Source organism: Terrirhizobium terrae (assembly GCF_030323265.1).
Classification (GTDB): domain Bacteria; phylum Pseudomonadota; class Alphaproteobacteria; order Rhizobiales; family Rhizobiaceae; genus Neorhizobium.
This window is the reverse complement of sequence record NZ_CP104992.1, coordinates 3,470,938-3,528,608: the sequence shown is the minus strand read 5'-3', so window position 1 is coordinate 3,528,608 and position 57,671 is coordinate 3,470,938. Positions and strand designations below refer to the sequence as shown.

Genomic DNA, 57,671 nt, shown 5'->3' with positions numbered 1-57,671 from the left:
TCGGCGACCTGCTGTTCCTTCTCGTCCTTGCCGGAGCTGTCCGCCGTCACGGTGACGACCTTGAGGTTCAGTTCCTTTGCGGCGTCCTCCAGCGTCGCACCACCACCGCGGATCTCGTCGAAGCGGTCATGGGCGGTGGAAATTTCGCGCGAGGCGGCGGCGACGGCCATCTGCTGGCGCAGCTCTTCCTTCACCTCGTCGAAGGAGCGGGTGGTTTCCGGACGGATGTTGGTTACGCGCAGGATGACCGGGGCAAACGCGCCCTGGATGACCGGCGTCGTGCCACCATTCGCCGATACCTTGAAGGCAGGATCGGTCCAGGCCGGGTCCGGCATGTTCTCGCGGGTGAAATCGCCCAGGCGCACGTCGTCCGGCGTCTTGCCCTGGTCCGTGATGATCTGGTCGTAGCTCGTGGTGCCGTCGCGCAGCTGGGTCGCGGCAGCATCGGCCATTTCCTTGTTCGGGAAGGTCAGCTGCTCGATCGTGCGCGTCTCGTGGGTCTTGTAACCGTCCTTGCGCTTTTCGTATTCGGCGCGCAGCTCGTCGTCGGTGATGGCGGCGCCGTCGGCGATATCCTTCGGCTCGAGCTTCACATAGGCGAAGGTGCGGTATTCGGGCGCCTGATAGCGGGCCTTGGCGCCGTCGAACCACTTGGTCAGCACGTCATCGGCAGGTGCCTTGACCGGATCGATATTGGCGTTGGAGAGCAGCAGGTAATCGATCGTGCGGCTTTCGTCGCGATACTGCTTCAGCGCGTCGACGAGAACCTGCGGCGGCTTGAAGCCGTCCGATACAGCCTCGACGATCTGACTGCGGACGGCGACCTTGCTGCGCTCTGCAATATAATCATTCTCGCGCAGGCCGGCATTGCGCAGGCGCGAGGTGAACAGGTCGCGGCTGAACTGGCCGTTGGTGCCGTGGAAGGCCGGGTCTTCGCTGATCAGCGTCGCGAGACGATCTTCCGAGAGGCCGAGGTTCATGTCGTCGGACAGCTGGTCGAGCGCGGCGCCGGCTGCAAGCTGCGCCAGCACATCATTCTCGAGGCCGAAGGCACGGGCCTGTTCCGCCGTCAGCTGCGTGCCGAACTGGCGGCTCATGTTAGCGATCTGGCGCTGATAGGCGAGGCGGAACTGCTCGGTGGAAATCTCCTGGTCGCCGACCGTCATCACAGTGTTGGCATTCGACGCGATAAGCGACTGACTTCCTCCCCAGATCGCAAAGGAAGCGACGAGAAGCAGAAGCAGGGACTTCGCGACCCACGAACGGGCGGCGTTTCTGAGAGAATCAAGCATCGATCAACATACCTAGAGACAGTCTGCCGCCCAAATCCCGGCGGATGAAGCACTGTCTCTAGAACAAACCGCGGCGGAATAGAAGGCATTCGCCATGAAAACCGAGCGCCGGTTGAAAACGCTGTCGTGAAGACGTTCGATTGGAATATTGGCCGCGTTTCAAACACGTCCGTCCACGCCGGTTTTGCCGCGTGTTTAAGTGGGAATGGGGCAGGCAGTGGTATCAATGGTGGTGAGGTAGGTTTTGTCTGCCTGCCCCGGCCGCTTCATCCAGTTATCAGAGACTTGTCAGTTCCCGTCAGACCGGCATCTACCGACCATCACCGGAAACCGAGCCGAGACCCGATGATCGAGGAGGCCGGTTCGCGAACCCGGGTTTCCCATCCGATGACGGGATGATTGTGCTGCAGTTGCCGGAAGCGGGGATGAAACGCGGTCGTACGAATGCGCAAGCCGTTGCAAAACAACGTCATTATTTTGTGGCGGGGCGCTGATCGTCCCCGCCTGCCGCAACTGTGCTAGCCGCGTTACTTGGTGAAGATGAAGAAGGCGCCGAGCGCGATGAAGCCGAAGCCGATCGCCTGTTTCCAGTGGAACGATCTCGCCGAGATAGAAGACCGAGAAGATGACGAAGACCGTCAGCGTGATGATTTCCTGGATCGTCTTCAACTGCGCGGCATTGAAATAGCCGTAGCCGATGCGGTTTGCCGGCACCTGGGCGCAATATTCGAAGAAGGCGATCGCCCAGCTCGCCAGGATCACGATGTAGAGCGGCTTGTTCTCGAACTTGAGATGCCCATACCAGGCGAAGGTCATGAAGATATTCGACAGGATGAGAAGGCCGATGGTGGCGAGCGGCGTGACCGAGAAAGCCATGTCCGGGGATCCGATTTTTTGATTGCGCGAAGGGTGGGCCGAAGCAGGTTGCGGAGCGTCGCGGAAAGTCGATCAAACCCTTCGCGCCGCCCCGATGTTCAGGCCCGCCGGACTATCGCGTCCCTCGATTGTTCCGGCAAGGCCCTTGCGCAAATCTTTAGTTTCTAGGCAATTCCGGACGCAAAACGGCTCCCACTTTTGCTGGAATTGCTTTAGTGGAGCGTTTCCGCGCGCAGATCGTCTTCGAGAATGCGCAGCGCCTCGGTCAGCGCCTCGACCAGGATATCGGTGAGCGCGTCGGGCTCGTTCTCCTGCAGGAAGAGCGCGATCGACTGGTCGGATGGCTGCGTGGTGTTGGTATCAATAATGTTCGACATTCATGTCCCTCTCTATCGTCCTCATGACGAGCAGGAAAGAGCATGCAGGCTTTTCCTTGCCCGGGGCTGGAACGACTGTACGCGAACTGAAGATCGACGTGCCGGCCTGGTAGTGCGCCCACACAAATGGCGCGGAGACGCGATTGGGCAAGACCCAAAATAACAATGCAATCAACGAGCAGTGATCGAAGGCTAACACGCGCGATGGAACCGATCAAACGGCGATCAGTTCACTCTTTGTGAAGGTCTAGCGGCCATCGTGCCGTCATTCCCGGGCGATTCGCCCAGCCTAGACGGAGATGGCATGACCCTGTTGCAGTTCCCCGCAGATCGACGCACCGCCGATATCAGACGGTGTGCTGAAGCACTTCAGAACATTCACGGTGAAGAGGCAAATCGCTTCTGGCGTACTGAAATGGCAAGCTTCGCCGAAGGTTTTCGCGCACGCGGGGTCGATGAGGATGAGATCCGCCACCAGGCGGCGCTTTTCATGCATGCCGTGCAAATGGAGCTGCAGGTAAGCTTCTTCGAGAGCATCGACGCCTCGGCTTGAGGCGTGCTTCGATCTCATTACCAATTGAAGGCGGGCTTATGCAGCGCACGCTGCGCTGAATAGGCCTAGGCACGGCCGACAAGTACAAAACTTGTTGGTCATATATAGCCGAGCCATGATTCTAAGGAGCTGCCGACTGCACGGAAGTGCAGCAGCGCGACCTCCTTGATAACAAGGCACTCATCTTTGAGCTTCTACGCAGCGACAGCGAATGGCTGCCGTCATTCACCACCTCCGTTTGGGAGATCGCGACACCCTCGCTGCATCGATTATTTCTCCCAGTCGAAGAAGCTGTAGAGCCCGATTAATCTATCGGGAGAAACTCCAATTGCTCGCATAAGCTTGCTTACACCAATTCCAGGAACTTTGGGGCCGTCGGATTGGAAGCTAAATGTCGCGACCGAATTAAGGTTGTTAGAAGCAAACTCGACGATGTGAGACATCGCGATACATCTAGCAGCTTCTAGATTGGCATTGGCAACATGGTCGGCGTTTGAACCTGATAGAAGCAATGATTCAGCGTCTCGCTTCACTGCGGAGGCGACCGAACCTAGGAGCGGGTCCACAGCATGCAATGTGGGTATGTACGATGGAAATTGAGTAAATGGAGTATAATTAGTGCGAGCGACCATCATCTGAGATCCTAACACTTTACCCAAGTGAGCCCAAGCATCCCTAAATTCTCCCGAGATAATTGAGCAGGCAACGATGGCATCTTGGCGCCGCTTGATGTGACTGAGTTGCAGCGCGTCTCGTGATGTTTGCTTCGCCGCAATCAGCACGAATGCGCCAGCCGCCAGCGCGGCGACACCCCCTATAAGTGTCTGATAGTGATAGATCCACTTTCCAAGGACGAGATAGCGTACCCCGATCCAATACTCGGCAAAGCACGCCCCACTGAAGAACACGCCACATGTGCTTTCGTAGTGCCAAGCTACAAAGGCAAGCAACGCCCAGACGCAACCAGCTATCACCAACCATTTTTTTGTCATAGCGATCAACGCTTCAAATTCCAAAAACAGCCGACACGGCATTATTGAGCATACCAGCGCACCGCTGCCACGTTCCATTGCCTTTAGAGGCTGCGCACAGGCAAATTATGCATGAACATGCATCGAAAGATGGGATGGGAGCGCATGTTAGAGTAAACAATACCGCTCTGGTGACTGCCTTTATCGGAGGGATGGCGGATGGGGTGGGATTCGAACCCACGGTACGGTTCCCCGCACGACGGTTTTCAAGACCGTTGCCTTAAACCACTCGGCCACCCATCCGGACAGTTGGGCTTTATCGCCCATCGCGCATTCCGTCAACGGGCCGCCAGCTGTCGCCTGACCGCTGACGCATGACGGGGAGGGCGTATCCCTGTTTCCGACACATTTCCCATTGCAAGCCAGAGCGCATTTTCGCCACATTTCCGACCGCTGTGCCGTAACCGCGCGTATAGTCCATTCCCGCACAGTCGAGAGCAAGAATAGATGGGCGCTTGCGCTGAATCTACACAGTTAATTACTTGTCAATATTTACGATCCATTAACCATAAAAGCTCGAATTTTAACCATTCCACAGTTTTAATTCGCATTTTTGCCATGAATGAAGCAAAAGTGACACAGCACATGACCGCGTCATTTCGCGCGGGCAAATCATTGGCGGCGAGCCGACCGGGACGACGAGAACCCCGATCCACCTCGCGAATGCGGCATGGGACGGGTTAGTTTTGAGTTTGAACGGCGGCAGACTTTTCCTCTGGTCCAAGTGGCTCGGGATCAGCGTTATGTGTGCGACGATGGCATCCTGTGCCACGACGAACGACACACCGAAGACGGCGAAGGCCAAAAGCAAGGAATACTTTTCCGAAAAAGAATATGGCGTGAAGGCGAGCCCGCGCGTCGTGGCGGACGGCAAGTCCGTGCCGAAGGGCGGCGGACGCTATATGGTCGGCCAGCCTTACGAGGTCAAAGGCAAGACCTACGTTCCCAAGGAAGATCCCGACTACAACAGGTCCGGCCTCGCATCCTGGTATGGCTCAGCCTTCCACGGCCGGCTGACCGCCAATGGCGAAGTCTATGACAGCTCGCATCTTTCCGCTGCCCATCCGACATTCCCGCTGCCGAGCTATGCCCGCGTCACCAATACGGAGACCGGCACGTCCGTCATCGTTCGCGTCAACGATCGCGGCCCATACCATGCCGGCCGCATCATCGACGTTTCCGACAAGACCGCCGAACTGCTCGACATGAAGCGCACCGGCACTGCCAAAGTGAATGTGCAATATGTCGGCCGCGCCCGCATGGACGGCGAGGACATGCCTTTCCTGATGGCATCCTATATCCGCAAGGGCGACCGCGTTCCTTCGTTCAATCCGGGCGGCCAGATCGCAAGCGGCGTGATGGTGGCTTCCAACCAGCCGCTCGGCGACCAGCTGCAGAGCTACGGCTCGTCGCTGCCGCAAGCCGTGCCGGTTCCGGGCGAACGCTGGAGCGCACCGGCGGCCCGTCCGGCAAAGCAGCGCTCCGTCGCTGCGGCCTATCCTTCGGCTCCGGCCGAACCGCGGGTTCAGGCGGCTAAGGCTCAGCCTGCCAAGCAGCGGGTTGAAGTCGCGACCATCCAGCCGGTTCAGGCCCGTCCGGTCAAGCAGCAGCAGTTCCAGGCGCAGCCGGCGCAGGCACAGACCACGCAGACGGCCTATGCAGCCGAGCCGCAGGCACCGCGCGTGATGTTCGGCAACATGCTGCTCGAGCCGCCGAAGCCCGGCCAGAAATATTGATCGACATGCTTGCCGTCTTGGCGGCAGATATTCATAGCGCCGTGCATCCTCCGACACACGGCGCTAAACTATTTTAGCATCTGGGCATCATACTCTCGGAAAATCGATTCCGATTCTATCGGTCGATGCGCTAGACAAGAGTGACTGACGGGACTGCGGGGGAATGATGCGACGTTTCATGCTTGTGGGGATCCTGCTGGCCTTCGTCGCCCAGCAGCCTGCCGGACCCGCTTTTTCCCAGGAACCGGCGCCATCCTTCACCACCAAGGCGAAACAGGCCTATCTGGTCGAGGAGGAGAGCGGCACCGTGCTGCTCGCCGTCAACGAGAACCAGTCCTTTCCGGCCGCCTCGCTTGCCAAGCTGATGACGATGGATGTCGTCTTCAACGCGCTGAAGACCGGCGCGATCACGCCCGAGACGCTTTATCCCGTCAGCGAATATGCCTGGCGGACCGGCGGCGCGCCATCCGGCACCACGACCATGTTCGCGGCGCTGAAATCGCAGGTGCCAGTCGGTGACCTGATGCGCGGCGTGGTCGTGCAGAATGCCAATGACGCCTGCATCATTCTCGCCGAAGGCATCAGCCGCACGGAAGCCGAGTTTGCAGCGCGGATGACGGCGCGGGCGAGGACCTCGGCCTGACGCGCTCTAAATTCGGCAATGCGACAGGTCTGCCCTATGCCGAAAGCTGGACGACGGCGCGCGATCTGGTCGAGCTTTCCCGGCATATCTATCGCGATTATCCGGACTACTATCCGCTCTATGCGCAGCCGGATTTCCAGTGGAACAAAATCTTTCAGCGCAACAAGAACCCACTGCTCGGCCTCAACATGGGCGTCGACGGGCTCGGTGCCGGCTTTGCCGAGGGCAGCGGCTATGCGCTTGCGGCCTCGGTCCAGCGCGACGGCACGCGGCTGTTCCTGGCGCTCGGCGGACTTGCGACCGACAAGGAGCGGTCGGAAGAGGCGAAGCGTATTCTCGAATGGGCGCTCTCGTCGTTCGAGACGAAGATCCTGTTCAAGCCGGGCGAGGTGATCGGTCAGGCGAGCGTCTACGGTGGCACGATCGGCCGCGTCGATCTCGTCACCCGTGAACCGGTCGAGGTCTATGTACCGAAAAGCGATGGCCAGCGCCTGTCGGGGCGAATCGTCTATCAGTGGCCGCTGCGCGCACCCGTCGCGGAAGGCAGCCAGATCGCCACGCTGAAGGTATCCTCCGGCGACAAGGTGATCCAGGAGGTGCCGCTGGTTGCCGCAGGTGCCGTCGAGGTCGGCGGATTGCGGGCGCAGGCGGCCGATGCGCTGATGGAATTAATGTTCTTCTGGCTCTGACGATTGTTTCGCGGGGGCGGCGGATGCACTATATGCCGCTGTGACGACAACAGGTATCAAGATACGCGTGGCAGACCGTTCAGGCATATTCATCACTTTCGAAGGCGGGGAGGGCGCCGGCAAGTCGACCCAGATCCGCCGGCTTGCCGATCGCCTGCGCCGTCGCGGCCATGACGTGCTCGTCACCCGCGAACCCGGCGGCTCGCCCGGCGCGGAAGCGGTGCGCTACGTGCTTTTGAGCGGCATGGCGGAACGTTTTGGCGTGCGCATGGAGGCGATCCTGTTTGCCGCCGCCCGCAACGACCATGTCGAAGAGGTGATCCGCCCGGCGCTCGAAAGCGGTGCCATCGTGCTTTGCGACCGGTTCGTCGATTCCTCGCGCGTCTACCAGGGCGTGACCGGCAATCTGGAGCCCGATTACATCGAGGCGCTGCAGCGCATCGCGACGAACGGCGTGATGCCGGACCTCACCTTCATCCTCGACCTGCCCGCCGAAATCGGCCTCGGCCGCGCCCGCAAGCGCGGCGGCAACGAAGCGCCCGACCGGTTCGAGCGTGAAGAGATCGACACCCACGAGAAACGCCGGCAGGCCTATCTCGACATCGCCGCGGCCGAGCCGGATCGCTGCCGGGTGATCGAGGCGGAGCAGACGGAAGACGATATCGCCGAGCAGATCTTCACCCTCGTCGACGCCGCGATCGGCGCCCGCACGCCGGCAGAGCCCGTCGCATGAGCGAGCAGGATCCGCTGCTCCTCGACGGAGCCATCCCGCCGGCCGCCAATACGCGCCTTTTCGGGCACGAGCAGGCGCAGGAATTTCTCGCCCGCACCTACCGGACGGGAAAATCGCATCATGCGATCCTGATCGAGGGCCCAGAAGGCATCGGCAAGGCGACGCTGGCGTTCCGTTTTGCCAATTACGTGCTTTCCAATCTCGAGCCCGGCACGGCGCCGGTGGCGATGCCGGATCCCGATCCGGCGACGCCGATCAGCCGCCAGATCCTGTCGGGCGCCTCCCATAACCTCCTGCACCTGACGCGGCCTGTGGACGACAAGACCGGTAAGGTGAAGAGCGCGATCACCGTGGACGAGGTAAGGCGGGCAGGGCATTTCTTCTCGCAGACATCGGGCACCGGCAATCGGCGCATCGTCATCATCGATCCCGCCGACGACCTGAACCGCAATGCGGCCAATGCGATCCTGAAGATTTTGGAAGAGCCGCCGCGCGGCGCGATGTTCCTCGTCCTGTCGCATGCGCCCGGCAAACTGCTGCCGACGATCCGCTCCCGTTGCCAGACGCTGAAGCTGTCGCCGCTCGGGGACGCAGAACTCAAGCAGGCGCTCTCCATGCTCGGGCAGCGTCTCGACGGCGGCCAGACGGAAGAGACCGTGCTTTCGCTCGCCAAAGGCAGCGTCGCGCGGGCGCTGAAGCTTATGAACTATGGCGGGCTCGACATCATGGCCGCCTTCGACGAGGTGGTGCGCGCGGAGGGACCTTCGGCGCGGCGCGCCATGCACCGGCTGGCCGATGTGCTTTCCGGCAAGGACAGCGACGTCATCTTCACCTTCTTCCTCGAGCACCTGACCGAATATCTGGCCGAACAGGCACGGGCGGCAGCGCTGGACGGGCAGTTGCCGCTTGCCGAAAAGCGCGCACGGATGGTGAGCGAGATCGGCGAGAAGATCACCATCTCGACCGCCTACAATCTCGACAAGAAGCAGACGCTGCTCTCGATCCTGGAAGCGGCGAGGGCGGCTTAACCCCATTGCGCCGTTGAACTTTGGGTTTCGCAGATGCGAAACATGCGCTAAGAGCGGCATGACCAGCGCGATCGCGCGCAAAAACCAAAGTTCCCGAGTGTTTCGATGTCCGACAAGACGCCTTTCTACATCACGACCGCGATTTCCTATCCGAACGGCAAGCCGCATATCGGCCATGCCTACGAACTGATTGCGACCGATGCGATGGCACGCTTCCAGCGCCTCGACGGTCGCGACGTGTTCTTCCTGACGGGCACGGACGAGCACGGCCAGAAGATGCAGCAGACGGCGCGCAAGGAAGGCATCTCGCCGGAGGAGCTGGCCGAGCGCAATTCCGCCGAATTCCGCCAGATGGGCAAGCTGCTCAACGCCTCCAACGACGATTTCATCCGCACCACCGAGCCGCGCCACCACGAGGCGTGCCAGGTGATCTGGAACCGGATGGCCGATGCCGGCGACATCTACAAGGACAGCTATGCCGGCTGGTATTCCGTGCGCGACGAGGCCTATTACGCCGAGGACGAGACCGAGGAGCGCGCCGACGGCGTCCGCTACGGGCCGCAGGGCACGCCGGTCGAATGGGTGGAGGAGTCCAGCTACTTCTTCAAGCTGTCCGAGTATCAGGACAGGCTTCTGGCGCTCTATGAGGAGCAGCCCGACTTCATCGGTCCGGCCGAGCGCCGCAACGAGATCATTTCCTTCGTCAAATCGGGCCTGCGCGACCTTTCGATCTCGCGCACGACCTTCGACTGGGGCGTCAAGGTGCCCAACGATCCCGAGCACGTCATGTATGTCTGGGTCGACGCGCTGACCAACTATCTGACGGCCACCGGCTACCTGACCGACGAGAACGGCCCGCGGGCAAAGTTCTGGCCGGCGGATGCGCATATCATCGGCAAGGACATCATCCGCTTCCATGCCGTCTACTGGCCCGCCTTCCTGATGTCGGCCAAGCTGCCGCTGCCGAAGCGCGTTTATGCCCACGGTTTCGTTCTGGCCAAGGGCGGCGAGAAAATGTCGAAGTCGCTCGGCAACGTGCTCGATCCGTTCGAGCTGATCGAGCATTTCGGCCTCGACCAGATCCGCTACTACCTGATGCGCGAAATCTCCTTCGGCCAGGACGGCCATTGCAGCGAGGAAGGGATCGGCATCCGCATCAATGCGGACCTCGCCAACGGCATCGGCAACCTTGCCAGCCGCTCGCTGTCGATGATCGTCAAGAATTGCGACGGCCAGATCCCGACGCCGGGCGAGCTGACCGATGCCGATCGCGAGATGCTGGCTTCCGCCGACGCGCTGATCGCCACCTGCCGCGAGGAGATGGACAAGCTCCTGATTCACAAGGCGCTGGCGGCGATCATTGCCGTCGTCTCGGAGACCGATCGCTATTTCGCCAGCCAGGAACCGTGGGCGCTGAAGAAGACGGATGTCGAACGCATGGGCACGGTGCTTTACGTGACCGCCGAAGTGGTGCGCCAGATCGCCATCCTGCTGCAGCCGTTCATGCCTGACTCTGCTGCGAAGCTGCTCGATCTCGTGGCAGCCGGCCCGGATGCCCGCGACTTTGCCGCACTCGGCGAGGTGGGCCGCCTGAAGCCCGGCACGGTGCTGGAAGCGCCGAAGCCGGTCTTCCCGCGCTACGTGGCGCCGGAAGCCACGGCCTCCTGATCCTGCAAGACCTTTAACGCATGGCCCGGTATTCTTGATCCGGGCCATGCCAATTCCGCCTCAAGCCTTTTGAATGACCCAAGCCATGCTGATCGATACCCATTGCCATCTGGACTATGCCGATTTCGATGCCGAACGCGACGAGATCGTCGCGCGTGCGCATCAGGCAGGCGTCAAGCAGCTGGTGACGATCTCCACCGAGGTCCGCAAACTCGACCGGCTGCTGGCGATCACGGAGAAATACCCGTCGGTCTTCTGCTCCGTCGGCACCCATCCGAACCATGCCGGCGAAGAGCTCGACATCCAGGCGGAAGACCTGATCCGGCTTGCCAATGCGCATGAAAAGGTCGTGGCGATCGGCGAGGCCGGGCTCGACTATTTCTACGACACGCAGACGCCGGCCGACCAGAAAACCGGCTTCATCCGCCATATCGAGGCGGCGCGCGAGACGAAGCTGCCGCTCGTCATCCACAGCCGCAGCGCCGACGAGGACATGATCCAGATCCTGACGCAAGAAAGCGGGAAGGGGCCTTCCCCTTCATTCTTCACTGCTTTTCGGCTGGACACGACCTCGCCCGCGTCGGCGTGGAACTCGGCGGCTATGTCTCGTTTTCCGGCATCCTGACCTTCCCGAAGTCCCAGGATATCCGCGATATCGCCAAGACCGTGCCGATGGACCGGCTGCTGGTCGAGACCGATGCGCCGTTTCTTGCTCCGAAGCGTTGGCGCGGCAAGCGCAACGAACCGTCCTATGTGGTCAACACGGCCGAGGTTCTGGCCGAGGTGCATGACGTAAGCTACGCCGAGATCGCCAGGATCACGACGGACAACGCATTCCGCTGCTTTAGCAAAATGCCGAGGCTCTGACGGTGCCAAGGTCATGAGCAACTACAGGCGTCGCTTCACCATTCTCGGCTGCTCGTCGTCTCCCGGCGTGCCACGGCTGAATGGTGACTGGGGCGCCTGCGATCCCGACAATCCGAAGAACCGGCGAACGCGCGCGGCCTTTCTCGTCGAGCAGATCGCGCCGGATGGTGGCCGCACGGTAGTTGCGATCGATACCGGGCCCGACTTTCGCGAGCAGATGATTGCTGCAAAAGTGCAGCGGATGGACGCTGTGCTCTACACCCATGCCCATGCCGACCACCTACACGGCATAGACGACCTGCGCGGCTATTTCATCCTGCAGCGGCATCGCATTCCCATCCATGCCGACCCGTTCACCATGGATCGCATCCGTCAGGGTTTCGGCTACTGCATGGAAACGCCACCGGGCGGCAACTATCCGCCGATCGTCAAGCCGGTGCTGATCGAGGATCTCGACCAGGATATCGTGATCGAAGGGCCCGGCGGACCGATCCGCTTCAAGCCGCACAGGCAGGCCCATGGCCACATTCACTCGCTGGGCTTCCGGATCGGCGACGTGGCTTACTGCACCGATGTCAGCGATTTTCCGGCCGACAGTATCGGCAGGCTTTCAAGCCTCGACATGCTGATCATCGACGCGCTGCAATACACATACCATCCGAGCCATCTGTCGATCGAACAGGCGCTGGACTGGATCGCGCGGCTCGGCGCCAAGCGCGCCATTCTCACGCATATGCATATTCCGCTGGATTACGAGACGGTGATGGCCGAGACGCCGGACCATATCGAGCCGGCTTATGACGGGATGAGCTTCGAGATCGATGTAGCACCGGAAGCGCTCTGATTTCTCGCAGGGCGGATGAGATGTGAGCGGCAAGGCGCTGGCTTTGCTGACATATCCATAAGTTCCATAATCTATCTTATGCGATCTTTGCATGTAAGGGCTATTTAGTAATGCGACAGTTGGGCCAGTTAGAGATGCGACAGTCTCGCCTCTCGACGCACTGGTCAAAGCCAACGTTGGGAGCAAGGATGACGATCTTCAGCCTGGTCGAGACCATGAGCGGTCGGAGTCGTCATGTCCTTTATGATCACCATGTCGCAGAAAGAGTTGCATCGCCTCGAACTCATCCAGAAGATTCGTGACGAACGCCTGAGCGTCGTCCAGGCGGCCGAACGGCTCGACCTCAGTCGAAGTCAGGTCCATCGGCTTCTGCAGGCCTATGACCGGGATGGTCCGGCCGGTCTTGTTTCAAAAAAGCGATCACGGCCGAGCAATCGGCGCCATAGCGAAGAGTTCCGCAATGCGGCGCTGGATCTGATCCGCGAACGTTATCTGGATTTCGGCCCGACGCTGGCGCGCGAGAAGCTGATCGAGCTGCACCGGATTTCTGTCGCCAAGGAGACGCTGCGGCAATGGATGACCGAGGCTGGTATCTGGGTCTCACGCCGGGAACGCAAGAAACGGGTTTTCCAGCCACGCGGCCGACGTGACTGCTTTGGCGAACTGGTGCAGATCGATGGCTCACATCACTGGTGGTTCGAGAACCGTGGCCCCAAATGCGCCCTGCTCGTCTATATCGATGACGCGACTGGCAAGCTGCTGCATCTACGGTTTGCTGGCTCGGAGAATACATTCGACTATCTGCATGCGACGAAGGCCTATCTGCAGCAATGGGGTAAGCCGCTGGCGTTTTACAGCGACAAGCACGGCGTTTTCCGCTCGCTCCATCCGTCGAAGAAAGACCGGACGAGCGGCCTAACGCAGTTCGGCCGGGCGCTTTATGAGCTGAACATTGACATCATCTGCGCCAATACCCCGCAGGCCAAGGGCCGGGTGGAACGTGCCAACCAGACGCTGCAGGACCGGCTGGTCAAGGAGATGCGGCTTCGCGGCATCGACACGATCGAGGAAGCCAACGCCTATGCGCCTGAGTTCATTTTAGATTTCAACGTGCGTTTCGGCAAGGAACCGCGCAATCCGAAGGACATGCACAGGCCGTTGGCCGATCACGAGAACCTCGATGGCGCCATGTGTCGCAAGGAAGTTCGCACGCTGTCGCAGGCTTTGACGCTGCGCTACGACAAGGTGCTGTTCATCCTCGATCCGACCGAGATTTCCACGTCTTTGGCTGGCCAGAAGGTGATTGTCTGCGATTATCCGGACGGAAGGCTGGAGATCATGCACGAGAGCTATGCCCTGCCCTACAGAACTTTCGACACGTTGCGCTCGGTGCATCGTGCCGAGGTTGTCGACAACAAGCGTCTGGACGACATGCTGTCGGTTGTCGCCGAGATGCAGGCTGAGCGGGAACAGCAGCGAAGCAAGGGCGGACCACGGCGCACCGGGCAGAAAGATCATATGTTCGGCATTCGCGACGGCAGCACGGCGAACGGGTATCAGAAGCGTGGCCGCAAGCCGGGTCGGCGGACGGATTTCATGAGTGATCCTGCGGTTATTGCCAAAAGACAGAAGGCGCTGGCGGAGATGGAAGCGGCGGAGTGATGAGGCAATATAGTCTCAAAGCTAAAGCCGGGGGATGTTCCTCACCCTCACCCTCACCCTCACCCGCCCCCGCTCCTCCCTTGCAACCCGGCCCAGCCGGTCGGATCGGGGGCTGATCGTCGGAGCCAGTGTCGCATCTCTAACTGGCCGACAGCGTCGCAGCCCTATCCAGCTTTGACATTGCATGTAGGAGGCGGATTCCATTTCCAAGTGCGACATGCCGCTAACCTCAATGGTTTCGTATTGGAGATTTTGGCAGGTCCCGACGCCATCTGATGGCAGCAAAGGGTTCGGTTGCGAGATCGCTTAACCATATCCCGCGGGGGTCAATCGCCAACTGCCTCACTATGAAGACGACTACGGTACCATTGCCGGTGATCGCCATGGGAAAGAGAGGCGATTTGGGCAATTGTTTCAACGGTCACGCAAATCCGTTGATTTGACATGAGATCCGGTATTATGCGCTCCACAATCGACCTGACCGCAGAGCCAGTCGGCTGAACCCTTTTTGCGGCAGAGGCTGGGCGCAGCGATTAGCTCTCCCTGCATCCAGCCTCGTTCCCGTTACTGTGATACACGCCGGATCCGGCAAACGAATTGCCGCCCCGGCGCTCAATACCCGGCCTTCGGAACCAATGTGCAGAAAGCGACTGAATGGGGTCCAAACATAGCCTTGCCAAGGCCGATATCATCTTCGCGGTCCTGGCCTGCGTGTTCGCAGTCGTTCTCTTCCAGTCGTCCGCCTTCGGCGAGCTTTGCCAGGGCGTCTATCGTTTCCAGTCCCTGCCCGCCTTCAATGCCATTCCGATGCAGATCTGGATGAAGATCGGCGTGCTGACGGCGCTCATCATTCCGGGAATTGCCGCCTGGTCGTTTCGCCATCGTCGCGATATCTTCGTGCCGGCACTCGCCGTGGCGCTGTTGCTGCTCATTCAGATCGGGATAGAGGCGGCCTTCGCGCTCAGCGGGCAGATCCACAAGATCGCCGTGGTGGGCGCAGTCTTCTCCATATGGCGAGCCATAAGGCTGGTTCAGCTCGGGATCAGCACGGGAAAGACATCATTGACCTGGCGCGTCGTGTTTTTCCTCTGCGCGCTCCAGTGGACGATAAACCTCTGCTTCCTCATCGTCGTGCTGTCGAGAAACTGCACGCTATCCTGATAGCGCAAAAAGCGCCCTCATCCTTCGGCGAAATCCTTCAATGCATCGCCGGAGAGCCGGTAGCGGATCCATTCCGTCTGCGGCTCGGCGCCGATCGCGTCATAGACCCTGATCGCCGGCTCGTTCCAGTCGAGTACGCTCCATTCGAAACGGCCGCAGCCGTGCTCGATGGCGATTTGGGCCAGCCGCCGCAACAGCGCCTTGCCGGCGCCGGAACCACGGGCACTCGGCGTCACATAGAGGTCTTCGAGATAGAGCCCGTTGCGGGCCTGCCATGTGGAATAGTTGAAGAACCAGATGGCCATGCCGATCGCCTGCCCTTCCCGCTCGCAGACCAGTGCCTGCGTGACCGAGGTCGGGCCGAAGATCGAGGTCTCGATCGTCTCGACGGTCGCGGCGACCTCGTGCTCGGCCTTTTCGTAGATGGCGAGCTCGCGGATGAAGCCGAGCAGGGTTGCGGCGTCCTCGCGCATGGCCGGACGGATGGTGAGCGACATGATGTCTCCGGAATTCAGATTTTCGGGATCGGCGAACTGGCCGATTTTACTCGGCGGCATCCTTCACTTCGGTGATCTCCAGCTCGTAGCTGTAGCCGTCGAGCATGATATAGGCCTGCTCGATCGTCTTGATCTCCGTCTCGGACTTGTTGATAGCCTCGCTGATCGTCTCGCAGCGCGCCTTCAGCATTCGGCCGAGCACGTCGGTGCCGGGCTTGCGGCCCATGCGGTCCATGTGATTGCGGATGCGTGCCCGATGGCGCTCCATTTCGAGGATGTGGAAACGGGCGTTGACGATGCGATCGGTGAGCTTGCGACGCATCGACGCCACCGGATCGAAGGAGCCCGGCTCGCGCTCGTCGAGGATCATCTCGTTGACCAGCGTTTCCAGGATGACAAGGCCCTGCAGGTCCTTCGTATCGGCAAGTTCCGGGTCATAGCCGGTATCGTCGAAGACCTTGCGACGCACCGGATCGACCAGCAATTCGTAGGCGAGCTTCAGATCGGCGAAGAGTTCGGCATCGCCGCCGGTATCCGGATGGGCGGTTTTCGCACGCTTCCTGTAGGCTGACTTGATGGCAGCAGCATCGGCGTCTCGCGAAAGGCCAAGGATGTCATAGGGGTCGATCAAGGAGCGTCACCTGTCTTCGGCATTTCGGTATCATGGTGGTGGTTAGTGGTAAGGGTTCTGGCCCGATCGCTCAAGACCTGATCCATTCTTATGGCCAATTAGGGGCAGGCCATCCCGCCAAAACCTCCCTTCCCCGTTTTCCCACAGCTATCGCATGCGCAGGCGGAACGGGCGTTTTCCTTCCGCCACCGGCGCCATCAGGAAGCTGAGGAAAACACAGGGCAAAAGCACGATGAAGGCGGCCGACAGGCTGACATGCTCGGCGACGAAACCGAGCAGCGGCGGCACGCCGATCGTCGAGAGCATCAAGGTGAGAGCGAGCGCCGCGAGATTTTCCGACGGCTGGCCCTTGCCGAGAGCGATCGTGGTGGCGACCGCGAGCGGGAATGCCAGCGCGATGCCGCAGCCGATCAGGAAGAGTGCCGCGCCTGCCATGGTGGAGGATTGCGCCGTCACCAGCAGGATGATGCCGGCGGCGACGGTGATCGCCGACATGCGGATCAGGGCAAGTGCGCCGAACCTGTCGCGCAGCATGTCGCCGGCCATCCGGGTGGCGCCCATGCCGACGGTAAACGCGGCATAGAGCATGCCGGCAAGCGCGGGATCGGCACCCATCACCTCGCGCAGGTAGAAGATGCCCCAGTCATAGACCGCGCCTTCGACGATGCAGAGGCCGAAGACCATGACGCAGATGAGGACGATGATGCGGTCCGGCATAACATAGGCCGAGCGGCGCACGGCGGGCGGTGCCGCCGGAGGTTCGGCGGGCATCAGCAGGAAGACCGTGAGGCAGGCCAGCAGGGCCAGCGCGGCGGCCATGCTCTGCTGGATCGTCGGCGAGATGCCCTCGCCCGCCAGAAAGCCGGAGGCCAGCGAACCGAAGAGCAGGCCGACCGACCAGAATCCGTGACTGCGCGACAGAACCTTGACGCCGGTGCGCCGCTCGATGCCGGCGGAAATCATGTTGGCGGAGACATCGAAAATGGTGCGGACGAAGCCGAACAGGAAAAAGCAGAGGACGAAGCCCGGCAGCGAGAAGATGGTAAGAAGCGGGCTCAGCAGCGCGACGATGGGCAGCGTGACGACGGCAGTGATCCGAGGTGTGAGGCGGTCGGTGATGCGTCCGGCCAGCGGCAGCGCCAGGAACGTGCCGACCGGCGCACTGAGGAGTGCCAGGCCCAGCACCGCCTTGTCGATCTGCATCGCCTCCTGGATGGATGGCAGGCGGGTGAAGAGCGAGATGAAGAGGATCGCGTTGCTGAAATAAAGCAGCGCCGGCGGCAGCAGGGTCATCAGGGCATTCCGATCGAATCAGTCACGTCATTGGTGGCAGCAGGCCACAAGCAGGACAAGCGCGTATGACGGGACCCTGCCCTGCGCCGCCGGAAACGATTTTCGACAAAACAGCGTGGCAAATAGCTTGCTTGATGAAAAAATCCGCACGCCCATCTTTTCAGCATCGAGAAACGCGCTAACATTCGATGATCGTTGCTGGAGACCGTCCGATGGCCGTTCGATTTGCCTCTCTCGTTGCGTCGCTTGTTCTCGTATCCGTTCCCGCCGCCCATGCCGAAGATCCGGTCGCCGATGCGCAGGCTGTGATTTCCGGCCAGATCGATGCGCTGATCGCAGACGATGCGGACCGCGCCTATTCCTACGCCTCGCCGGATATCCGCAGTATCTATCCGGACAAGGACACGTTTCTCACGATGGTGCAGAAGAACTACGAGCCGGTCTATCACGCCGGCAACTATGCCTTCGGCCGGTCCAAACTGGTCGCCGGCGGCGAGCTGGTGTTCCAGGAGGTGATGATCAGTGCCAAGGAGGGCAAGGACTGGACCGCGATCTACGAGATGCGGCTGATGGATGACGGATCGTATAAGGTGAATGGTGTCAGGATGATGCGGAATACGGCCAGCCAGGGGATTTGAGCAGGCGGCTTGCTCCCCATATCTCCCCCTTGTGGGGGAGATGTCACGAAGTGACAGAGGGGGTGGTGCGGCGAATTCATTGTGCGAGGAGTGTGTGGAGACACCCCCTCTGCCCTGCCGGGCATCTCCCCCACAAGGGGGAGATTAGCCAAAAGCGCCCTCACACCGGATCGATATCGCCCTTCGCCCATTCCTCCTGCGTCTGCGCATAGAAGTCCGCAAAGCGGCCTTCCTCGATCGACTGGCGGATGCCCTTCATCAGGTCCTGGTAGTAATTGAGATTGTTCCAGGAAAGCAGCATGCCGCCGAGCGCCTCGTCGGAGCGGCAGAGGTGGTGCAGGTAGGCGCGGGAATAATCGCGGGCGGCCGGGCAGTTCGATTCCCCGTCGAGCGGGCGCATGTCCTCGGCGTGGCGGGCATTGCGCAGGTTGACGCGGCCGCGGCGGGTAAAGGCCAGGCCGTGGCGGCCGGAGCGGGTCGGCATGACGCAGTCGAACATGTCGATACCGCGGGCAACCGATTTCAGCATGTCGTCCGGCGTGCCGACGCCCATCAGGTAGCGCGGCTTTTCGGCCGGCAGGACCGGCAGCGTCGTCTCCAGCATGGAGAGCATGACATCCTGCGGCTCGCCGACGGCAAGGCCGCCGACCGCATAGCCCTTAAGATCCAGCTGTTTCAGGCCTTCCGCCGAGCGGACACGCAACGCCGGCTGGTCGCCGCCCTGGACGATGCCGAACATCGCCTTGCCCGGCTGCTCGCCAAAGGCAACGCGGCAGCGTTCGGCCCAGCGCAGCGACATTTCCATGGCGCGTTCGATCTCGCGCGGCTCGGCGGGCAGCGCCACGCATTCGTCGAGCTGCATCTGGATATCGGAGCCAAGCAGGCCCTGGATCTCGATCGAGCGTTCCGGCGACATGTGATGCAGCGAGCCGTCGATATGGCTCTTGAAGGTGACGCCCCTCTCGTCGAGCTTCCTGAGGCCCGACAGCGACATGACCTGGAAGCCGCCCGAATCCGTCAGGATCGGGCCATCCCAGCGGATCAGCTTGTGAAGGCCACCGAGGCGGGCGACGCGTTCGGCGCCCGGGCGCAGCATCAGGTGATAGGTATTGCCGAGGATGATGTCGGCGCCGGTATCCTTCACCTGGTCGAGATACATGGCCTTGACCGTGCCGACGGTGCCGACCGGCATGAAGGCCGGGGTACGGATCGTGCCGCGCGGCATCGACACTTCGCCGAGGCGGGCGCCGCCATCGGTCTTCTTCAGGGTGAACTGGAAGTTCTCGCTGGTCATCTAGTCTTTCCGGAAAAGCAGGCTGGAATCGCCATAGGAATAAAAGCGGTAGCCCGCCTGAATGGCATGGGCGTAAGCGCTCTGCATCGTCTCGAGGCCACAGAAGGCCGAGACGAGCATGAACAGGGTGGATTTCGGCAGGTGGAAATTGGTCATGAGCATGTCCACCGCCTTGAAGCGGTAACCGGGCGTGATGAAGATGCCGGTCGGGCCGGTCCAGGGCTCGATCCTGCCGTCTTCGGCAGCCGCGCTCTCGATGAGGCGCAGCGACGTGGTGCCGACACAGACGATGCGCCCGCCCCTCGCCTTCACGGCATTGAGCCTTTCGGCCGTCTCGGCGCTGACGTAACCGATTTCCTGATGCATCTTGTGATCGACCGTATCGTCCACCTTCATCGGCAGGAACGTGCCGGCGCCCACATGAAGCGTGACGAAGTGGCGTTCGATACCGGCAGCGTCGAGCTTTGCAAACAGATCCGGCGTGAAATGCAGGCCGGCGGTCGGGGCCGCGACGGCGCCCTCCTCGCGGGCATAGATGGTCTGGTAGTCCTGTCGGTCCTTGGCGTCTTCGGCGCGCTTGGCGGCGATGTAGGGCGGCAGCGGGATATGGCCGACGGACATGATCGCCTCGTCGAGCGCCGGGCCGGAAAGATCGAAACGAAGCGTGACCTCGCCGCCCTCACCTTTCTCCTCGACGGTCGCCGAGAGCGATCCGACCATGCAGGTGTCGCCGGAATGGCCGAATTCGATGCGGTCACCGATCTTGATGCGCTTGCCGGGCTTGGCGAAGGCCTTCCAGACATCGGCGGCGGTGCGCATGTGCAGCGTTGCCGAAACCTGCTGACCCCCGCCCCTTCGCGATGACGGATGCCTTCGAGCTGTGCGGGGATGACCTTGGTATCGTTGAAGACCAGCGCATCACCGGGCTTCAGGAAATCCGCGAGTTCCGACACGCGATGATCGGCCAGCACCGGATCGGAATCCGGACGCACGACAAGAAACCGCGCGCTGTCCCGCGGGCTTGCGGGCCGCAGCGCAATGTTTTCTTCCGGCAGATCGAAATCGAATAGGTCGACGCGCATGGTTCTCTCAAAAGCAGACCCGCCCCGCCTCAAGTGACGGAGCGGGCCAAAATCGTCAGGTCGAATTAAACGTCGGCTGCGACGCGGACCGAAGTGATCGAATCCGGGTCCTGGACCGGCTCGCCCTTCTTGATCTGGTCGATGATGTCCATGCCTTCGATGACCTGGCCCCAGACGGTGTACTGCTTGTTCAGCCACGGAGCGTCCGTGAAGCAGATGAAGAACTGCGAGTTGGCCGAGTTCGGGCTCTGCGAACGGGCCATGGAGCAGGTGCCGCGAACGTGCGGAACGGCCGAGAATTCAGCCTTCAGGTCCGGCTTGTCGGAACCGCCCATGCCGGCGCGCGACGGGTTGAAGCTTTCGCCGCCCTTCTTGCCGAACTTGACGTCACCGGTCTGGGCCATGAAGTCGGGAATGACGCGGTGGAAAACAACGCCGTCATAGGCTTCTTCGCGTGCCAGTTCCTTGATGCGGGCGACATGTTCCGGTGCGAGGTCCGGAAGCAGCGAGATGATGACCTGGCCCTTCGTCGTCTGCATGATGAGGGTGTTTTCGGGATCCTTGATCTCGGCCATGTATGTCTCCTTCTTTGCCTTTGAGGCTCTTCTATATTGAAAGCGTTGGCGCTCGGCGCCGTTATTTCTTGGTAACGGTGACCTTGACCATTTTGTCGGGGTTGGTCACTTCGCCATTGCCGCCCTCGCCGCGCTTGATCTTGTCGACGAATTCCATGCCGGACTGGACCTGGCCGACGACCGTGTACTGGCCGTTCAGGAAGGCACCCTCATCGAACATGATGAAGAACTGCGAATTGGCGGAGTTCGGATCCTGCGAGCGGGCCATCCCGACCGTGCCGCGCTTGAACGGCACCTTGGAAAATTCGGCCGGAATATCCGGCATTTCGGAACCGCCCATGCCGGCGCGCTGCGGGTTGAACTTCGGGCCGCCCTGCTTGCCGAACTCGACATCGCCGGTCTGCGCCATGAAGCCGTCGATGACGCGGTGGAAGACGACATTGTCGTATTCGCCCTTCTGCGCCAGCGCCTCGATCTGGGCGACATGCTTCGGCGCCACGTCCGGCGCGAGCTTGATGACGACCGGACCGTCCTTCAGCTGGATGGTCAGAAGGTCGTCGGCATGGGCCACAGTCATCGTCGATGCGAGGGCAACCAGACCGGCAAAGCCGAGATGAAGCAATTTCATTGTAAACTCCGTGTTTCGGAACAATCAGCGGACGAATTTCGACTTGAGGGCGGCAAGAACCGGCGCCGGCACGAAGGCACTCACATCGCCGCCCATGGAGGCGATCTGGCGAACCAATGTGGCGGTTATGGGCCGCGACGCCGTGCCGGCGGGCAGGAAGACCGTCTGCACATCCGGCGCCATCTGGCGGTTCATGCCGGCCATCTGCATTTCATAATCGAGGTCGGTGCCGTCGCGCAGCCCGCGGATAAGCAGTCTCGCGCCGTTGGCGCGGGCCGCATCCACGACCAGACGATCGAAGGACACGACGTCTATGTTGCCTGCCTTTTCGGGAAGCGCGTCCGCAAGCGAGGCACGGATCAGATCCGCCCGCTCCTCGAAGGAAAAGAGCGGCGTCTTGCCGGGATGAACGCCGATCGCGACGATGACCCCGTCGGCCACTTCAAGCGCCTGAACGAGCACATCGAGATGCCCGTTCGTCATCGGATCGAAAGAACCGGGATAAAAAGCGGTCGTCATGCCTTGCCTTCGTACCTGGCCCACCGGGCGCCCTGGCAAAAAATGCCGGTGAAAATTCATCGGCCTTTTGTCACGTCGGCCGCGCCTGCGCAAGGGTTGTGCGCCTGAACGCAGGATGAACGGAGCCTTCAGGGTCGTTTCAGCAGCAACCTGCTTTATTGCAAACCGTGGCGGGAAACATCCCGTCCGTGTCGTGAGAGAAACGCATGCTGGTCCTGATCGTGATCGCCGCAGTATTCGCATCCCTGATGCTGGAGGCACTGCTGATCGCCGCAGACCAGATCGAGGCCTAAGGCCGAGAAAGATGAATGCCAGATGAACGGACCCTTCAGGGTCGCTTCAGAGGCGTTCAGATAAGTTCCTCTCAAAATGCGGTGGAACCTGTTCGCATGAAGCGATCAGGCAAAAGAAAAGGAAGACGGAGATGTTCACGAGAAAGAACTCGCTCATGCTCGACAAGGTCGCGATGATCAACCTGGTTTGGACCTCGATGATCGCCATGATGCTGGCAGCAACCGTCACGCTGTATCAGGATCGTTCCAACACGACCGAAATCAGCTATCCGCAGGTTACCGGCACCTACAACAGCCCGTCCGTCTACTGAGCCGGAACCGTCGGTATTCGGAGCGCACCATGATCGTGACGCTTACGACACTCGCCGGACTGATCAGCAGCCTGTGCGTCGCGCTCCTGGCATCTACATTGTCCGAACTTCGCCGAGAGCGCGAGGATATCGAGAATTTTGCCCGTCGCCACACGGCGTTCTGACGAGAGAACGCCGTCCTCCCAAGGCCCCGCGATGGCATTCAATTAAAAGCCGGAGAACTTTGGTTCTCCGGCTTTTCTTCGTTCTGTTCCAGAAGGATGCGCCGCCCGGTTGGAGCGGCACATTAACGGCGCCCTCAGGCGCCGTTGTCTTCGCCGGCTTCCGGATCCGAACCGTTGTCGGTCGCATCGCCGGCATCCCCTGCACCTTCGGCCAAATCGTCGGCAGCTTCATCTTCTGCTTCCGGCTCGCTGATGCGCTCGACGGATACGACCTTCTCGTCCTTGGCGGTGGAGAAGATGGTGACGCCCTTGGTGGCGCGGCTGGCGATACGGATACCGCCGACCGGAACGCGGATGAGAACACCGCCATCCGAAACCAGCATGATCTGGTCGCCGTCTTCAACCGGGAAGGCCGCGACGAGTTCGCCGATCTCGTTGGTCTTGGACGTGTCGGTGGCGCGGATGCCCTTGCCGCCGCGGCCGGATGTGCGGAAGTCGTAGGACGACGAACGCTTGCCGAAGCCCTTTTCCGAGACCGTCAGCACGAACTGTTCGCGTGCCTTGAGGTCTTCGTAGCGTTCGTCGGTCAACTGTCCCTCTTCGGTGACTTCCTCGCCGACGAGAGCGATGTCTTCCTCGTCCACGCCGGCAGCGCGGCGTTCGGTCGCCGAACGTTTCAGGTAAGCGGCACGCTCCCACGGTTCCGCATCGACATGGCTGACGATCGTCATCGAGATGATGCGGTCGCCGTCGCCGAGATTGATGCCGCGCACGCCGATCGAGTTGCGGCCCGCAAAGACGCGGACCTCATCGACCGGGAAGCGGATCGCCTGGCCGAGCGCCGTCGTCAGCAGCACGTCATCGCCGGGAATGCCGATTGCGTGGTTCGGTGCCGTGCAAGTCTCGACGGAGAGGATTTCGTCACCCTCTTCCTCGAGCTTCATGGCGATCTTGCCGTTGCGGTTGACCTGAACGAAGTCCGACAGCTTGTTGCGGCGAACGGTGCCGCGGGTCGTCGCGAACATGACGTCGAGGTTTGCCCAGCTATCCTCGTCCTCGGGCAGCGGCATGATCGTGGTGATGCGTTCGCCGGGTTCCAGCGGCAGCATGTTGATCAGGGCCTTGCCGCGGGACTGCGGCGTGCCGATCGGCAGGCGCCAGACCTTTTCCTTGTAGACGATGCCACGCGAGGAGAAGAACAGGACCGGCGTATGGGTGTTGACCACGAAGAGGCGCGAGACGAAATCCTCGTCGCGCGTCGCCATGCCGGAGCGCCCCTTACCGCCGCGACGCTGGGCGCGGTAGGTGTTGAGCGGAACGCGCTTGATGTAGCCGAGATGCGACACGGTCACGACCATGTCCTCGCGGGCGATGAGATCCTCATCGTCCATGTCGAGGCCGGCATCGAGGATCTGGGTGCGGCGCGGCGTGCCGAACTCGTCGCGAACGGCGGCGAGTTCTTCCTTGACCAGCGTCTGGATGCGGACCCGCGACGACAGGATGTCGAGGTAATCCGAAATCTCGGCGCCGATCTTGTTCAACTCGTCGGCGATTTCATCGCGGCCGAGAGCGGTCAGGCGGGCAAGACGCAGTTCGAGGATGGCACGGGCCTGCTCTTCCGAAAGGTTGTAGGTCGCGTCATCGTTGATCTTGTGGCGCGGATCGTCGATCAGGCGGATAAGACCCTCGACGTCATGAGCCGGCCAGCGGCGGGTCATCAACTGCTCGCGGGCGGTCGCCGGATCGGGCGCACGACGGATGAGCGCGATGACTTCGTCGATATTGGCGACAGCGATCGCCAGACCGACCAAGACGTGGGCGCGCTCACGCGCCTTGCGCAGCAGGTATTTCGTGCGGCGGCTGACCACTTCCTCGCGGAAAGAGACGAAGGCCCGCAGCATGTCGAGCAGCGTCAGCTGTTCCGGCTTGCCGCCGTTTAGCGCCACCATGTTGCAGCCGAAGGATGTCTGCAGCGGCGTGTAGCGATAGAGCTGGTTCAGGATGACATCGGCATTGGCATCGCGCTTCAGCTCGATGACGACGCGGTAGCCCTGACGGTCGGATTCGTCGCGCAGGTCGGAAATGCCCTCAATGCGCTTTTCCTTGACCAGTTCGGCCATCTTTTCGATCATCGAGGCCTTATTCACCTGGAAGGGAACTTCGGTAACGATGATCTGCTCGCGATCACCGCGCATCGGCTCGACGGTGGCGACGCCACGCATCATCACCGAACCGCGGCCGGTCTCGTAGGCCGAGCGGATGCCGTTCCTACCGAGGATCATCGCGCCGGTCGGGAAGTCCGGACCGGGGATGATTTCCATCATCTGTGGCAGGTCGATCGCCGGATTGTCGATCAGTGCGATACAGCCTTCGATGACTTCGCCGAGATTGTGCGGCGGGATGTTGGTCGCCATGCCGACGGCGATGCCGCCTGCGCCGTTGACCAGCAGGTTCGGGAATTTCGCTGGAACTACGACGGGCTCCGACAGCGTGCCGTCATAGTTGTCGCGGAAATCGACGGTTTCCTTGTCGAGATCGTCGAGCAGGGAATGAGCAGCCTTTTCAAGGCGACATTCGGTATAGCGCTCGGCTGCCGGCGGATCGCCGTCGATCGAGCCGAAATTGCCCTGGCCGTCGATCAGCGGCAGGCGAAGCGACCAGTCCTGCGCCATACGGGCCAGCGCATCATAGATCGCCGAGTTGCCGTGCGGATGGTATTTACCCATCACGTCCCCGGTAACGCGGGCGCATTTGACGTATTTCTTGTTCCAGTCGATGCCGAGTTCGGACATGCCGTAAAGAATGCGGCGATGGACCGGCTTCAGGCCGTCACGGACATCGGGAAGCGCGCGGCTGACGATCACGCTCATGGCGTAATCGAGATAGGACCGCTGCATCTCTTCCATGATGGAAATGGGTTCGATGCCTGGGGGCAGCTTTCCGCCGCCGGGTGTGCTTTGCTCAGTCAAAACGGATCACGATCTCTATTCGGAATCAGGTGGCTTTTTATATCGGAAAGGTATGGGAAGCGCCAATTTCCCCACCTTTTCCGTTCAGGTTTTGAACAGGTTTTGCGACCGAAGGAAGGCAATTGCCCGCCTGCCAAGACAGGCAGGTGCGCTTTGTCGCTGATCGGGCATAGGATATGGCGCGAAGCCGCGCAACCCCACCCTTGCAGCGTGTGGCGCAATCTTCTACAGCCGCGAGCTTAGACAGGCCGATACGCGATGGCGCGTTCGCAAACGAAAAGGACAGGACATGGCCACCGCCGACGCGCTGATCAATGCGATGACGACGATGCTGGTAACGCTCGACCCTCCAGGTCTTGCGCCGGTCTTTCTCGGGCTGACGGTCGGCATGACGGCGGCACAGCGCCGCCAAGTGGCGTTGCGCGGCTCGATCATCGCCTTCGGCATCCTCACCGTCTTTGCCCTGTTCGGCGCGGGCGTGCTCGGACTGCTCGGCATTTCAATGGGCGCTTTCCGCATCGCCGGTGGCCTGCTGCTCTTCTGGATATCCTTCGAGATGGTGTTCGAGCGACGCCAGGAGCGCAAGGAGAAGACATCGCAGGCGGCGGTCACCATCGACCACCTTCGCGACCTTGCCGTCTTTCCGCTCGCCATTCCGCTGATTGCCGGGCCCGGCGCGATATCGGCTACCGTTCTGCTTGCCGGCACATTTACTGCCCCATTCGACCGGGCATTGTTGATCGGCGTGCTGGCGCTGATGATGGTCACTCTCTATCTCACCCTGCTCCTGGCCGAAAAGCTGGACCGCTTTCTCGGTGTCACCGGGCGGGCGATCCTGACGCGACTCCTCGGCGTTATCCTCGCCGCGCTCTCCGTGCAGTTCGTCGTCGACGGCGTGCGGGCAGCCTTCAATCTCTAGGTCATCACGAAGCCTGCCGATCCGGCACATGACAAGCCGATAATTCCTGTTAGAAGCTCGCGTGGTCGCGAGGCCTCGGAGGCCGGTTGCTTCGACGAAAGCGGAGGAAAACCTTGCAATCACTCTTGCGCAGGATCGTGCCGGATACGCCGCCGGTCAGTCGCCAGGAGCGGCTACGGGCCGCGGCGGGCGCTTTCATCGGCATCCTGGTAACTGGCATTATCGGCGGCTCCGTCATAGGCCTTGGTCCGGCCCTCCCGGCAATCATTGCCCCCATGGGCGCGTCTGCAGTGCTTCTGTTTGCGGTTCCTTCAAGCCCGCTGGCTCAACCTTGGTCGATACTCGGCGGCAATGTTGTTGCTGCTTTCGTCGGTGTCAGCGCATCCCTCCTGATTTCCAACGTCTTTGCAGCTGCCGCGGTCGCGATCGGTGTCGCCATCGCCCTGATGATGACCTTTCGCTGCCTTCATCCGCCGAGCGGCGCCATTGCGCTGACAGCGGTGCTTGGCGGCCCGGCAATCCAGAACCTCGGTTATGGCTTCGTGCTGTGGCCTGTGTTGGGCAATTCCATCGCCATGCTCGTGCTGGCGCTGGCTTTCAACAACCTTACCGGGCGAGCCTACCCACATGCGCCGAAAATGCCGGCTCCCGGCCACGGCACGAATGATCCGAGCCCCGTAGAGAGGATAGGCTTCCGTTCGGAAGACCTCGACGAGGTGTTGAAGGACTACGATCAGGTGCTGGATATCGATCGGGATGACCTGGAAAACATCCTGCGTCGCACGGAGCTGCGCTCCTACCGGCGGCGTGCGGGCCATCTGACCTGTGCAGACGTCATGAGCCGGGACGTCGTCGCGGTATCGCCGGATGAAACGCTGCGCCACGCCCACAGGCTGATGCGCGACCGCCACCTGAAAGCATTGCCCGTGACCAATGACACGGCCGAAATTGTCGGCATCGTCACCCAGACCGATTTCCTCGACAAGCCCAACTGGACCGGAGGGCAGCCGACGATCGGCTTTCGTCAGCGTATGCGATTGATGGCGCAAGGCGCGACGGCCACCAGCGGAACCGTCAAGAACATCATGACGACGCCGGTCAAGACGATCCGCCCGGAAGCATCACTCTCCGATGCGATCATCATGTTTGCCGAACAGGGCCTGCATTATCTCCCCGTCGTTGACGAAAACAACAAGATGGCGGGAATTCTCTCCCAGTCCGACGTGCTGATCGCGACGCTTCAGGACGCCGCGAAAGATCATGCCCGCTCTTAAATCAGCCTTCAGCGATCGGTCCGCTTCGCCTTGAGGATCCGCTTCCAGATGGTTCCGCCGAGATATTTGTTGAAGACGACGAAATAGGCGACCATCAGCGCGAAGCAGAGAAGAGCCGGACCGCCTTCCAGCGAGAAGCCCTTGTCCGTCGTTCCGCCGAAGATCATGGCCACGGCGAATCCTGCCACCCAGAAGATGGTGAAGAAATCCAGGATGGCGGCAAGAACGATCCGCCAGGTCGCCGGCACTTTCTGGGTCGATGCAACTTCACTCATAAAAATTCCTCGCTATCAAAATACGCAGCCTGCCAAAGGAAAAGGCGCCTTGCGGCGCCTTTTGCATCAGAACGGGATGTCATCGTCAAGGTCGCGGGAGAAGTTTCCGCCCGAGGACTGGCCGCCGCGGCCACCCTGGCCACCGCTGCCCTGATTGCCACCCTGGCCGCCGGAGCGCGGGCGGTCGTAGTCGTTGCCGCCACCGCCGTAACCGCCACCGAAATCGTCACCGCCGCCGCCGAAATCGCTCGAGCCGCCGCGACCGCCGCCGTAGCCACCGCGGTCACCACCGCCATCGCCGCGACCATCCAGCATGGTCAGGGTCGAGTTGAAGCCCTGCAGCACGACTTCCGTCGAGTAACGGTCGTTGCCGTTCTGGTCCTGCCATTTGCGGGTCTGCAGCGCGCCTTCGATATAGAGCTTGGCACCCTTCTTCACATACTGCTCGACGACCTTGCAGAGGCCTTCGTTGAAGACGACGACAGTGTGCCATTCCGTCTTTTCCTTGCGCTCGCCGGAATTGCGATCGCGCCAGGTTTCCGACGTCGCGATGCGAAGGTTGGCGATCGGGCGGCCGTCCTGGGTCCGACGGATTTCGGGGTCAGCCCCCACGTTGCCGATCAGGATGACCTTGTTGACGCTACCTGCCATAATCTTCTCACCTTACTCTGCCGCCACCGCGGCTCAAAACCAATTCATTCACCATAGACCACAGGCCCGGCAAGGCGCGACCTCCCCTTGCCCATCATCCACAAGCAAACCGCCAGCCGCTGAAAAAACAGACTTCGTGATGGAAATGCAATTGGGTGAATTTTGTTCTTTATTTGTTCTATTTTAATCCTATACTCCTGTCAACGGACTCGGAACCCTCGCCGCGTTGCAGCAGTTTCGCCTCGACAGGGGCGGATCAATCACTACATAAGGGCCTTCAATCCTCCCAGATGGGCCTCCCAAAAGGCATGACGATGAGCGAACTCAAGACCATTTCCATACGTGGTGCGCGCGAGCACAATTTGAAGGGCATCGATCTCGATCTGCCCCGCAACTCGCTGATCGTGATGACCGGCCTTTCCGGTTCGGGCAAGTCTTCCTCGCCTTCGACACCATCTATGCCGAGGGTCAGCGCCGCTACGTGGAAAGTCTTTCGGCCTATGCGCGGCAGTTCCTGGAAATGATGCAGAAGCCGGATGTCGACCAGATCGACGGCCTGTCACCGGCGATCTCGATCGAGCAGAAGACGACCTCGCGCAATCCGCGCTCGACGGTCGGCACGGTCACCGAGATCTACGACTACATGCGTCTTCTCTTCGCGCGTGTCGGCGTTCCCTATTCTCCCGCGACTGGACTGCCGATCGAAAGCCAGACGGTCAGCCAGATGGTTGATCGCGTGCTCGATTTCGAAGAGGGAACGCGCCTCTATATCCTGGCGCCGATGATCCGCGGCCGAAAGGGCGAGTATAAGAAAGAACTCGCCGACCTGATGAAAAAGGGCTTTCAGCGCGTCAAGGTTGATGGCCAGTTCTACGAGATTGCGGACGTGCCGGCGCTCGACAAGAAATACAAGCATGACATCGACGTCGTCGTCGACCGTCTCGTCGTGCGGCCGGATATTTCCGCGCGTCTGGCGGATAGTCTCGAGACCTCTCTGAAACTGGCCGATGGCCTTGCCGTCGCCGAGTTTGCCGATAAGCCGCTACCGGCCAACGAGACCGCGGCCGGCGGATCGGCCAACAAGTCGCTGAACGAGACCCACGAGCGGGTGCTGTTTTCCGAAAAATTCGCCTGCCCGGTTTCCGGCTTCACCATTCCGGAAATCGAGCCGCGGCTGTTCTCCTTCAACAACCCCTTCGGCGCCTGCCCGACCTGCGACGGTCTCGGTTCGCAGCAGAAGGTGGACCAGAACCTGATCGTGCCGGAACCGGCGCGTACGCTTCGCGACGGCGCGATTGCGCCGTGGGCCAAGTCCTCGTCGCCCTATTACAACCAGACGCTCGAAGGTCTCGGCAAGGTGTTCGGCTTCAAGCTGTCCGACCGCTGGGACAAGCTGTCCGGCGAGGCGCAGACCGCGATCCTGCAGGGCACCGAGGAAAAGATCGAGTTCAACTACGCCGACGGCGCGCGCTCCTACAAGACGACCAAGACCTTCGAAGGCATCGTGCCGAACCTGGAGCGCCGCTGGAAGGAAACCGACAGCGCATGGGCGCGCGAGGAGATCGAGCGCTACATGTCGGCGGCCCCCTGCCCGGCCTGCGCCGGCTACCGCCTGAAGCCGGAAGCGCTGGCGGTGAAGATCAACAAGCTGCATATCGGCGAAACCACCGAGATGTCGATCAAGGTGGCGCGCGACTGGTTCTCGGCGCTGCCGGAACATCTGAACGCAAAGCAGAACGAGATCGCAGTCCGCATCCTCAAGGAAATCCGCGAGCGCCTGCAGTTCCTTAACGATGTCGGGCTCGACTATCTCAGCCTGTCGCGCAATTCGGGCACGCTGTCTGGCGGCGAGAGCCAGCGCATCCGGCTCGCGTCGCAGATCGGCTCGGGCCTTACCGGCGTCCTCTACGTGCTGGACGAGCCGTCGATCGGCCTGCACCAGCGTGACAATGCGCGGCTGCTCGATACGCTCAAGCACCTGCGCGACATCGGCAATACGGTCATCGTCGTCGAGCATGACGAGGACGCGATCCTGACCGCCGATTACGTGGTCGATATCGGTCCGGCGGCCGGCATCCATGGCGGCACCGTGGTCGCCGAAGGCACGCCGCAGCAGGTTATGGCAAATCCGAAGTCGATGACCGGCAAATACCTGTCGGGCGAACTCGGTGTCGCCGTGCCGACGGAGCGCCGCAAGCCCAAGAAGGGCAAGGAACTCAAGGTCTTTGGCGCCCGCGGCAACAATCTGAAGAACGTGACGGCGGCGGTGCCGCTCGGCGTCTTTACTGCCGTGACCGGTGTCTCGGGCGGCGGCAAGTCCACCTTCCTGATCGAGACGCTCTACAAGTCTGCCGCACGCCGCGTCATGGGTGCCCGCGAAATTCCGGCCGAACATGACCGGATCGACGGCTTCGAGCATATCGACAAGGTGATCGACATCGACCAGTCGCCGATTGGCCGCACGCCGCGATCCAACCCGGCAACCTATACCGGCGCCTTCACCCCGATCCGAGACTGGTTTGCGGGCCTGCCGGAAGCCAAGGCGCGCGGTTATGCGCCGGGGCGCTTCTCGTTCAACGTCAAGGGCGGCCGCTGCGAGGCCTGCCAGGGCGACGGTGTCATCAAGATCGAGATGCACTTCCTGCCGGACGTCTACGTCACCTGCGACGTCTGCCACGGCAAGCGCTACAATCGCGAAACGCTCGACGTGCATTTTAAGGGCAAGTCGATCGCCGACGTTCTGGACATGACGGTGGAGGAAGGCGTCGAGTTCTTCTCCGCGGTGCCTGCCGTGCGCGACAAGCTGCAGGCGCTGTTCGATGTCGGTCTGGGCTATATCAAGGTCGGCCAGCAGGCGAATACGCTGTCGGGCGGCGAGGCGCAGCGCGTCAAGCTCGCCAAGGAACTGTCGAAGCGCTCCACAGGCCGCACGCTTTACATTCTCGACGAGCCGACCACCGGCCTGCATTTCCACGACGTCGCGAAGCTTCTCGAAATGCTGCACGAACTGGTCAACCAGGGCAATTCTGTCGTGGTCATCGAGCACAATCTGGAGGTGATCAAAACGGCCGACTGGATCATCGATATCGGTCCCGAGGGCGGCACGGGCGGCGGCGAGATCGTCGCGGCCGGCACGCCGGAACAGATCGTCAAGGAAAAGCGGTCCTATACCGGCCAGTTCCTCAAGGAACTTTTGGAGCGGCGCCCGGCAAAGAAGGTCGAAGCCGCGGAGTGATCCGCCGCCGACCGAGGCCTATGTGGCTACCATACGATGTCGATGCCGAATTCAGCGAAGGCGGCATCGACTGTGACGAGGAGAGGTTTTCAAGCCTGCACTGGGCGGCAAGCAGACGATCGAAAGGATCCCGGTGGTGACCGGGGATTTCGCCGGCGAGTTTGGCGTGTGCCATGGAAATGGGAATCGGAATGAAGTGCTCCGAAGCGAGGTTCGCTTCGAAAGTATCGAGAAACTGCGCGGTCTCCGACCACTTTCCAAGGCGATGCTTCAGGGCGATTTCGAATGCGGAGACGGGGCTGACATATATGTCATTTTCTGGATCGGTGATCGCCGCCCTCGCGCGCATGCCCAGTTGGGGACTATCGAGCCACCACCAGACGAGGGCGTGCGTATCGAGAAGGCATCTCATTGGCCATTATCAGCGGGATGTGAGTATTTGCCTTCCCAGGCTTGCAACTCATCCTCCGACAGCGGCTCTAGAAACAGGTTTTCCGGCAGTTTGTCGCGAAGATGGGCAAAACGACCGGCCTGGCGAGGCGGTCGATCGACGCTCTCCACGAGAACAAGTTTCGCAACCGGCTTGTCGTCACGGGCAATCACAACCTCCTCACCCGCTTCCACGCGATCGAGGAGTTTCGAAAGTTCGGTCTCTGCCTTGGAAATATTGACGATCGACATCATGGCACTCCAGCCAACCTGCATTCACACTATAGCCGGCGTTCCGGCTGATCTCAACGGGAGGCAATCATGAGCAATTCGGGCACCATTCGCACAGGCATCGGCGGCTGGACCTTCGAGCCATGGGAAGGCACGTTCTACCCGGACAAGCTCGCCAAGAAACGGCAGCTTGAATTTGCCGCGAGCAAGCTTTCGGTCATCGAGGTGAACGGCACCTATTACGGCTCGCAGAAGCCGGAGACCTTTGCCAAATGGGCCTCCGAAGTGCCGGACGGGTTCATCTTCTCGCTCAAGGCCAGCCGGTTCACCACGAACCGCAAGGTTCTGGCGGATGCCGGTGAATCGATCGAGAAGTTCATGACGCAGGGGCTTGTCGAACTCGGCGATCATCTTGGCCCGCTGCTCTGGCAGTTTGCGCCGACCAAGAAGTTCGAGCCTGAGGATTTCGAGGCTTTCCTGAAGCTCCTGCCGGAAAAGCTCGAAGGGCTGCCGCTACGGCACGTCGTCGAGGTGCGGCACGACAGTTTCAAGGTGCCGGAATTCGTCGCGCTCATCGAAAAATACAATATCGCGCCCGTCTGCGCCGAGCATTTCGACTATCCGATGATCGCAGATGTGACTGCCGATTTCGTCTATGCGCGGCTACAGAAGGGATCGGACGACATTCCGACCTGCTATGCCGACGGCGACATGAAGGCTTGGGCGAAGCGGCTCGAGACATGGTCGCAGGGCGGCGTGCCAAGCGATCTGCCATTGGTCGACGAGGCCCGCAAGGTGAAGAAGGAGCCACGCGACGTGTTTGCCTTCTTCATCCACGAGGGCAAGGTCAACGCGCCCCAAGGTGCGATGGCGATGCAGGAACTCGTCGGGAAGAACTAGAGCTCTCCCACGATCCGACCGAGCGCCCTGCCCGCATGCTCGGCCAGATCTTCCGCCGTCATTCCGGGACCGGCCATGTGGGCAGCTTCACCATGCAGATAGACGCCCGCTGCTGCTGCTTCGAAGGCAGGCATGCCCTGGGCCAGCATTGCGCCGATCATGCCCGCCAGAACGTCGCCGGAGCCGGCGGTCGCAAGCCAGGGCGGGCCGTTCGCATTGATCGTGGCGCGGCCATCCGGTGCCGCAATCACCGTGTCGGCCCCTTTGTAGACGATTGCCGCATGGGCGCGTTCGGCTGCCTTTTGGGTTTTCTCGACCTTGCCGAGAGTTTCGTCCACCGCAAGGTCGGGGAACAGCCGGGCGAACTCGCCTCCATGCGGCGTCAGCACCAGACGAGTTGCGCCATCGGAAAAGGCATCGAACAGGGTTTGCGGTTCGTCCTTGAAGGACGTGATTCCGTCGGCATCCAGAACCAGCGAGCGGTCGCCAAGGGCAAGGGCGAAGTCCCTCGCCTTTTCGCCGATGCCGAAGCCTGGGCCGAGCACGAAAGTCTGCAAGCGCGCATCCCGCAGCCAATCCTTCAGATCGTCGACCCTATCGAGCGGCTTCAGCATCACGGTGGTCAGGTGGCCGGCATTGACCTCCATTGCGTCTGCGGGCGAGGCGATCGTGACCAGCCCTGCCCCGCTTTTCAGCCCGGCTTCCGCCGATAGCCGGGCCGCACCGGTCTTCGATGCCTCGCCGGAAAAGACGGCGAGATGGCCGCGTCGGTATTTGTGAGAATCCGCGCCGACAGAGGGTAGTAGATGGCGCCAGAGATGGGGACCGTTTTCGCTCAGGCCGCCGGCCTGCGCCTCGACGATCCGCCACGGAATGCCGATGTCCGCGACTTCGATGTCACCGCAGAGCGACCGACCTGGCAGGAGGAGATGGCCGGGCTTCCGGGCCATAAAGGTGACGGTGCAATCGGCCTTGAAGGCAGCCCCAAGTGGCACGCCGCGACGACCACAGAGACCGGAAGGAAGATCGACAGCCAGAACAGAGAGACCCGCGTCCCTCACCTTTCCGATGAGCGTCGCGATCACATCCGGCACATTGCGCGTCAGACCAGATCCGAAGACGGCGTCGATGACGACATCTCCCCGCGCCGGCTCATAGGCTTCGATGGCCTTCATCTCGCCTTGCCAGCCGTCGCGGGCTGTTGCAGCCGCGCCCTTCAGGTGTTGCGGATCACCGAGCGCGAAGACCGCCACCGTTGCGCCGGCATCCTTCAATGCAAAGGCCGCGACATATCCGTCACCGCCGTTATTGCCCGGCCCGCAAAGAACGACGAAGCGCTCGGCCTGCGGATAGCGCGCCAATGCGGTCGCCGCTACGGAATAGCCTGCCCGAACCATGAGGTCGTAGATCGGGATGCCGGACGATGCGGCCGCCTTGTCGACGCGGGCCATTTCATCGGGGGTGAGAAGGAGATGCCGGTGGTTTGTGAACATGCCGCAGTTGATCGTAGCATCGCCCAAAATACAAGCTTCCAAGATCTCGGGCTGAAGCCCAATATTTCCTCATTTGCATTATTGTTATGCAAATGCACGATTGCGCACCGCTGTCGGTACTTTTCTCGAATTCTCCGTAAAAATCTGGACTTGGCATCGTTCCGCGCCACATCCATGGGAGTTTGCGAAGGAATGCACGCTGTGCGGACAAAATCGACGAGGATCTGGTGCAAAACCGGAATATCCTTTTGATTGCCGAACATTAGTTTGGCACGATATCTGCATTGGCACCGCTGCGCGGGTGGAGACCTGCCACGGGGAGAAGCGGAGAGAACATTTCTCATGAAGAAGATCGAAGCGATCATCAAACCTTTCAAGCTCGACGAAGTGAAGGAAGCCCTTCAGGAAGTCGGCCTGCAGGGGATCACGGTAACCGAAGCCAAGGGCTTCGGGCGGCAGAAGGGCCATACGGAGCTTTATCGCGGCGCCGAATATGTCGTGGACTTCCTGCCGAAGGTTAAGGTGGAAGTCGTCCTGGCGGACGAAAACGCCGAGGCCGTCATTGAAGCCATTCGCAACGCCGCCCAGACTGGACGGATCGGCGACGGCAAGATATTCGTGTCGAACGTCGAGGAGGTCATCCGTATCCGCACAGGCGAGACGGGTGTAGACGCGATTTAGGCCGGCTCGGCGATACCGTTCACATCGTTACTGAAATCGAGGAACCTGTAATGACGAGCGCAAGCGAAATCATGAAACAAATCAAGGAAAACGACGTCAAGTTCGTTGACCTTCGCTTCACCGACCCACGCGGCAAGCTGCAGCATGTGACGATGGATATTTCCGCCGTCGACGAGGACATGTTCGCAGACGGCGTCATGTTCGACGGTTCCTCGATCGGTGGCTGGAAGGCGATCAACGAGTCCGACATGGTGCTGATGCCGGATCCGGCGACGGTCCACATGGACCCGTTCTTCGCCCAGTCGACCATGGTCATCTTCTGCGACATTCTCGACCCGATCTCGGGCGAGGCCTATAACCGCGACCCACGCGGCACGGCGAAGAAGGCGGAAGCCTATCTCAAGGCGTCGGGTATCGGCGACACCGTCTATGTCGGTCCGGAACCGGAATTCTTCGTCTTCGACGACGTCAAGTACAAGGCCGACCCGTACAACACGGGCTTCAAGCTCGATCTCGTCGGAACTGCCGTCCAACGACGATACCGACTACGAGACCGGCAACCTCGGCCACCGTCCGCGCGTCAAGGGCGGCTATTTCCCGGTTCCGCCGGTCGACAGCCTGCAGGACATGCGCTCGGAAATGCTCACGGTTCTGACCGAAATGGGCGTCGTCGTCGAAAAGCATCACCACGAGGTTGCGTCTGCGCAGCACGAACTCGGCGTGAAGTTCGACACGCTGGTGCGCAATGCTGACAAGATGCAGATCTACAAATATGTCGTGCACCAGGTCGCCAATGCCTATGGCAAGACGGCAACCTTCATGCCGAAACCGGTCTATGGCGACAACGGCTCGGGCATGCACGTGCACCAGTCGATCTGGAAGGACGGCAAGCCGACCTTCGCAGGCGACGAATATGCCGGCCTGTCGGAAAGCTGCCTGTTCTATATCGGTGGCATCATCAAGCATGCCAAGGCGATCAATGCCTTCACCAACCCGACGACGAACTCCTACAAGCGTCTCGTCCCGGGTTATGAGGCACCGGTCCTGCTCGCCTATTCGGCCCGCAACCGTTCCGCCTCCTGCCGCATTCCGTTCGGCTCCAGCCCGAAGGCAAAGCGCGTCGAAGTCCGCTTCCCGGATCCGACGCAGAACCCCTATCTCGGCTTTGCCGCCATGCTGATGGCCGGCCTCGACGGCATCAAGAACAAGATCCATCCCGGCAAGGCCATGGACAAGGATCTCTACGATCTGCCGCCGAAGGAACTGAAGAAGATCCCGACCGTCTGCGGTTCGCTGCGCGAAGCGCTCGAAAGCCTCGACAAGGATCGCAAGTTCCTCACCGCTGGCGGCGTGTTCGACGACGATCAGATCGATGCCTATATCGAACTGAAGATGACCGAAGTGATGCGTTACGAAATGACGCCGCATCCGGTCGAATTCGACATGTATTACTCGGCCTGATCCTGGATTATCCTTCAAACGAGTTGCGGCGGGCCTTGCCCGCCGTTTCTCATTCAAGAGCAACTGACTTTTAATCAGTGGGTCTCGGCTCGTCAGCCCGCTCGAAACATCGCTCCCGCTTCTGGATCTTTCGTGTCCTCTTCGAACAGCCCAACACCACGACCTGTCGACTGGCTGATCTTCCTGCTGGTGCCGGTGTTCTTCTCCACGAATATCATCTTCGGCCGGGGCATTATCGGCGACGTGGCGCCCTATACGACTGCTTTCCTGCGCTGGGCCGGCTCGACCCTCGTCATGTTGCCCTTCATCTATGCAGACAGAGAGGCCGCTTTCGCCTTCACGCGCCGGCATTTCTGGCTGTGGCTGCTGCTCGGCGGGCTCGGCATGGGCATATGCGGCGGCGTGGTCTACTGGTCGCTGACGTACACGACGGCGGCCAATGGCACGCTGATCTACACGACGTCCCCGCTGTTCATCATCCTGTTCCAGTGGCTGTTTGCCCGCCGCGCCATCGGCGCGCTCGAATTTGCCGGCATGGCAGTCGCATTTGCCGGGGTCATCGCGATCGTGGTGCGCGGTGATCCATCGGCACTGCTGGCGATGCAGTTCAACATCGGCGATTTCGGCATTCTCATCGCCGCCGTCGCATTCGCCGTCTACTCGATCCTGCTTAAAAGCCCAGCGCTGAAGACATTGCGGCCGATGGCGCTGTTCGGAATCATCGCGCTTTCGGGCGCGCTGGTGCTGCTGCCGCCGACCGCCATCGAGGTCTTCAACGGCGGCGCGGTTCCCGACAGCGCGATGGACTGGTGGAAGATCGCCGGCATGGTGGCCTTCGCGTCGCTCGCTGCCTTCTTCTGCTTCCAGCATGTGGTGCGGGTGTTCGGGCCGGCAACTGCGGGCGTCACCCTTTACCTGATGCCGCCCTTCTCGATCGTCATGGCCGTCATCTTTCTTGACGAGGCATTCGAACCTTATCACGCGGTAGGCATTGTCCTTGTACTGGGCGGCGTCATACTCGCTTCACGCGGCGGCGCCCGGCGTAACACAGGTTGATCGCCCCGCTCGGGAGACAGTGCAACTACATCTTGATCCAGGCGGACTTTATTCCCACCTTATGTTGCGAAAGGACATCGCACCATGAAACAGACACATGCAAAATTCACGATCGGGGAAGTTGTCCGTCACAAGGTATTTCCGTTCCGTGGCGTCATTTTCGACGTCGATCCGGAATTTGCCAATACCGATGAATGGTACAATGCGATCCCCGCTGAAATCCGCCCGGACAAGCACCAGCCGTTCTATCATCTTCTCGCTGAGAATGATGAAAGCGAATATGTCGCCTACGTCTCGGAGCAGAACCTTGAGCACGACGAGAGTGAAGAACCACTCCGCAATCCTCAGGTCTACCAGATCTTCGAACCGCGCAATGGCGGCCAGCTCAGACCGAGGATGATCCTCGCCCACTGATGTAGTCGTTCGAAACAGAACTCATAAAAACAAAAAAGCCCGGGCGAACCCGGGCTTCTTCTTTGCCTTGCGGCAGATCTTGATTACTGGCCCTGCTTGGCAGCGTTCTGGGCTTCTTCGAGCTTCTTGCGGGCTTCCTCGGCCTTCTTCTGCATGCCTTCTTCCAGCGAACGCTGGCTTTCGGCGAGCTGCGACTGAGAGATCGCCGGGCCGTCGAAGGCACCGGTGAAGCCGTTCAGCGAAACCTTGATCGGGTTCGGCGCACGACGGAAGTTCATCGAGGTGAAGACGACTTCGCCGCCCTTCTTGAGGCTGGCGATCATCGGATCGGTCAGCGGAACTTCGGCGGTGCACTTGTCCGGCAGGCAGACGGTGTAGTCGAGCTTCTGGCCCTTGCCGCCGTCGATCTGCATGACGATGCCCGGGGGCACGAGACGTGCGGTCGGAACCGAAACCTGCAGGATCTTGCGGTTGACCTTGCCTTCGATGGTGATCAGGCCGACAGCGGTGATGAGCTGGCCGTTCTGTGCGAGAATGACGTTCTGGACGACGCAGAGGTCGCTGTCATCCTGCTTGGTGCAGGTCTTGAACCAGCCAAGCGGCGGAGCGCCCGGAGCCTGCGCCGCAGCTTCCTGTGCAGATGCCACGACGGGCGCAGAAGCCGCGCCGATGGTCATAGCCAGAGCGGACATAGCGGTCCGCAAAACTTTGGTAGCCTTAAGATTCATAACGAGATCCGTCTCCTGAAAACCCTCGCATGGGGCTGATGCCTTCCACGCCTCGGGGCGTCCTACTGATGTGTCACCTGAGATTCAAATGAGGCATTTGAATGACCCGCTCTGTAACCCACCTGTTACATCGCCATAGTTTCGATATCCAGCCCCTCATTACAGATTTGAACGCAGATACCGCTAGTAATGCCATGTTTTTGTATGGTCCTGATGGTTGGTCGCAGGCATAGACTGGGATAATTTGCAGCGAATCAGCGATGCGTATCAGGGTTCTCATGAGGCGTCTTTCCATCTTCTTGATCGCGGCCTTGATGCCGCTGTCCCTCGCCGCGGCACCGCTGCACGGGATCGCAATGCACGGCACGCCGAACCTGCCTGCGGATTATCGCCATCTCGACTATGTCGACCCGGCCGCGAAGAAGGGCGGCGCGGTGCGCTACGGCGTCGTCGGCACGTTCGACAGCCTGAACCCGTTCATCCTGAAAAGCATGCGCACGACCGCTCGCGGTCTGTGGGACACGATCTTCGGCCACCTTCTCTACGAACCGCTGATGACGCGTTCGAGCAACGAGCCCTTCACACTCTATGGCCTGCTTGCCGAAAGCGTCGAGATGGACGACGAGCGCAGCTTCATCCAGTTCAATCTCAACCCCAAGGCAACATGGTCGGACGGCCAGCCGGTGACCGCCCAGGACGTGATCTTCACCTTCGAACTCTTGAAGGAAAAGGGCCGCATTCCGTTTTCGACGCGTCTTACGCCCGTCGAGAAGATGGAGAAGGTCGGCGAAAGAAGCGTCCGCTTCACTTTCAACGACAAGGTCGACCGGGAATTTCCCTGATTCTCGCAAGTTCCACGCCGATCCTGCCGAAGCATGCGGTCGATGCCGCAACCTTCGATCAGTCGACCCTGAAGCCGCCGATTGGATCGGGGCCTTACCGAATTAAATCGGTTTCGCCGGGCGAGCGCATCGTTTACGAGCGCAATCCGGATTATTGGGGCAAGGATATTCCGGCCAAGGTCGGCTTCGACAATTACGACCGGATTTCGGTCGAGTATTTCCTGCAGGAAAGCACGATGTTCGAGGCGTTCAAGAAGGGCGCGCTCGACATCTATCTCGACGGCAGCCCGACCCATTGGGCAAGAGCCTATGATTTCCCCGCCGTGAGAAACGGCGATGTGGTGCAGGATGCCTTCGTTCCGCAATTGCCGACAGGCATGTTGGGCTTCGTCTTCAACACGCGCCGGCCACTGTTTGCCGACATCAATGTCCGCGCGGGGCTGTCGCTCGCCTTCGATTTCGAATGGGCCAACAGGAACCTGTTCGAGAACGCCTATACCCGGACCGAAAGCTTCTGGCAGGGCTCTCCCTCACCTCGCTCGGCAAGCCGGCCGATGAGCGCGAACTGAAACTGCTAGGCGATGCAAAGGCCCGTATCGAACCCGGCATGCTTGACGGGACATATAGCGTCCCCAAGACGGACGGTTCCGGCGTCGACCGCGACGTGCTGAAACAGGCCGTCGATCTTCTCGGCAAAGCCGGCTACCGAATCAAGGACGGTCGCATGTCCGACGATGCCGGACGGCCGCTCTCCTTCGAGGTGATGACGCAGAGCATCGACCAGGAGAAGCTCGCCATCGCCTATCAGCGGACACTCAGGCTGATCGGCGTCGACATGCGGATCCGCACGGTGGACGATGCGCAGTATCAGCAGCGTTCCGCCGCCTTCGATTACGACATGATCGTCAAGTCCTACCCCTCGTCGCTGTCGCCGGGCATCGAGCAGATCGGCCGGTGGGGCTCGGCCTCGCGAGACAGACAGGGCAGCTTCAATTTCGCCGGCACCGCCGATCCCGATATCGACCGCATGATCGAGACGATGCTTTCGGTGCGCGGCGACGAGGATTTCCAGGCATCGGTCCGTGCCTATGACCGGCTGCTGCTTTCGGGTCACTACATGGTGCCGCTCTATCATGTCGCCGATCAGTGGGTGGCGCGGCGCAGCTACATACGCTATCCCGAAACCCTGCCGCTCTACGGCTACCAGCTCAACACCTGGTGGGACAGCCGGGCAAAGTAGGCCCGCCAGAATTCTCTAGATCAAAGGATATTGCCATGGAGCGCGTCACCATCGACATCGTCTCGGACGTCGTCTGCCCCTGGTGCTATCTCGGCAAGGCCCGGCTGGAACTCGCGATCGCGGAGGTTCAGGACGAGATCGGCGTCGACGTGAACTGGCGCCCCTATCGCCTCAATCCGGATATCCCGCCGGACGGCGTCGACCAGAAGGCCTATCTGGAGGCGAAACTCGGCGGAGCAGAGGCGGTTGCGCGCGGCCACGAGATGCTGACGCAGCTCGGTGCGGAAGTCGGCATCCACTATGATTTCGCGGCAATCAAGATCGGGCCGAACACGCTCGACGCCCATCGCCTGCTGCACTGGGCGGGTGTCGAGGGTCGCGAGATCCAGGATCGCGTGGCGACGGCTCTGTTCAAGGCGAATTTCGAAGAGGGCCGCAATATCGGCGACCACGCGGTGCTGGCCGATATTGCCGAAGCAGGCGGCATGGACCGCAAGGTCGTCGAAAGCCTGCTGGCGACCGATGCGGACAAGGATACGGTGCTTGGCGAGATCGACGCCGCACAGCAGATGGGCGTCAACGGCGTACCGTTCTTCATCGTCGACGGACAGTATGCCATCAGCGGCGCCCAGACGCCGGACGTGCTGTCCAATGCCCTTCGTGAAATTGCCAAACTCAAGGCCGAAGCCCGCAAGGGCATGCTCTGAACCTTTCGAAAGCCACGTCCGTGCAAAAAGACCAGACACTCAAGGGTGTGCTCCTCGCCTTTGCGGCCTTCGCCGCCTATGCGTGGAGCGATGCGAGCGTGAAGCTCATCGAAGGGCAGCTCAGCCCCTATCAGTCCTCCTTCCTCGGCGCTGTCTTCTGCATTGTCGGCCTGCCCTTCATCATGAAAGCCGGTGATCGCTGGAGCGATATCGTCCGCACCACCAATCGCCCGCTCTGGCTGCTGCGCTTTATCGCCCAGGCCGGCGGCACGATCGGCAGCGTTACGGCCTTTACCCACCTTTCGATGGCCGAGGCCTTCGCGCTGATCTTCCTCCTGCCGTCCTTCGTCACCATCATGTCGGTGATCTTTCTGAAGGAGCAGGTCGGGTATCGGCGCTGGGCGGCCGTCGTCATCGGCTTCATCGGCGTCATGGTCGTGCTGCGCCCGGGTTTTCGTGAGTTGTCGATCGGCCATCTCGGTGCGGTTTTCGGAGGCCTCAGCGGCGCGATCTCGATCGTCGTGTTTCGCGCCATGGGGCCATCGGAAAAGAACATCTCGCTCTATGGTGCCGGCGTGCTCGGTACGCTGATCGTCTGCGGCGCGCTGGCGCTGCCCGGTTTTCAGGCGCCAACGGCGATGCAATGGGTCTGGCTCGCCGGCTATGGCCTGCTTGCGGCGCTGGCCGCGATCCTGGTCATGTATGCCGCAGCCTATGTCCCGGCCTCGATGATCGGCCCGATACAATATAGCCAGATGCTGTGGGCTGTCGCCTTCGGCTATCTCGTGTTCGGCGATGGCATCGATGCGTGGATGTTGGCAGGGATCGTGCTGATCATCGGTTCGGGCATGCTGACGCTGGTGCGCGAACGGGTTCGCGGCACACCACTGCCGCCAGCGGTTGGAACGGATGCGCAGGCCGCGGCGGTGATCGCGCCGGAAGATGGGGAACAGCGCTAAGAGCGAGCCACCCACCGTCATGCTCGGGCTTGTCCCGAGCATCTAATCACCTCAAGAGGTAATCCGACGCGACGGTCTACGTTGATCGCGCCGAAGCGCATCCGGTTCGCCCACAAACTGAACCTCTCGTGTTGCACCCGGGATCGCTCGTAGCAGATCCTCGGGACAAGCCCGAGGATGACGATCTTGAACCTCAGCCCTTCGCCAGTTCCGCCATCTGCGTCATGATCTGCGCCGCAGCGGCAAGTCGCTTGGTTGGCGTCGGCAGGTCGCGGTTGAGGAAGATGCTCTGGTCCGGCCTGATCTTGGCGAGCGAGCCCTGCTTGGCGATATAGCCGACGAGATTGGCGGGGTTGGGGAACTGCTTGTCGCGGAAGGCGATGACGACGCCCTTTGGACCGGCATCCACCTTTTCGACATTCGCCTTGCGGCAGAGCGACTTGATGTAGACGACCTTCAAGAGGTTCTGGACCTCCGGCGGCATGGGGCCGAAGCGGTCGACCATTTCGGCGCCGAAGCCGTCGATTTCCGCCAGTTCCTGCACTTCGCCGAGGCGGCGATAGAGGCCCATGCGCAGATGCAGATCCGGCACGTAGTTTTCCGGGATCATGGTGGTGATGCCGACGGAGATCTGCGGCGACCAGCCGGTGTCGACGATCTCGTCCTCGCCCTTCACTTCGGCAACCGCCTCCTCCAGCATCTGCTGGTAGAGTTCGAAGCCGACTTCCTTGATATGGCCGGACTGTTCCTCCCCAAGAGATTGCCGGCGCCGCGGATATCGAGGTCGTGGCTTGCCAGCTGGAAGCCGGCGCCGAGTGTGTCGAGCGACTGCAGCACCTTGAGGCGGCGTTCGGCCATCTGGGTGAGCGTCTTGTTGACCGGCAGGGTGAAGAGCGCGAATGCCCTCACCTTCGAGCGGCCAACGCGGCCGCGCAGCTGGTAGAGCTGGGCCAAACCGAACATGTCGGCGCGGTGGACGATCAAAGTATTAGCCGTCGGCACATCGAGGCCGGATTCGACGATGGTGGTGGAGAGAAGCACGTCATATTTGCCGTCGTAGAAGGCATTCATGATGTCTTCCAGCTCGCCCGCCGCCATCTGGCCATGGGCGACCGCGACCTTCAGTTCCGGCACGTCGGACTGGAGGAAGGCCTGAATGTCCGCCAGATCCGCAAGACGCGGGCAGACGTAGAAACTCTGGCCGCCGCGATAATGCTCGCGCATCAGCGTCTCGCGGATGACCAGCGGGTCAAACGGCGAGATGAAGGTGCGGACCGCCATGCGGTCCACCGGCGGGGTGGTGATGAGCGACAGTTCGCGCACACCGGTCATGGCCAGCTGCAGGGTGCGCGGGATCGGGGTGGCCGACAGCGTCAGGACGTGGACGTCGGTCTTCAGGTCCTTCAGGCGTTCCTTGTGCTTGACGCCAAAGTGCTGCTCCTCGTCGATGATAAGGAGCGAGAGGTTGGCGAACTGGATGCCGGTGCCGAGCAGAGCATGGGTGCCGACGACGATATCGACCTTGCCTTCAGACAGATCCTTCTTGGTCTGCGCCAGTTCCTTGGCCGAGACGAGTCGTGAGGCCTGAGCGATGCGGATCGGAAGCCCGCGGAACCGTTCGGAAAACGTCTTGAAATGCTGGCGGGCGAGAAGCGTGGTCGGTACGACGACAGCCACCTGTGCGCCGTTCATGGCGGCGAAGAAAGCGGCGCGCAGCGCGACTTCGGTCTTGCCGAAGCCGACATCGCCGCAGACGAGGCGATCCATCGGACGGCCGGCGGCGAGATCCTCGCGGACGGATTCGATGGCGTTTTCCTGGTCTTCCGTCTCGTCATAGGGGAAACGGGCGGCGAACTCGTCATAAAGCCCTTCGGGCGTGGCGAGAACCGGCGCCTTGCGGACCATGCGGGTGGCAGCGATGCGGATGAGATCGCCCGCCATGTCGAGCAGGCGCTTCTTGAGCTTGGCCTTGCGGGCCTGCCATGCACCGCCGCCGAGGCGGTCGAGATTGGCTTCCGCCGCATCCGAGCCGTAACGGGAGAGAAGATCGATATTTTCGACCGGCAGGAAGAGCTTAGCCTGGTCGGCATAATGCAGTTCGAGACACGCGCGCGGCGCACCGGCCGCCTCGATGGTGATCAGCCCGACGAACTTGCCGATGCCGTGTTCGGCATGGACGACGAGCGAGCCTTCGTCGAGGCCGGCGACTTCGGTGAGGAAATCGGCGCCGCGCTTGCGCCGCTTGCCGCGGCGGACCATGCGGTCGCCGAGAATATCCTGCTCGCCGATGACGGCGATATTGCCGGTCTCGAACCCGGCTTCGAGGCTCATGACGGCGGAGGCCGCCTCGCCTTTTTCGAGCTTGTCGAGATCGGCAAGCTTTTCGATCTGTTTGATGCGCTTCAGGCCGCGTTCGTCGAGAACCTGCAAGAGGCGGTCGAGCGAGCCGGCGGACCAGCCGGTGACGAGAACCTTGATGCCTTCGGCGCGCTTGTCGGCGATATGCTTGACGACGAGATCGAAGACGTTGGTGCGCTCATCGCGATCCTGCGTATCGGCGCTGGCTTCCGCCTGGCTTTTCGCCCAGCGCGGGCCTGTATGGGCGTCGAGTGTCACCACCGGGCGACCCGAGGCATCCATCTCGTTGAACGGGGTGAGACGCAGGGCGGCCGCTTCATCCAGCGCTGCGGCAAAGGCCTTGCCGTCGAGATAGAGCTGGCCGGGAGAGACCGGCTTGTAGGGCGTGGACTGCGCGGCGGCGCCCTTGCCGGCGCTGCCCTGATCGCGGCGAGCCTCGAAATAGTCTATGACGAGCTTGGAGCGTTCGGCCGCTGCCTCGCGGGCCGTGTGATCGGTGACGATGCGGAAGCCGGCGAGATAATCGAAGGCAGTATCCAGCTTGTCGTAGAAGAGCGGCAGCCAGTGTTCCATGCCGGCATAACGGCGGCCTTCGGAAACGGCCTGATAGAGCGCGTCATCACGGGTGGCGGCGCCGAAGAGCGACAGGTAATTCTTGCGGAAACGGCTGATCGTATCCGGCGTCAGCGTCACTTCACTCATCGGGTTGAGGTCGAGCGAGCGGGCTTGGCCGGTGGTGCGCTGGCTGGCGGGATCAAACGAGCGGATGCTTTCGAGCGTATCGCCGAAGAAATCGAGGCGCACCGGCTCTTCCGTGCCGGGGACGAAAACATCGAGAATGCCGCCGCGCACGGCGAATTCGCCGACTTCGCGCACGGTCGAGACGCGGTCGAAACCATTGCGCTCAAGGCGGGCGGCGATGTCGTCCATACGGATCTGGTTGCCGGGTTTTGCCGAGAATGCGAGGCTCTCGATGATCTCGGCGGGCGCGATCTTCTGCAGCATGGCGTTGACCGTGACGAGCACGATCGCCGGATGCGGCTTTTTCGCATGGGATATCAGGCCGGACAATGCGGACAGTCTCCGAGCGGAGACATCGGCACTGGGCGAGACGCGGTCATAGGGCAGACAGTCCCAGGCGGGCAGGGAAAGAACCGGGATTTCGGGCGCCACGAAGGAGAGCATCTGCTCCAGATCTGGCATGCGTTGGCCGTCGGAAAGCACATAGGCGACAGACTGGCCGGAGCGCGCCAGTTCGGCCAGCAGCATCGGCTCCATGCCTGGAGGCACATTGCCGATGGTCAGCGGCTGGCTCGCGGCCGCGATCTTCTTGGCATCGAATCCGGACATCATTGGCCGAGTTTCTCTTTCAGCGAGGCTTCGGTGACAGGATCGAAATCCGGCTTGTAGGCGGCGACGCGGGCAAACAGAGGGTGTCACGATCTTCGGGCAGAGGCTTTGCACCAGTGATCCAGGCATGCAGGTCGTGATCGTCCTCGCCCATGATCGCCTCGAACTCGTCCAGTTCGTGATCCGAGAGGTTGGAAATCTCCGCTTCGGCGAAAGAGCCGAAGACGAGGTCCATCTCGCGAATGCCGCGATGCCAGCAGCGATAGAGGATGCGCCTGCGGCGCGGGTCGAGATCCGCGCTGGTGCGCGCCAGTCCTGTCATGGTCGTGTCCCTGTTTTGCGGTTCATATAGGATTGTTTTCGGCTCCCGTCACCTTGCCAAATGGCCAAAACTTGCCCCATTTAGCCAGCCATGCGCCCAGCCATACTCGATCCGCTCTTCGCTTCCGTCTCGTCGCTGCCCGGTGTCGGCCCGAAGATTGCCGACCTGATCGTAAAAGTGACGGGTCGAGAGGATGTGGAGGATTGCCGCGTCGTCGATCTGCTTTTCCATGCGCCCTTCTCGCTGATCGACCGGCGCAACCGGCCGGGGATCGCGCTTGCGCCGCAAGGATCGATCGTCACCATCGAGGGACGTGTCGACCGCCACCAGCCGCCGGCGCGCGGCACCAACCAGCCCTATCGCGTCTTCCTGCATGACGAGACCGGCGAGCTGGCGCTGACCTTCTTCCGCGCCAAGGGCGACTGGCTGTCGAAGTCACTGCCCGTCGACGAACAGGTGCTGGTAAGCGGCAAGGTCGACTGGTTCAACGGCCGCGCCTCGATGATCCATCCGGATTTCATGGTGAAAGTGTCGGAAGCGCAGAACTTGGCTCTGGTCGAGCCGGTCTATCCGCTGACTGCCGGTCTTTCGCCGAAGACCTTGCGCAAGGTGATCGAAGGCGCCGTCGAGCGGCTGCCGGAGTTTCCCGAATGGGCCGATGCGGCGCTGACGCAGAAACAGGGTTTTCCGTCGGTCGCAGACGCCTTCCGCAGCCTGCATCAGCCGGAAGACGAGAAGGATATAGACCCGAACGCGCCGGCACGGCGACGTCTGGCTTACGATGAATTCCTCGCCGGTCAGGTGTCGCTGGCGCTGGTGCGACAGAAGATCCGCAAGGTGCCGGGCCAGCCGATAAGGGTGAAGGGAGATCTTGCAGCGAAGATCGTGGCCGCCCTGCCCTTTTCACTGACGCCGAGCCAGACGGCTGCCATCGACGACATCATCAAGGACATGGCCGGTGAAGACCGGATGCTGCGCCTGTTGCAGGGCGATGTCGGCGCGGGCAAGACGCTGGTGGCGCTGCTCTCCATGGCGGCAGCGGTCGAGGCCGGAGGCCAGGCGGTGTTGATGGCGCCGACGGAAATCCTCGCCCGCCAGCATTTTTCGACGATCTCGAAGCTTGCAGGCGCTGCCGGTGTCTCTGTCGAACTGCTGACCGGCCGAACCAAGGGGCGTGAACGTGATGCCATCGTCGAGCGCATTGCATCCGGCGAAGCGCAGATCATCGTCGGCACCCATGCGCTTTTCCAGGATACGGTCAGCTATGCCAACCTGATGATGGCAGTAGTGGACGAGCAGCACCGTTTCGGCGTCCATCAGCGACTGCGCCTGACGGCGAAGGGCATCTCGCCGCATATGCTGGTGATGACCGCGACGCCGATCCCGCGCACGCTGGTGCTTGCAGCCTTTGGCGACATGGACGTCTCCAAGCTCACCGAGAAGCCGGCAGGACGCAAGCCGATCCAGACCGTCACTGTGCCGACCGAAAGGATCGGCGATATCGTCGGGCGGCTGAAAGGCGCGATTGCCGAGGGCAAGAAGGCCTATTGGATCTGCCCGCTCGTCGAAGAGTCGGATGTGTCTGAACTGATGTCTGCCGAAGAGCGGCATGCGGTTCTGGCACGCGAGCTCGGCGCGAAGAATGTCGGCCTCGTCCATGGGCGGATGGCAGGGCCGGAGAAGGACGCGGTGATGAATGCGTTCAAGAGCGGCGAGATCCGCATGCTGGTAGCGACCACCGTTGTCGAAGTGGGTGTCGATGTGCCGGATGCGACGATCATGGTGATCGAGCATGCGGAACGGTTCGGGCTTGCGCAGCTTCACCAGCTGCGCGGCCGTGTGGGCCGTGGCGACGAGGCGTCGACCTGCATCCTGCTCTACAAAGGACCGCTCAGTGAGACCGGCCATGCGCGGCTTTCTATCCTGCGCGACAGCGAGGATGGGTTCCTGATCGCAGAGGAAGATTTGAAACTACGGGGTGAAGGCGAGTTGCTCGGCACCCGCCAGTCAGGCACGCCGGGTTTCCGGATCGCCAGCCTCGCGGCCCATGCTGACCTGCTTGAGATCGCCCGCAAGGATGCGACCTATCTGCTGGATCGCGACCCGGACCTGACGAGCGAACGCGGCGAAGCAGTGCGTGCGCTGCTCTATCTGCATCGCCGCGACGAGGCGATCCGCTTTCTGCGGGCCGGATGATTGGGATTACTTGACCGGCGAGAGATCGACCGGTGCCGGCAGGACGGGAACCGGATCTACCTTGGGCTTGTAGTCCGGGGCGATGAGGCCACCGGAAATTAGAAGTTTGGCGCCCTCTTCCGGCGTCATGTCGAGCATGATGATCTTGCTCTTCGGCACAAACATCAGGAAGCCCGCGGTCGGAACCGGCGTCGGCGGCATGAAGACGGCGACCATTTCCTCGCCTTCCTCGTTCAGCTTGGCGGCGATCTCGCCCTGGGCATCGCCAGAAATGAAAACCAGCGCCCACATGCCGGGGCTCGGGAATTCGACGAGACCGCATTTCTTGAACGAGGTAGACTGTTCCTTGAGCACCGTTTCCAGGATCTGCTTGACGCTTCGGTAGATCGTGCGCACCAGCGGCATGCGATGCAGGACGGACTCGCCGAAATTGACGATCGATCGGCCGATCAGGTTTTTGCCGAGAAACCCGATGATAGTGATGAAGACGACCGCGATCAGCAGGCCGGTGCCCGGAATAGTGACGTCGAAATAGTATTGCGGATTATAGCGCTGCGGCAGATAGGGCGTGACCCAGCTGTCGGCCCAATCGATGAAGGTGAAGGTCAGCCAGATAGTGATTGCCAGGGGCGCGCAGATGATCAGGCCGGTCAGAAAATTGTTCCTGAGCCGACCGGCCATCGAAATGCGCTCGGGGCTGTCACTCATATGATCTTCCTAGGAAATTTGGGCATTGCCGCAGTCATTTGGTGCGACAATGCCGGATGCGTTGCTGCGATGCAAGGGACCGCTGATCACTCAACGGTGACGGACTTTGCAAGGTTCCGCGGCTGGTCGACATCGGTGCCCATGAAGACTGCCGTGTGATAGGCAAGTAGCTGGATCGGCAGGGAAAAGATCATCGGTGCGATGATCTCGTCGACGTTGGGAAGCACGATCGTCGCCATCGTTTCGAGCTTGGAGGCAGCCGCCCCTTCTCGTCGGTGATGAAGATGATCTTGCCGCCGCGGGCCGCCACTTCCTGCATGTTCGATACGGTCTTTTCGAAGAACCGGTCATGGGGCGCGATGACGATGACCGGCATGTGCTCGTCGATCAGCGCGATCGGGCCGTGCTTCAATTCGCCGGCGGCATAACCTTCGGCGTGAATATAGGAGATTTCCTTGAGCTTCAGCGCGCCTTCCATGGCAAGCGGGAAGCTGGTGCCGCGGCCGAGATAGAGTACATCCTTGAAGCGCGAGAGGTCGCGCGACAAGGTCTCGATCTGCGGCTGGATGTCGTTCAGCACCTTGCTCATGATGCGCGGCATCTCGGCGAGGTGCCGGACCATCTCCTTCTCTTCGGCTTCCGTCACCGTGCCGCGGGCGCGGCCGGCAGCGATCGACAGCGAGGCCATGACCGCGAGCTGGCACGTGAAGGCTTTGGTCGAGGCGACGCCGATTTCCGGGCCGGCAAGGATCGGGAAGATCGCGTCGGATTCCCGCGCGATGGTCGATCTCGCGGACATTGACGATGGCGCCGATCTTCAGGCCCTCGTCCTTGCAATAGCGCAGCGACGCGAGCGTGTCGGCCGTCTCGCCGGACTGGGAGATGAAAAGCGCAGCCTGGGTCGGCTGCAGCGGCAGTTCGCGGTAGCGGAATTCGGAGGCCACATCGATCTCGACCGGCAGGCGAGCATAGCGCTCGAACCAGTATTTTCCGACGAGGCCTGCAAGATAGGCGGTACCGCAGGCGGAAATCGCGAGGCCGGAAAGCTTGGAGAAGTCGATCGCCACATCGGTCGGCTTTACCGTGTGGCTGGCGAAATCGATGTAATGGCTAAGCGCGTGAGAAATGATCTCCGGCTGCTCGTAGATTTCCTTCTCCATGAAGTGGCGATGGTTGCCCTTGTCGACCATGAAGGTCGCCGCCTGGGAGATCTGGCTTTTGCGGGTAACCGGACGGCCCTGGTAGTCCATCACTTCGAGGCCCGAATGGGTGATGATGGCGCAGTCGCCATCGACGAGGTAGGTGATCTCGTTGGTGAAGGGCGACAGGGCGATGGCATCGGAGCCCAAAAACATCTCACCCCTGCCGTGGCCAATGGCCAGCGGCGGCCCGAAACGGGCCGAGAGGATCGTGCCCGGCTCGTCCTCGAACATGACGACGAGCGCATAGGCGCCTGAGACGCGGTTCAACATGGCGAGCATCGCGTCGCGATGGTTCTTGCCCTCGCGAGTGTATTTGGCCAGGAGATGGGCGACGACTTCCGTATCCGTCTGGCTGGTGAAGACGGCGCCTTCGGCGATCAGTTCGTCCTTCAGGTCGGAAAAGTTCTCGATAATACCGTTGTGGACGACGGCGACGCCATCGACGAAATGCGGGTGGGCATTCACCTCGTTCGGTACGCCATGGGTCGCCCAGCGGGTATGGGCGATGCCGATCGTGCCGGGCAGAGGCTCTCCGTCGAGCTTTTTTCGAGGTTGAACAGCTTGCCTTCGGCGCGGCGGCGATCGAGCCTGCCTTCGTGGATGGTGGCGACACCGGCGGAATCATAACCGCGGTATTCGAGCCTCCGCAGCGCATCGACCAGACGCGATGCCACAGGCTCCTTACCGACAATTCCAACGATCCCGCACATATAGGCCTCTCTGTTTGATGCTTCGCCGCGAATTCCTAGCCGATCGCATCATCCGTGCAATGACTGGCGCGGTCACTTTCGATGTCTGACCGTAACGAGAAATCGTTAACGGCCTTTGCGCGCGATCCGGTGTGCCGAAACGCCTCAAACGCAAAGGGAGGCGGATTGCTCCGCCTCCCCTCAATGTCACCAAATGGCGACGATTGATTGCTACTTCTTCAGGCGGTAAGCCACCACGTAGTCGCCGCGCTGCGGGCTCTGGCGAGCGCCACCGGCGGCGATCAGCACGTACTGGCTGCCATCCTTGCCCATGTAGGTCATCGGCGTCGCCTGGGCGCCGATCGGCATGCGGCCCTTCCACACTTCGTCACCGGTCGCGGTGTCGATGGCGCGCAGGTAGAAGTCCTGCGTGCCGGCATAGAAGGTCAGGCCACCGGCGGTGGTCAGCGGGCCACCGAGCGTCGGCATGCCGATCTGCATGCCGAGCGGTACCTTGAGGCCGTTCGGCAGGACGCTGTCCTCAACGGAGCCCAACGGGCGCTGCCAGACGAGCTTGCCGGTTTCGAGGTCGACGGCCGAGAGTGTGCCCCATGGCGGCATGTGGCACGGAACGCCGAGCGGCGAGTAGAAGCCGCCGCGCAGAGCGGCAAACGGCGTGCCTTCCTGCGGATGAACACCGGCATCATGGCTCATGTTGGCCGACATTTCCGGCGATGCATCTTCGCGCAGGATGAGTTCTGCGAGCTGCGGCATGCGGATGTCGTTTATGATGCCGAGGCCACGGCTTTCGTCGATCGCCATGGAACCCCAGTTCATGCCACCGTAGAAGCCCGGGTAGATGAGCGTGCGCTCGCCCTTAATCATCGGCGTGTAGCGGCCTTCATAGCGGAGCTTCTTGAAGGCGATTCGGCATGCCAGCTGATCGAACGGGGTTGCACCCCACATGTCGGCTTCGGTCAGGACGCCACCACCGAGATGCGGCATCTCGACAGAGAAAGGCTGGGTGGCGGCAATGACGTCGCCTTCCTGATGGCTCTGCTCGACCGGGCGCTCCTCAACCTTCTTGACGGGCTTGCCGTCGCGGCGGTCGAGAACATAGATGTCGCCCTGCTTGGTGGTCTGAACGACGACCGGCGTACCGTCGGCCATGTCGTAGAGCGCCGGCTGGGAAGCGGTGTCATAGTCCCAGACGTCCTGATGGACGAACTGGAAGTGCCAACGCTCGCGGCCGGTCGCGATATCGAGCGCGACGAGAGACGCGCCGTACTTGTTGCCGGCTTCGTTGCGGTGACCGGCCCAGAAGTCCGGCGTCGCATTGCCCATCGGCAGGTAGATCAGGCCGAGTTCAGCGTCGAAGGCAGGCGTCGACCACATGTTCGGCGTGCCGCGGGTGTAGCTTTCGCCTTCCGGCGGCAGCTTGGTGATGCCCGGATTGCCGAGATCCCAAGCCCATGCCAGTTCGCCGTTTTCGGCGCTGTAGGCGCGGATAACGCCCGACGGCTCATTGGTGTCGCGACCATCGCGGACCCAACCGCCGACGATGACCAGGCCGTTGGTCACGGTCGGCATCGAGGTCGGGAAGTAGTAGGTTTCCTTCACATCGCCGAGGCCGTCCTTGAGGTTGGCCGCACCGTTTGCACCGAACTGACCGCAGGTCTCGCCGGTATTGGCGTCGAGCGCGATCATCTGCGCATCGATCGTCGTCAGGATGATGCGAGCATGGCACTGCTGGCCTTCCGGAACGACGGCGCTTTCATAATAGCCAACGCCGCGGCAACGGTTCCAGAAGGTGTTGCTCTTCGCCTTGGGGTCGAAGCGCCACTTTTCCTGGCCGGTCGTCGCGTCGAGCGAGATCACCTTGTTGAGCGGCGTGCAGACATAGATGTTGTCGCCGATCTGGGTCGGGGTGTTCTGGAACTCGGATCCCTTGACCGGCTCTTCGCCGGTGCGGAAAGTCCATGCAACCTCGAGGTTCGAGACGTTATCCGCGGTGATCTGGTTATAGGGAGCAAAGCGCGTGCCGGCGCCGCTATAGCCATAATACTGCCAGTTGGATGCGGTCTCGGACGGCTGAGCGCCTGCGCGAACTGCAACCGGAGCATCCGGACGAAGCACGCCCTGCGGCTGGAAAGCGCCCCAGAGGCCGTAGCCGAAGACAGCGATCAGCGCGATGGCGATCGCGAAGCCCGGAACCTTGGCACGGCTGCCAGCGACGGCCGGCAGAAGCAGGGCTGCGACGATTCCGATGGCGACGAAGGGTGCCAGACGCGGCACGAGGCCCCAGAAGGCGAAGCCGACTTCGTATACGCCCCAGATCGCCGTCGCGACGCCGATCGCCAGGAACAGGACCAGGCCGGACGCACTGCCGCGGAACAGAAGCAAGGCTGAAAACAGCAAAGCAATACCGGTGATCAGGTAATACCACGAACCGCCTAGAGTAATCAGATAACCGCCCCCGGCCACAAAGACCGCCCCGAAAAGAGCGAGGACGACGGCGAGTGCAATCACAAGCCATCTGCACGGCTTGTGGGAAGTGAGCTCCGCCAAGGAAATTCTCCCGTAAAAATGAGAAGGAATGTCACCGCCTGTAGAGGCGATGGAGGCTGCGCCATTTTGCGCGCTTGACAGGCAAATGACGTAATCCCGTCACGGAACTGCCGCTAAAAAGACACCAAGTCAACGACGGAACCCCCATTATTTGAGGGTCAGCTAATAACATGATATTTTTTATCATGTTATTAGCTGTACGAAAGTCGGCATCTGACGGCGCAGGATCTGCGACCGATCATCTCAAGCCCGGAAAATTGATGAAAATCAGTTACTAGCGGTGACGGGACGCCGGCGGAACGTGAAATGGATGAGTGTTGCCGACGCCGAGGCACAGGCCTCGGAGATCGACTTCACATTCCTGTGAAGGCCGCAGACCTCAGGTTTTGCTGCGGGAGTTCTTCAGCGCCAGAGCCCGTTCGCGAATCGCGATTGCCCGGTCGGGTTTGGTTTCCTGTCTCGCCCGACCGAAGGCGAGCGCGTCGGCAGGCACATTCTCGGTGATCACGCTGCCGGAGGCGATGTAGGCGCCGTCGCCGATCGACACCGGGGCAACAAGCGATGAGTTGGAGCCGACGAAGGAATTGGCGCCGATGCGGGTCTCGTGCTTGTTCACGCCATCATAATTGCAGGTGATGGTGCCGGCGCCGATATTGGCATGGGCGCCGATCACGGCATCGCCGATGTAAGTCAGATGGTTGACCTTGGCGCCCTCGCCCACCTTGCCGTTCTTCACCTCGCAGAAATTACCGACCTTGGAGCCCTCCGCCAGATCCGCGCCCGGACGCAGCCGCGCGAACGGACCGACCGTTGCGCCGGCGCTGACATGGGCACCTTCGATATGGGAGAAGGCGTGGATGATGGCGCCGCCATCGATCGTCACGCCCGGACCGAAGACGACATTGGGTTCGATCAGCGCGTCCTGGCCGATTTCCGTATCATAGGAGAGGAAGACGGTTTCCGGCGCGATCATCGAAACGCCGGAGACCATCAGCTCGTGACGGCGGCGCTCCTGCCAGAGCTTTTCGATATAGGCGAGCTCAGCGCGGTTGTTGCAGCCGGTGAGTTCCACTTCGGGTGCGTCAACCGCCACGACCTTGCCGCCGGCCGCGCGGGCGATCTCAACGAGATCGGTGAGGTAATACTCGCCCTTGGCATTGCTGTTGCCGATCTTTTCCAGGAGCGACAGGGCCTTGCGTCCATTGATCGCCATCAGGCCACTGTTGCACCAAGTGACCTTGCGTTCCTCGTCGGTGGCATCCTTCTCCTCGCGGATGGCGACGAGTTCGCCGTTCTCGACCAGGAGACGACCATAGCCGGTGGGCTTGTCGGTATGGAAGCCGATGACGACGACATCGGCGCCTTCGGCCAGCTTTTCACGCGCGGCAGCGAAGGGCGCAGCGGTGATCAGCGGCACATCGCCATAGGCGACAAGGACGTCGTCGAAACCGCCGGCGATCGCCTCGCGGGCCGCGAGCACCGCATGGCCAGTACCGAGGCGTTCCGTCTGGAGGAAGCTGCGCACCGAGATGCCATCAATCGCGCCGGCCTTGGCGACCTTTTCGGCATCGCGGCCGACGACGAGAGCCGCATCCGTCATGCCCGCCGATGCGACTGCCGCCATGACATGCGCGATCATCGGGCGATTTGCGACCGGATGCAGCACTTTCGACATGGAGGATTTCATCCGCGTGCTGTCGCCAGCGGCGAGGATGACGGCAAGGCAGGAACGGCTCATCTGAGAATCTCCTTCGGCAATTCGTCGCTGTTTATCAGCATGTGTGTTGAAGGGCGATAAACGGCTTGTATCGGCGGGAAACAAATCCGGGAAAACAGAAAGGGCGCCATTCGGCGCCCTTTCCTATCGAACTATTGCAGCGATCAGTTCGGCAGCTTGTCGTCGACGCCTTCGATATAGAAGTTCATGCCGAGCAGAACGCCGTCTTCCGGCTTTTCACCGGCAGCAAGCCAGGCCGAACCATCCTGCTTGTTGATCGGGCCGGTGAACGGATGCAGTTCGCCCGACTTGATCTTGGCTTCGGTCTCTTCGGCCATCGCCTTCACGTCGTCCGGCATGTTGGTGTAGGGCGCCATGGTGAGAATGCCGTCCTTCAGGCCGTCCCAGATCTGTTCCGACTTCCAGGTGCCGTCGAGCATGGCCTGCGTGCGCTTGATGTAATAGGCGCCCCAGGTATCAACGATGGCGGTGAGCTGGGTCTTCGGGCCGGCAGCGATCATGTCGGAAGCCTGGCCGAAAGCGAAGATACCGCGCTCGGCTGCGACCTGCATCGGAGCCGTCGTATCGGTGTGCTGGGTCAGGATGTCGACGCCCTGGTCGATCAGTGCCTTGGCGGCGTCGGCTTCCTTGCCGGGATCGAACCAGGTGTTGGCCCATACGACCTTCAGCTTGAAGTCCGGGTTGATCGACTTCGCGCCGAGTTCGAAGGCGTTGATGCCCATCACGACTTCCGGGATCGGGAAGGATGCGATGTAGCCGGCGAGGCCCTTCTTCGACATCTTCGCGGCGATCTGGCCCTGGATGTAACGGCCTTCGTAGAAGCGCGAATTGTAGGTGGCGAGGTTTTCAGCCGCCTTGAAGCCGGTCGCATGCTCGAACTTCACGTCCGGGAACTTTGCCGCAACCTTGACGGTGGCGTCCATGAAACCGAACGAGGTGGTGTAAACCATCGAGCAGCCGGAGCGAGCCATGCGCTCGATAGCACGCTCGG

At 61.3% G+C, this 57,671-nt stretch carries 41 protein-coding genes, 1 tRNA gene and 10 pseudogenes (2 of these 52 only partly in view); 25 read left to right on the top strand and 27 right to left on the bottom strand.

Going from position 1 to position 57,671, the window contains the following annotated elements; translation table 11 throughout:
• The 3 genes and pseudogenes from N7E02_RS25380 to N7E02_RS25370 form a co-directional block, all read right to left on the bottom strand.
• Positions 1-1,292, bottom strand: partial view of a peptidylprolyl isomerase gene (locus N7E02_RS25380; RefSeq protein WP_286580450.1) — the 5' portion only. It extends 598 nt beyond the left edge of the window; only the first 1,292 of its 1,890 coding nucleotides appear in the window; it begins with the start codon at positions 1,290-1,292; its stop codon lies beyond the left edge, outside the window.
• 527 nt (positions 1,293-1,819) lie between these two features.
• A pseudogene (locus N7E02_RS25375) lies at positions 1,820-2,168 on the bottom strand (DMT family protein).
• A 212-nt stretch (positions 2,169-2,380) separates the two neighbouring features.
• A complete protein-coding gene (locus N7E02_RS25370) occupies positions 2,381-2,545 on the bottom strand; it encodes a hypothetical protein (RefSeq protein WP_286580448.1) in 165 nt (54 codons plus the stop codon).
• 304 nt (positions 2,546-2,849) lie between these two features.
• On the opposite strand from N7E02_RS25370, the gene N7E02_RS25365 reads away from it, so the two are divergent.
• A complete protein-coding gene (locus N7E02_RS25365; RefSeq protein WP_286580447.1) occupies positions 2,850-3,098 on the top strand; it encodes a DUF6074 family protein in 249 nt (82 codons plus the stop codon).
• Positions 3,099-3,367: 269 nt separating this feature from the next.
• Here N7E02_RS25365 and N7E02_RS25360 read toward each other — a convergent pair whose 3' ends face one another.
• Positions 3,368-4,168 carry a hypothetical protein gene (locus N7E02_RS25360; RefSeq protein ID WP_286580446.1) on the bottom strand — a complete coding sequence of 267 codons (801 nt, stop codon included), beginning with the start codon at positions 4,166-4,168 and terminating at the stop codon, positions 3,368-3,370.
• 114 nt (positions 4,169-4,282) lie between these two features.
• Positions 4,283-4,372: transfer RNA gene (locus N7E02_RS25355), tRNA-Ser, on the bottom strand.
• A gap of 500 nt (positions 4,373-4,872) precedes the next feature.
• Between N7E02_RS25355 and N7E02_RS25350 the strand changes: the two genes are divergently transcribed.
• The 9 genes and pseudogenes from N7E02_RS25350 to N7E02_RS25310 all read left to right on the top strand — a co-directional run bounded on the left by N7E02_RS25350 (position 4,873) and on the right by N7E02_RS25310 (position 15,160).
• The gene (locus tag N7E02_RS25350; RefSeq protein ID WP_286580444.1) at positions 4,873-5,865 is read left to right on the top strand and encodes a septal ring lytic transglycosylase RlpA family protein; all 993 of its coding nucleotides are present in this window, start codon (positions 4,873-4,875) and stop codon (positions 5,863-5,865) included.
• 163 nt (positions 5,866-6,028) lie between these two features.
• A pseudogene (locus N7E02_RS25345) lies at positions 6,029-7,197 on the top strand (D-alanyl-D-alanine carboxypeptidase family protein).
• A 67-nt stretch (positions 7,198-7,264) separates the two neighbouring features.
• Positions 7,265-7,930 (top strand): dTMP kinase, encoded by a 666-nt coding sequence (tmk, locus tag N7E02_RS25340; RefSeq protein WP_286580442.1) that lies wholly within the window; start codon positions 7,265-7,267, stop codon positions 7,928-7,930.
• On the top strand, positions 7,927-8,958 hold the full coding sequence (locus N7E02_RS25335; protein WP_286580439.1) for a DNA polymerase III subunit delta': 1,032 nt from the start codon (positions 7,927-7,929) through the stop codon (positions 8,956-8,958). Before tmk ends, N7E02_RS25335 begins: the two co-directional genes overlap by 4 nt.
• A 105-nt stretch (positions 8,959-9,063) precedes the next feature.
• Entirely contained in the window at positions 9,064-10,626 is a 1,563-nt protein-coding gene (metG, locus tag N7E02_RS25330) for a methionine--tRNA ligase (protein ID WP_286580437.1), read from the top strand.
• An 85-nt stretch (positions 10,627-10,711) separates the two neighbouring features.
• Positions 10,712-11,493: pseudogene (locus N7E02_RS25325) on the top strand (TatD family hydrolase).
• 13 nt (positions 11,494-11,506) lie between these two features.
• Positions 11,507-12,337 (top strand): MBL fold metallo-hydrolase, encoded by an 831-nt coding sequence (locus N7E02_RS25320; protein WP_286580434.1) that lies wholly within the window; start codon positions 11,507-11,509, stop codon positions 12,335-12,337.
• A 234-nt stretch (positions 12,338-12,571) separates the two neighbouring features.
• Positions 12,572-13,999 (top strand): ISNCY family transposase, encoded by a 1,428-nt coding sequence (locus N7E02_RS25315; RefSeq protein ID WP_286580432.1) that lies wholly within the window; start codon positions 12,572-12,574, stop codon positions 13,997-13,999.
• A 654-nt stretch (positions 14,000-14,653) separates the two neighbouring features.
• Complete coding sequence (locus N7E02_RS25310; protein WP_286580429.1) at positions 14,654-15,160, top strand: hypothetical protein; 507 nt, start codon at positions 14,654-14,656, stop codon at positions 15,158-15,160.
• Between the two features lie 17 nt (positions 15,161-15,177).
• Here N7E02_RS25310 and N7E02_RS25305 read toward each other — a convergent pair whose 3' ends face one another.
• From N7E02_RS25305 to N7E02_RS25295, 3 genes are all read right to left on the bottom strand, one after another.
• A complete protein-coding gene (locus N7E02_RS25305) occupies positions 15,178-15,657 on the bottom strand; it encodes a GNAT family N-acetyltransferase (protein WP_286584030.1) in 480 nt (159 codons plus the stop codon).
• 46 nt (positions 15,658-15,703) lie between these two features.
• The gene (locus tag N7E02_RS25300) at positions 15,704-16,288 is read right to left on the bottom strand and encodes a J domain-containing protein (protein ID WP_286580427.1); all 585 of its coding nucleotides are present in this window, start codon (positions 16,286-16,288) and stop codon (positions 15,704-15,706) included.
• Between the two features lie 147 nt (positions 16,289-16,435).
• Positions 16,436-17,581, bottom strand: coding sequence for an MFS transporter (locus tag N7E02_RS25295; protein ID WP_286580426.1), 1,146 nt, complete (start codon positions 17,579-17,581; stop codon positions 16,436-16,438).
• 212 nt (positions 17,582-17,793) lie between these two features.
• Between N7E02_RS25295 and N7E02_RS25290 the strand changes: the two genes are divergently transcribed.
• The gene (locus N7E02_RS25290) at positions 17,794-18,219 is read left to right on the top strand and encodes a DUF4864 domain-containing protein (RefSeq protein WP_286580424.1); all 426 of its coding nucleotides are present in this window, start codon (positions 17,794-17,796) and stop codon (positions 18,217-18,219) included.
• 160 nt (positions 18,220-18,379) lie between these two features.
• On the opposite strand, the gene tgt is transcribed toward N7E02_RS25290, so the two are convergent.
• From tgt to coaD, 5 genes and pseudogenes are all read right to left on the bottom strand, one after another.
• Positions 18,380-19,513 carry a tRNA guanosine(34) transglycosylase Tgt gene (gene tgt, locus N7E02_RS25285; protein ID WP_286580422.1) on the bottom strand — a complete coding sequence of 378 codons (1,134 nt, stop codon included), beginning with the start codon at positions 19,511-19,513 and terminating at the stop codon, positions 18,380-18,382.
• Positions 19,514-20,595, bottom strand: a pseudogene (gene queA / locus N7E02_RS25280) (tRNA preQ1(34) S-adenosylmethionine ribosyltransferase-isomerase QueA).
• A gap of 65 nt (positions 20,596-20,660) precedes the next feature.
• The gene (locus tag N7E02_RS25275) at positions 20,661-21,170 is read right to left on the bottom strand and encodes a peptidylprolyl isomerase (RefSeq protein ID WP_286580421.1); all 510 of its coding nucleotides are present in this window, start codon (positions 21,168-21,170) and stop codon (positions 20,661-20,663) included.
• Between the two features lie 61 nt (positions 21,171-21,231).
• The gene (locus N7E02_RS25270) at positions 21,232-21,798 is read right to left on the bottom strand and encodes a peptidylprolyl isomerase (RefSeq protein ID WP_286580419.1); all 567 of its coding nucleotides are present in this window, start codon (positions 21,796-21,798) and stop codon (positions 21,232-21,234) included.
• A gap of 24 nt (positions 21,799-21,822) precedes the next feature.
• The gene (gene coaD, locus N7E02_RS25265; RefSeq protein ID WP_286580417.1) at positions 21,823-22,317 is read right to left on the bottom strand and encodes a pantetheine-phosphate adenylyltransferase; all 495 of its coding nucleotides are present in this window, start codon (positions 22,315-22,317) and stop codon (positions 21,823-21,825) included.
• A 424-nt stretch (positions 22,318-22,741) separates the two neighbouring features.
• Between coaD and N7E02_RS25260 the strand changes: the two genes are divergently transcribed.
• The gene (locus N7E02_RS25260; RefSeq protein ID WP_286580414.1) at positions 22,742-22,921 is read left to right on the top strand and encodes a hypothetical protein; all 180 of its coding nucleotides are present in this window, start codon (positions 22,742-22,744) and stop codon (positions 22,919-22,921) included.
• Positions 22,922-22,950: 29 nt separating this feature from the next.
• The gene (locus N7E02_RS25255; RefSeq protein ID WP_286580412.1) at positions 22,951-23,085 is read left to right on the top strand and encodes a hypothetical protein; all 135 of its coding nucleotides are present in this window, start codon (positions 22,951-22,953) and stop codon (positions 23,083-23,085) included.
• A gap of 134 nt (positions 23,086-23,219) precedes the next feature.
• On the opposite strand, the gene gyrA is transcribed toward N7E02_RS25255, so the two are convergent.
• Entirely contained in the window at positions 23,220-26,054 is a 2,835-nt protein-coding gene (gene gyrA / locus N7E02_RS25250) for a DNA gyrase subunit A (RefSeq protein ID WP_286580411.1), read from the bottom strand.
• Positions 26,055-26,343: 289 nt separating this feature from the next.
• Here gyrA and N7E02_RS25245 point away from each other — a divergent pair, with 289 nt between their 5' ends.
• Both N7E02_RS25245 and N7E02_RS25240 read left to right on the top strand, forming a co-directional pair.
• Positions 26,344-26,973 carry a MarC family protein gene (locus tag N7E02_RS25245; RefSeq protein ID WP_286580410.1) on the top strand — a complete coding sequence of 210 codons (630 nt, stop codon included), beginning with the start codon at positions 26,344-26,346 and terminating at the stop codon, positions 26,971-26,973.
• 113 nt (positions 26,974-27,086) lie between these two features.
• Complete coding sequence (locus tag N7E02_RS25240) at positions 27,087-28,247, top strand: HPP family protein (RefSeq protein ID WP_286580405.1); 1,161 nt, start codon at positions 27,087-27,089, stop codon at positions 28,245-28,247.
• 8 nt (positions 28,248-28,255) lie between these two features.
• Here N7E02_RS25240 and N7E02_RS25235 read toward each other — a convergent pair whose 3' ends face one another.
• Together N7E02_RS25235 and N7E02_RS25230 are read right to left on the bottom strand one after the other, a co-directional pair.
• Positions 28,256-28,522 carry a hypothetical protein gene (locus tag N7E02_RS25235; RefSeq protein ID WP_286580404.1) on the bottom strand — a complete coding sequence of 89 codons (267 nt, stop codon included), beginning with the start codon at positions 28,520-28,522 and terminating at the stop codon, positions 28,256-28,258.
• 66 nt (positions 28,523-28,588) lie between these two features.
• Positions 28,589-29,173, bottom strand: coding sequence for a single-stranded DNA-binding protein (locus tag N7E02_RS25230; RefSeq protein ID WP_286580402.1), 585 nt, complete (start codon positions 29,171-29,173; stop codon positions 28,589-28,591).
• Positions 29,174-29,487: 314 nt separating this feature from the next.
• Here N7E02_RS25230 and uvrA point away from each other — a divergent pair.
• A pseudogene (uvrA, locus tag N7E02_RS25225) lies at positions 29,488-32,408 on the top strand (excinuclease ABC subunit UvrA).
• On the opposite strand, the gene N7E02_RS25220 reads toward uvrA, so the two are convergent.
• Both N7E02_RS25220 and N7E02_RS25215 read right to left on the bottom strand, forming a co-directional pair.
• A complete protein-coding gene (locus N7E02_RS25220; protein ID WP_286584029.1) occupies positions 32,356-32,757 on the bottom strand; it encodes a type II toxin-antitoxin system VapC family toxin in 402 nt (133 codons plus the stop codon). The pseudogene uvrA and the gene N7E02_RS25220 overlap by 53 nt on opposite strands.
• Positions 32,758-32,816: 59 nt before the next feature.
• Complete coding sequence (locus N7E02_RS25215; RefSeq protein WP_286580400.1) at positions 32,817-33,089, bottom strand: type II toxin-antitoxin system Phd/YefM family antitoxin; 273 nt, start codon at positions 33,087-33,089, stop codon at positions 32,817-32,819.
• 69 nt (positions 33,090-33,158) lie between these two features.
• Here N7E02_RS25215 and N7E02_RS25210 point away from each other — a divergent pair, with 69 nt between their 5' ends.
• Positions 33,159-33,968, top strand: coding sequence for a DUF72 domain-containing protein (locus N7E02_RS25210; RefSeq protein WP_286580399.1), 810 nt, complete (start codon positions 33,159-33,161; stop codon positions 33,966-33,968).
• On the opposite strand, the gene N7E02_RS25205 is transcribed toward N7E02_RS25210, so the two are convergent.
• Complete coding sequence (locus tag N7E02_RS25205) at positions 33,965-35,461, bottom strand: NAD(P)H-hydrate dehydratase (protein ID WP_286584028.1); 1,497 nt, start codon at positions 35,459-35,461, stop codon at positions 33,965-33,967. The two genes, N7E02_RS25210 and N7E02_RS25205, sit on opposite strands and share 4 nt — an antisense overlap.
• A gap of 342 nt (positions 35,462-35,803) precedes the next feature.
• Between N7E02_RS25205 and N7E02_RS25200 the strand changes: the two genes are divergently transcribed.
• The 4 genes and pseudogenes from N7E02_RS25200 to hspQ all read left to right on the top strand — a co-directional run bounded on the left by N7E02_RS25200 (position 35,804) and on the right by hspQ (position 39,073).
• Positions 35,804-36,142 (top strand): P-II family nitrogen regulator, encoded by a 339-nt coding sequence (locus N7E02_RS25200; RefSeq protein WP_003515720.1) that lies wholly within the window; start codon positions 35,804-35,806, stop codon positions 36,140-36,142.
• Between the two features lie 50 nt (positions 36,143-36,192).
• Positions 36,193-37,603 (top strand): annotated as a pseudogene (gene glnA, locus N7E02_RS25195) (type I glutamate--ammonia ligase).
• 132 nt (positions 37,604-37,735) lie between these two features.
• A complete protein-coding gene (locus N7E02_RS25190) occupies positions 37,736-38,659 on the top strand; it encodes a DMT family transporter (RefSeq protein ID WP_286580398.1) in 924 nt (307 codons plus the stop codon).
• 84 nt (positions 38,660-38,743) lie between these two features.
• A complete protein-coding gene (gene hspQ, locus N7E02_RS25185; protein WP_286580397.1) occupies positions 38,744-39,073 on the top strand; it encodes a heat shock protein HspQ in 330 nt (109 codons plus the stop codon).
• An 83-nt stretch (positions 39,074-39,156) separates the two neighbouring features.
• Here hspQ and N7E02_RS25180 read toward each other — a convergent pair whose 3' ends face one another.
• Positions 39,157-39,801 (bottom strand): invasion associated locus B family protein, encoded by a 645-nt coding sequence (locus N7E02_RS25180; protein ID WP_286580396.1) that lies wholly within the window; start codon positions 39,799-39,801, stop codon positions 39,157-39,159.
• Positions 39,802-40,079: 278 nt separating this feature from the next.
• Here N7E02_RS25180 and N7E02_RS25175 point away from each other — a divergent pair.
• From N7E02_RS25175 to N7E02_RS25165, 3 genes and pseudogenes are all read left to right on the top strand, one after another.
• Positions 40,080-41,883, top strand: a pseudogene (locus N7E02_RS25175) (extracellular solute-binding protein).
• A 35-nt stretch (positions 41,884-41,918) separates the two neighbouring features.
• Positions 41,919-42,590: a DsbA family oxidoreductase gene (locus N7E02_RS25170; protein WP_286580395.1), complete on the top strand. Its 672-nt coding sequence runs from the start codon at positions 41,919-41,921 to the stop codon at positions 42,588-42,590.
• Between the two features lie 20 nt (positions 42,591-42,610).
• Complete coding sequence (locus N7E02_RS25165; protein ID WP_286580393.1) at positions 42,611-43,549, top strand: DMT family transporter; 939 nt, start codon at positions 42,611-42,613, stop codon at positions 43,547-43,549.
• A gap of 193 nt (positions 43,550-43,742) precedes the next feature.
• Here N7E02_RS25165 and mfd read toward each other — a convergent pair.
• Both mfd and N7E02_RS25155 read right to left on the bottom strand, forming a co-directional pair.
• A pseudogene (mfd, locus tag N7E02_RS25160) lies at positions 43,743-47,260 on the bottom strand (transcription-repair coupling factor).
• Positions 47,257-47,579: pseudogene (locus N7E02_RS25155) on the bottom strand (FAD assembly factor SdhE). Before N7E02_RS25155 ends, mfd begins: the two co-directional pseudogenes overlap by 4 nt.
• Before the next feature lie 90 nt (positions 47,580-47,669).
• Between N7E02_RS25155 and recG the strand changes: the two are divergent.
• The gene (gene recG, locus N7E02_RS25150) at positions 47,670-49,775 is read left to right on the top strand and encodes an ATP-dependent DNA helicase RecG (RefSeq protein ID WP_286580391.1); all 2,106 of its coding nucleotides are present in this window, start codon (positions 47,670-47,672) and stop codon (positions 49,773-49,775) included.
• Between the two features lie 6 nt (positions 49,776-49,781).
• Here the strand turns inward: recG and N7E02_RS25145 are convergent, their stop codons facing one another.
• The 5 genes and pseudogenes from N7E02_RS25145 to N7E02_RS25125 form a co-directional block, all read right to left on the bottom strand.
• Complete coding sequence (locus N7E02_RS25145; protein WP_286580390.1) at positions 49,782-50,483, bottom strand: DUF502 domain-containing protein; 702 nt, start codon at positions 50,481-50,483, stop codon at positions 49,782-49,784.
• A gap of 86 nt (positions 50,484-50,569) precedes the next feature.
• Positions 50,570-52,395, bottom strand: a pseudogene (gene glmS, locus N7E02_RS25140) (glutamine--fructose-6-phosphate transaminase (isomerizing)).
• A 210-nt stretch (positions 52,396-52,605) separates the two neighbouring features.
• Positions 52,606-54,942: a membrane-bound PQQ-dependent dehydrogenase, glucose/quinate/shikimate family gene (locus N7E02_RS25135; protein ID WP_286580388.1), complete on the bottom strand. Its 2,337-nt coding sequence runs from the start codon at positions 54,940-54,942 to the stop codon at positions 52,606-52,608.
• A 379-nt stretch (positions 54,943-55,321) separates the two neighbouring features.
• Positions 55,322-56,680, bottom strand: coding sequence for a bifunctional UDP-N-acetylglucosamine diphosphorylase/glucosamine-1-phosphate N-acetyltransferase GlmU (gene glmU / locus N7E02_RS25130; RefSeq protein ID WP_286580385.1), 1,359 nt, complete (start codon positions 56,678-56,680; stop codon positions 55,322-55,324).
• Between the two features lie 143 nt (positions 56,681-56,823).
• Positions 56,824-57,671 carry the 3' portion of a BMP family ABC transporter substrate-binding protein gene (locus N7E02_RS25125; RefSeq protein ID WP_286580382.1) on the bottom strand. It continues 226 nt past the right edge of the window, so 848 of the gene's 1,074 nt are visible here — the last part of the coding sequence; its start codon lies off the right edge, out of view; it ends in the stop codon at positions 56,824-56,826.

Coding starts and splice junctions, on each gene's coding strand:
- N7E02_RS25370 (WP_286580448.1), bottom strand. CDS start 2,545: ATGTCGAACATTATTGATACCAACACCACGCAGCCATCCGACCAGTCG.
- N7E02_RS25365 (WP_286580447.1), top strand. CDS start 2,850: ATGACCCTGTTGCAGTTCCCCGCAGATCGACGCACCGCCGATATCAGA.
- N7E02_RS25360 (WP_286580446.1), bottom strand. CDS start 4,168: ATGGAACGTGGCAGCGGTGCGCTGGTATGCTCAATAATGCCGTGTCGG.
- N7E02_RS25350 (WP_286580444.1), top strand. CDS start 4,873: ATGTGTGCGACGATGGCATCCTGTGCCACGACGAACGACACACCGAAG.
- N7E02_RS25335 (WP_286580439.1), top strand. CDS start 7,927: ATGAGCGAGCAGGATCCGCTGCTCCTCGACGGAGCCATCCCGCCGGCC.
- metG (WP_286580437.1), top strand. CDS start 9,064: ATGTCCGACAAGACGCCTTTCTACATCACGACCGCGATTTCCTATCCG.
- N7E02_RS25320 (WP_286580434.1), top strand. CDS start 11,507: ATGAGCAACTACAGGCGTCGCTTCACCATTCTCGGCTGCTCGTCGTCT.
- N7E02_RS25315 (WP_286580432.1), top strand. CDS start 12,572: ATGTCCTTTATGATCACCATGTCGCAGAAAGAGTTGCATCGCCTCGAA.
- N7E02_RS25310 (WP_286580429.1), top strand. CDS start 14,654: ATGGGGTCCAAACATAGCCTTGCCAAGGCCGATATCATCTTCGCGGTC.
- N7E02_RS25305 (WP_286584030.1), bottom strand. CDS start 15,657: ATGTCGCTCACCATCCGTCCGGCCATGCGCGAGGACGCCGCAACCCTG.
- N7E02_RS25295 (WP_286580426.1), bottom strand. CDS start 17,581: ATGACCCTGCTGCCGCCGGCGCTGCTTTATTTCAGCAACGCGATCCTC.
- N7E02_RS25290 (WP_286580424.1), top strand. CDS start 17,794: ATGGCCGTTCGATTTGCCTCTCTCGTTGCGTCGCTTGTTCTCGTATCC.
- tgt (WP_286580422.1), bottom strand. CDS start 19,513: ATGACCAGCGAGAACTTCCAGTTCACCCTGAAGAAGACCGATGGCGGC.
- N7E02_RS25275 (WP_286580421.1), bottom strand. CDS start 21,170: ATGGCCGAGATCAAGGATCCCGAAAACACCCTCATCATGCAGACGACG.
- N7E02_RS25270 (WP_286580419.1), bottom strand. CDS start 21,798: ATGAAATTGCTTCATCTCGGCTTTGCCGGTCTGGTTGCCCTCGCATCG.
- coaD (WP_286580417.1), bottom strand. CDS start 22,317: ATGACGACCGCTTTTTATCCCGGTTCTTTCGATCCGATGACGAACGGG.
- N7E02_RS25260 (WP_286580414.1), top strand. CDS start 22,742: ATGTTCACGAGAAAGAACTCGCTCATGCTCGACAAGGTCGCGATGATC.
- N7E02_RS25255 (WP_286580412.1), top strand. CDS start 22,951: ATGATCGTGACGCTTACGACACTCGCCGGACTGATCAGCAGCCTGTGC.
- N7E02_RS25245 (WP_286580410.1), top strand. CDS start 26,344: ATGGCCACCGCCGACGCGCTGATCAATGCGATGACGACGATGCTGGTA.
- N7E02_RS25235 (WP_286580404.1), bottom strand. CDS start 28,522: ATGAGTGAAGTTGCATCGACCCAGAAAGTGCCGGCGACCTGGCGGATC.
- N7E02_RS25230 (WP_286580402.1), bottom strand. CDS start 29,173: ATGGCAGGTAGCGTCAACAAGGTCATCCTGATCGGCAACGTGGGGGCT.
- N7E02_RS25220 (WP_286584029.1), bottom strand. CDS start 32,757: ATGCGCGCGAGGGCGGCGATCACCGATCCAGAAAATGACATATATGTC.
- N7E02_RS25215 (WP_286580400.1), bottom strand. CDS start 33,089: ATGTCGATCGTCAATATTTCCAAGGCAGAGACCGAACTTTCGAAACTC.
- N7E02_RS25210 (WP_286580399.1), top strand. CDS start 33,159: ATGAGCAATTCGGGCACCATTCGCACAGGCATCGGCGGCTGGACCTTC.
- N7E02_RS25205 (WP_286584028.1), bottom strand. CDS start 35,461: ATGTTCACAAACCACCGGCATCTCCTTCTCACCCCCGATGAAATGGCC.
- N7E02_RS25200 (WP_003515720.1), top strand. CDS start 35,804: ATGAAGAAGATCGAAGCGATCATCAAACCTTTCAAGCTCGACGAAGTG.
- hspQ (WP_286580397.1), top strand. CDS start 38,744: ATGAAACAGACACATGCAAAATTCACGATCGGGGAAGTTGTCCGTCAC.
- N7E02_RS25180 (WP_286580396.1), bottom strand. CDS start 39,801: ATGAATCTTAAGGCTACCAAAGTTTTGCGGACCGCTATGTCCGCTCTG.
- N7E02_RS25170 (WP_286580395.1), top strand. CDS start 41,919: ATGGAGCGCGTCACCATCGACATCGTCTCGGACGTCGTCTGCCCCTGG.
- recG (WP_286580391.1), top strand. CDS start 47,670: ATGCGCCCAGCCATACTCGATCCGCTCTTCGCTTCCGTCTCGTCGCTG.
- N7E02_RS25145 (WP_286580390.1), bottom strand. CDS start 50,483: ATGAGTGACAGCCCCGAGCGCATTTCGATGGCCGGTCGGCTCAGGAAC.
- glmU (WP_286580385.1), bottom strand. CDS start 56,680: ATGAGCCGTTCCTGCCTTGCCGTCATCCTCGCCGCTGGCGACAGCACG.